Source organism: Sphaerisporangium krabiense (assembly GCF_014200435.1).
Classification (GTDB): domain Bacteria; phylum Actinomycetota; class Actinomycetes; order Streptosporangiales; family Streptosporangiaceae; genus Sphaerisporangium; species Sphaerisporangium krabiense.
On sequence record NZ_JACHBR010000004.1, the window covers coordinates 1 to 57671 of the forward strand.

Sequence of the window (57671 nt, forward strand, 5' to 3'; positions counted from 1 at the left end):
CGCGGGCGCCGCGCCGGTCCGTCCCCGACGGCAAGGGCGGCCACCTGGTGGACGGCCTGCTGATCCCGCCGTCGTACTCGTTCGCCACGCTGGCCCGGCTGCCCCGGTTCCGGCTGTACGCCTCGCTGCTGCAACAGCCGGGCGCCGAGACGCCGGACTTCGCGGCGCAGGTCGACGAGATCCTCGCCCTGCTGGACGGCACCTACGTGTCGGCCGACGGCATCGACGCGCACGCCGTCCCCGGCGAGGGCGCCGAGCTGGCGGTGTGGGTGCTCGGCAGCAGCGGCGGCCAGAGCGCGCGGGTCGCGGGCGAGCGCGGGCTGCCGTTCGCGGCGAACTACCACGTCAGCCCATCCAGCGTGCTGGAGGCGGTGGACGCCTACCGCGCGGCGTTCAAGCCCTCGGCGACGCTCGCCGCCCCGTACGTGCTGGTGTCGGCGGACGTGCTGGTGACCCCGGACGACGAGACGGCCCGCGCGGTGGGCGCGCCGTTCGGCCACTGGGTGCGGTCGATCCGCACCGGCCGGGGCGCGATGCCGTACCCCTCGCCGGAGGAGGCCGCGGCCGACCCGCTGAGCGAGGAGGACCGCCTGCTGGTGGCCGACCGGCTGGACACGCGGTTCGCCGGGCCGCCGGAGACCGTGGTGGAGCGGCTACGGGTGCTCAGGGACGTCACCGGGGCCGACGAACTGCTCGTCACGACCATCGCCCACGACCACGCCGACCGGGTGCGCTCCTTCCGGCTGCTCGCCGAGGCCTGGGGCCTGGACTAGCGCGGCCGGGAACCGCGCCGGGGGGCTCGTTCGTCCCACGGGAGAGCAGGTGCGCGGCCTGGGGCGGCGATGGCAGGATGATTCCCCAGTCACCCCGCGGAAGCGGAGGAAGGGGGAGGATGTCCGCCGATCCCGGTGCGGCGCGCGGCGGCGCGCGCGAGCTCGCGGCGCGCTACCAGGAACGCGGCGACCCGCTCGGCTGGTTCGAGCCGCTGTACTCGGCGGCCGAGCGCGGCGAGGGCGTGGTCCCCTGGGCGCACCGCGTGCCGAACTCCCTGGTCGTGGGCTGGGCCGAGGCCACGGCGGCGAACGGCGCCGGACGCACCGCGCTGGTCCCCGGCTGCGGGCTCGGCGACGACGCCGAGTACCTGGCGGGGCTCGGCTTCGCGGTGACCGCCTTCGACATCGCCCCGACGGCCGTCGCGGCCGCCCGCCGCCGCTTCCCCGGCACCTCCGTGCGCTACGTCACCGCCGACCTGCTGGACCCGCCCGCCGCGTGGCGGGGCGCCTTCGACCTGGTGGCCGAGGCGTACACGCTGCAGGTCCTGCGCGGGCCGCTGCGCGAGCGCGCCATGGCGTCCCTGGCGGGCCTGCTCGCGCCCGGGGGCACGCTGCTGGTCGTGGCCCGCGCCCGCGAGGAGTCCGACCCGCCCGGCCACATGCCCTGGCCGCTCACCCGCGCCGAGGTCGAGTCCTTCGGGGCACGCGCGCTGACCGCGGCGCGCGTGGACCTGGTGCCGGGGCCGCCCGGCGGCGACCCTCCGGTGCGGTACTGGCGCGCGGAGTTCCGCGCGGCGTGACCGGCACGCCCGCGAGGGGGACCCGCGCACGACGTCCCGTCCCCCAGCACCGACGACCGAGGAGCGGCACGTGACGAAGCGTCCCCTGATACTTCTGGACGTGGACGGGGTGCTGAACCCGGCCAGGCGCCACTCCCTGCGGCAGCGCCGCCACGAGTGCGTGCTGGACGGCCGCTCCTACCGGATCCTGCTCGACGCCCGGCACGGCGCCAAGCTGGCGGCGCTGGCCCGCGACACCGGCGCCGAGCTGGCCTGGGCCACCACCTGGGAGGATCACGCCAACGCCGAGATCGCCCCGCGCCTCGGCCTGCCCGCGCTGCCCGTCATCGCGGTGAACGGCGACCCGGGCTCGCGCGCGGGCGAGCACTTCAAGACCCGGCACGTCGCCGAGTACGTCGCCGGGCGGCCGTTCGTCTGGTTCGACGACGGCCTCGGCGTCCCCGACTGGCAGTACCTCAAGGACCATCCCGGCGTGGGCGAGTTCCTGCTGGTCGACGTGGAGCCCCGCACCGGGCTCACCGACGCGCACCTGGAGCGCGCCCGCGCCTGGCTGTCGGGCCGAGACGCCGAGGCCGTTGATCGTTAACCGCCCCGCCATCCCGGGGACAGGTGCGGCCGTTAGCGTGCCCCGCGGATCACGAGAGTGGGGTGTGCCCGGACATGAAGAAGTCAACGCTGGCGGTGCTCGCGGCCGGAGCGATGGTGGCCATCGCGTTTCCGCAGACCGCTACCGCCGGAGACCGCGACCACCACGGCGGCGAGCCCATCGTCATCGGCCACCGCGGTGCCAGCGCCATCCGGCCTGAGCACACGCTGTTGTCCTACGAGGCGGCGATCAAGCTGGGGGCCGACTACATCGAGCCGGACCTGGTGTCCACCAAGGACCACGTGCTGGTCGCCCGGCACGAGAACGAGATCGGCGGCACCACCGACGTCGAGAACCACCCCGAGTTCACGGCGCGCAGGACCACCAAGACCATCGACGGCGTGGCGGTGACCGGCTGGTTCACCGAGGACTTCACGCTGGCCGAGCTGCGCACGCTGCGCGCCGAGGAGCGCATCCCCGACCTGCGCCCGGACAACACCGCGTTCAACGGGCTGGCGCAGGTCCCGACCCTCGACGAGGTGCTCGACCTCGCCCGCCGCAACGGCGTGGGCGTCTACCCCGAGACCAAGCACCCGAGCTACTTCGACTCGATCGGGCTGTCGCTGGAGGAGCCGCTGCTGCAGACGCTGAAGCGCCACGGCCTCGACGGCCCGCGCGCGCCGGTGTTCATCCAGTCGTTCGAGACCGGGAACCTCAAGGAGCTGCGCCGGCTGACCCGCCTGCCGCTGATCCAGCTCGTCAACGGCAGCGGCGCCCCCTACGACTGGGTGGCGGCCGGCGACAAGCGCACCTACGCCGACATGGTGACCCCGGAGGGGCTGCGGGAGGTGGCCGGGTACGCCGACGGCGTGGGCGTGGCGACCACGCGGATCGTCCCGGCGGGCCCGGACGGCAGGCTGCTGCAGCCGACCACGCTGATCAAGGACGCGCACCGCCGCGGCCTGAAGGTGCACACCTGGACGATCCGCCCGGAGAACTCGCAGCTCCCGGTGGACTACCGGCTCGGCGATCCCGCGAGCCCGGCCTTCCCCCGCGCCACCGGCGACGTCACCGGCTGGCTGGAGCGGTTGTACGGCCTGGGCGTGGACGGGGTGTTCTCCGACGACCCGGGCATCGCGGTCGCCACGCGGGCCCGCCTGTTCTAGCGGGCTCGGCTCTGGCGGGCCTGGCCTGGCGGGCCTGGTCTGGCGGCTCGGCCGAGAGGGCGGCCGCCGGCGGGCCCGGTCCGCCGGCGGCCGCGGGGGCGTCCCCGCGCGGGGACCGAAGGGAGGGTCCTCGCGCGAGGGCGCGGGAGGGGACGTCTCAGCTCGCGGCGGCGCAGATGGCGTAGACGCTGATGCCCACGTCGGCGTAGCGGTTCTGGCGGCCGAGGCCGATCCAGCCCTTGCCGTCCTCGGTGGGGAAGCTGCCGACGAGGACGGCGTCGTTGCCCTGGGCCTCGGCGCCCCCGCCGACCGCCCGCTTGCCGTTGGGGCAGTACACGGTGCGGCGCTGGAAGTTGGGCACGTTGGCGTTGGGCAGCTTGACGATCTGGTAGCCGGTGAAGTCGGCGGCCGGGCGCACGGCGGCGGGGGCGGGGGCCGGGACGGTGGCCGCGCCGGAGGCGGGGGCGGCGGCGATCGTGGCCAGCCCCGCGCAGCAGGCGGCGGCGACCGCCCCGAGCGTCCAGAGCTTCTTGGCGTGCATGGCGTCTCTCCTTCGAATGGTTCCCCGCCCCGTCTCGCGCGGCCGGCGACGGGACGCACCGTCGCGTTCCCCGTGGCGTCGGGGGCTGGGGATCTTCGGTTCGTCACCGGAAGTATCCAGATAGCCACTCAGCGTGTCCATGCCGTCGCCGGGGCCGCCGGGGCCCGTGGAGCGGCGCCCACTTTTGCCGCCGTAATCGCTTGACGCGGCCACCGGCCGGGCGACCTGCGCGTTCCGCGCGCCGTCCCGGCCCGCGCGCCGCCCGGGGCGCGGGCGTGTCGCGGCACCCTACGGCCACAAGAGGACAGCCCGGAGGACGGCCTGGCGCCCCTTACATCCCCTTTATCAGACAAGATCCCCATATTGGGGAGATCATATGTTTTGCGGCACTAATCCTATTTAGTGCTTCAAATGGTGGAATGCCGGGTACGTGATGCTTAGCCGCCCGCCGGCGCCGCCAACGACCGGACGGACGCCTGATTCTCGCCTGGTTCTGCACCTTTGCCCGCCTCCGGCCGCCTTTTCCGACTTTCTCCGCGCAGCTTCGGGACCCCTTCGCGACCTGTTCACCTTTCGCACCGGTCCGGCGCATTCCGGCCCGCACGCTTCGGTCCGCGCCGTCCCGCCCGCCGCCCGCTCCCGCCGCACACGCCGCACACGCCGCACACGAAGTGGAGGTCTCCACGGCTCTGCCGACCGTCCACGCCTCGCCCTAGGAGGTCCCATGATCGGTACGGAGAACAGCGACGCGCGGGTCCGCGACCTGGCGGACGTGGAGGAGTTCGCCCGGCGGTGCTTCCAAGGCTCCCCCGGCGACCAGGTCGGGGTCGAGCTGGAGTTCCTGGTCTTCGACCGCGCCGACCCTGCGCGCCAGGTCGGCGTGTCCCGGATCATCGACGCCCTTCCCCCGCTGACGCGCGGCAGCGCCCTCACCTTCGAGCCCGGCGGCCAGCTCGAACTGTCCGGTTCCCCGGCCCCGCTGGCCCGGGCGGTGCGCCAGGTGGCCGCCGACCTGGACACCGCGCGCCGCGCCCTCGGCGACGACGGGCTGCTGCTCGCCGGGATCGGCCTGGACCCGATCCGGCCGCCCGAGCGCCAGCTCCGCGCGCCCCGCTACGAGGCGATGGCCGAGCTGCTCGGCGTCCCCTACGGCCCGCTGATGATGTGCCTGTCGGCGTCCATCCAGGTCAACGTGGACCTTGGCCCGAAGCCCGCGGTCCGCTGGGAGCGCGCCTGCGCCCTCGGCCCCGTCCTGAACGCCGCCTTCGCCAACTCGCCGCTGACCGGTTCGCGGCCGTGCGGGTGGATGTCGGGACGCCAGGCCGTCTGGCTGCACCTGGACCCCACGCGCACCCGCCCCGTGGTCTGGGAGGACGACCCGGCCGCCGCGTGGGCGCGCTACCTCATGGACGCCCGCCTCATGCTGCTGCGTGAGAAAGGGACCCGCCGCCCGCCCTCCCCCAGCCGGGCCACCTTCGCCGACTGGACGCGCTCGCCGCACCTCGGCGGGCACCCGCCCACGGTCCGCGACCTGGCCTACCACGCCACCACCGTTTTCCCGCCGGTACGGCCGCGCGGGTGGCTGGAGGTCCGCTACCTCGACGCGCTGCCCCCGCGCTGGTGGCCCGCCTGCGTGGCCGTCACCGGCGCCCTGCTGCTGGACGACCGGGCCGCCGACGCCGCCCTGGCCGCCGCCGCGCCGCTGGCCGACCGCTGGTGGCACGCCGCGCGGGTGGGCCTCGGCGACCCGCGCGTGCGCCGCGCCGCCGAGGAGTGCTTCCGCGCCGCCGCGCCGGCCCTCCCCCGGCTCGGCGCCGAGCCGTGGCTGGTCGCCGACGTGGAGTCCTACGCCGAGCGGCACGTCGTGCCGGGGCGGTCGCCCGCCGCCGAGGCGCTGCGCCGCGCCCGCGAGCCCGGCGCCGGCCCGCTGGCCTGGCTGAGCGAGGAGGTCGTGGCATGACCGCGGCGACGCGGCTGAAGGACCGCATCGCCGCCGAGCTGGAGGAGGGCCGCGGCCGCTCGCTGACCTACACCGACATCGACGACGACCTGCTGGTGCGCCAGCACTCCCCGCTGATGTCCCCGCTGGTGTGGGATCTCGCGCACGTCGGCAACTACGAGGAGCTGTGGGTTCTGCGCGCGCTGGCCGGCGCGGAGCCGACCCGGCCGGAGATCGACACGCTGTACGACGCCTTCGCCCACCCGCGCAAGGAGCGCCCCCTCCTGCCCCTGCTCGGCCCCGCCGAGGCCCGCACCTACATCGCCGGGGTGCGCGGCCGGGTGCTGGACGTGCTGGACCTGATGGAGGACGGGGACCTGTACGGCCACGATCCGCTGCGCGCGGGCGGCTTCGCCTTCGGGCTGGCGCTCCAGCACGAGCACCAGCACGGCGAGACGATGCTGGCCACGCTGCAGCTGTCGGGCCGTCCCGGGCTCGTGCGCGACGGCGCGCTGCCCGCGGGACGGCCCGGCGGCCCGGCGGAGGTGCTCGTCCCCGCCGGCCCGTTCCGCATGGGCGCGGGAAGCGACCCCTGGGCCTACGACAACGAGCGGCCCGCCCACGAGGTGGACCTGCCCGCGTACTGGATCGACCGCCTGCCGGTGACCTGCGGCGCCTTCGCGGCGTTCGCCGAGGACGGCGGCTACGACGACCCCCGCTGGTGGGTTCCGCGCGGGTGGCGCTGGCGCGTGCGGCAGGGCGTGACGGCCCCGCTGTACTGGACGCGCGAGCCGGGCGGCGGGTGGTGGCGCTCCCGGTTCGGCCGGATGGAGCCGGTGCCGCCGGAGGAGCCCGTGCAGCACGTGAGCTGGTACGAGGCCGACGCCTACGCCCGCTGGGCGGGCAGGAGGCTGCCCACCGAGGCCGAGTGGGAGAAGGCCTGCGGCTGGGATCCCCGCGCCGGTCGCGCCCGCGCCTACCCGTGGGGCGACGCCGTGCCCGGGCCCGGGCACGCCAACCTGGGGCACCGCGCGTCGCGGCCGGCCCCGGCGGGCGCGTTCCCCGCGGGCGCGAGCCGCTACGGGGCCGAGCAGATGATCGGGGACGTCTGGGAGTGGACCGGGTCGTGGTTCGTGCCCTATCCCGGGTTCCGCGCGTTCCCCTACCGGGAGTACAGCGAGGTGTTCTTCGGCCGTGACCACCGGGTGCTGCGCGGCGGCTCGTGGGCCACCCACGCCCTGGCCGTGCGCGCCTGCTTCCGCAACTGGGACCTGCCGATCCGGCGGCAGATCTTCGCGGGGTTCCGCTGCGCGCGCCCGGCCTCGCCCGAGGAGGCGTAGATGTGCCGGCACGCGGCGTGGCTCGGCGCGCCCCGCGCGCTCGCCTCGCTGCTCCAGGAGCCCGCCCACGGGCTGTGCCGGCAGGCGTACGCGCCGCGCATGCAGCGGTGCGGCACGGTGAACGCCGACGGCTTCGGGATGGGCTGGTACGACCCCGATTCGGGGCCCGAGCCGGTGCGCTACCGCCGTGGCGTCCCCATCTGGGCCGACGCCAACCTGCCCGGCCTGGCCCGGGCCGCGCGCTCGGGCTGCCTGATGGCCGCGGTGCGCTCGGCCAGCCCCGGCATGCCGGTCGAGGAGTCGGCCACCGCGCCGTTCGCCGAGGGGCGCTGGCTGCTCAGCCACAACGGGCGGGTGGACCGCGCGGCGGTGCGCCCGCTGGCCGGGGACCGCTTCCCCGAGAGCCCGTGCGACTCGGCGTGGCTGGCCGCGGCGGTGTTCGCGCGGCTCGCCGCGGGCGCGCGGCTCGGCGCCGCGACGGCGGACGTGGTCGCGCTCGCGGGGCGGTGCGACCCCGCCGCGCGGCTGAACCTGCTGGTCGGCGACGGCGCCACGCTCGTGGCCACGGCCTGGAACGAGACCCTGTTCCTGCACCTGGGCGAGGGGGTGCTGCTCGCCAGCGAGCCTTTGGACGACCGGCCGGGCTGGGAGCCCGTGCCCGACCGGCATATCGTCCTCGCCACGCCCGACGGCGTGCGCGTCCAGCCGCTGTGACGCGCCCCGGGCCAGGGGCGTTCCGCGGTTCACCGGCCCGTCGCCACCTGTTCACCGGTCACCTCAGGAGGTTCGCGTGTCCGTCACCCAGATCCCGCTGCCGTTCCTGTACACCGTCGACCACATCGGGCCGGGGCACGCCCGCGAGGCCCTCGCGCGGGACGTCCTGGCCGGCCTGACCTCCTCCCCCAAGTGGCTGCCGCCCAAGTGGTTCTACGACGCCACGGGCAGCGCGCTGTTCGAGCGGATCACCCGGCTGCCGGAGTACTACCCCTTCCGCCGGGAGCTCGGCCTGCTGCGCGAGCACGCGCCCGAGATCGCCCGGCTGACCGGGGCCGAGAACCTGGTCGAGCTGGGCTCGGGCACCAGCGAGAAGACCGCGCTGCTGCTGGAGGCGCTCGGCGGGGCGGGCACGCTCAGGACGTACACGCCGGTGGACGTGGACGGCGAGACGCTGGAGGCGGCGGCGCGCCGGGTGTCGGCCGGGCACCCGGGCCTGGCGGTGTGGGCGGTGCGCGCCGACTTCGAACGGCACCTGGCGCTGCTGCCCCGGATCGGCAGGCGCCTGGTGGCCTTCCTCGGCGGGACGCTCGGCAACCTGGACGAGGAGGCGCGGGCGTCGTTCCTGGCCGCGCTGCGCGAGACCCTCTCCCCCGGCGACGGCCTGCTGCTCGGCGCCGACCTGGTCAAGGACACCGGGCGGCTCGTCGCCGCCTACGACGACGCCGCCGGGGTGACCGCGGCGTTCAACCGCAACGTGCTCGCGGTGCTGAACCGCGAGCTCGGCGCCGACTTCGCGCCCGAGGCGTTCGCGCACGTCGCGCTGTACGACGCGCGGCGGCGCCGGATCGAGATGCGCCTGCGCGCGACGCGGCAGACGCGGGTGCGCTTCCGCGTGCCGTCCCTGGAGGTGGTGTTCCGGGCGGGCGAGGAGATGCGCACGGAGATCAGCACCAAGTTCCACCGCTACCTGCTGGAGCGCGAGCTGGTGCGGACCGGCTACGTGCCGGTGCGCTGGTACACCGACCCCGGGCAGGACTACGCGCTGGCGCTGGCCGAGGTCCCCGGCGCGCCCGCCGCCCGCCCGGACCGCGACGAGGCCCGGCCGCGCCGGGGCAGGCGCCAGGGCGGCGCCTGACACGCCCCGGGCCGGGCGGACCCGGCCCCGTCCGGGGACGGCGTCAGGCGTCCTCCCAGAGGATCTGGCGCGGGGCGCGGGGCAGGCGCACGGCGCCGCTGCGGTCGGCCAGCGCCACCGCCTTGAGAAGCAGCGGATGGCCGTCCCCGAGGGCGGGACGGCCGTGGGCGAGCGGCTCGCGGTCCAGCAGCGGCGCCAGAAGCTCGTCCAGGCCGTCGAACCGGCCCGTCTCGAAGCGGCGCGCCGCCTCGTCGTAGCGGCCTTCGAGCAGCAGGGGGTGGCGGGGGTCGAGCCCGGCCGAGGCCAGGTTCGCGAGGGTCGCGCGGTGCCGGGAGGCGGCCTTGTCGTCGCCGCGCGCGTCCTCGCAGCGCGCCGTGAGCAGCAGCGTCCTGGCCCGCCCCGGCGGGTCCGCCGCGCCGGACTCCACCGCCTGGACGGTCCGCAGCACGCCGAGCGCCTCCTCGGGCTCGCCGCCGCCCAGCAGGGTCTCGGCGAGCGCCCGGCGCACCGACAGCAGCAGGGCGTCGGAGCCGGCGGGGGCGAGCAGGGCGGCCAGCTCGCCGAGCGCGGTCACCGCGGCGCCGGCCTCCTCGCCGAGCGCCCGCGCCCGCGCGTGCAGGACGCGGGCCTGCGCCCACAGCCGGAAGGAGACCTGCGCGGCGAACCAGTCGTCCAGGACGGGCGCGCGCTCCAGCAGCCGCACGACGGTGCCGGGGTCGCGCAGCACCAGCTCGGCCTGCGCGACGCGCACGATGTCGTGGTTGGGCCAGTACGCGGTCGGCTGGAGCAGGTCGGCGCGCTGCCGCCCGGCCTCCTGCAGCACGTGGCGCGCCTCGATGGGCTGGCCGGCCTCCAGCAGCGCCTCTCCCAGCGAGACGCGGGCGGCGACCACGTTGATGTCGCCGGGGTCGCCCAGGCGGGCCTGCCGGTCGGTGACCACGGCCTCGGCCTCGCGCAGGCCCTCCACGACCCGTCCCGCGCGCACGGCGGCGAGCGCGGCGGCCTGGGCGGTCAGCGTGAGCCGCCGCCAGGCCTGCGAGGCGGCGCCCGGCTCCTCGCCTCCGCCGGTCCCGTCGTCCTCGCCGGCCGCGCGGGCCTGCTCGACGCTGGCGACGCGGGCCTGCTCGATCAGCCGGCGTCCCTCCACCGGGCGCCCGGCCTCCACCAGCGTCTCGCCGAGGTGGTGGCGGGCGCGGGCGGCGTAGGCGGCGGTCTCCTCCGGGGCCAGGCCCTTCTCCTCCTCGGAGATCTCCAGCGAGTACTCGAAGCTCGCCTGGGCGGCCTCCAGGTCGCCGTACCGCAGCAGCGCGAGGCCGCGCCGGTTCTGCACGTCGCACCGGCTGCGCAGGCCCGCGCCGCCCGCCGGCGACGGGGCCGCGCCGGGGGCGGGCAGCAGCCCGGACAGCTCCCCGGCCTCGCGGGCCGCGCGCCTGAGCAGGATGCCGGTGTCCAGCAGCGAGCGCAGCACCCCGGCCTGGGCGTCGGCCTCGGCCGGGGTGCCGGGCGCGGACCTGCGCGCCACGTCCCTGGCGCGCTCGGCGACGTCCAGGTCGTTGATCCACGTGCCGGCCAGCGGCACCAGGTGCCGTTCGTACCAGTGCGCGCCGAGCGCCGCCGCCTGCCGGTCGACCGGGCCGTCGGGGTCGTCGGTGAGCGCGTCGAACGCCAGGTCCGACAGCTTCTCCGCGCACGCGCGCGCCCAGCCGGGCGGCGGCAGGCAGACGGCGCGGGCCGAGGCGGCGATCACGGGGGCCAGGTGGTCGGCGTAGGCGACGATCCGGCCGGACCAGCCGGCCGAGGCGGCGCGGCCGAGCGCGCCGTCGGGCCAGCCCGGGGGCTCCTGGGGCGCGGACTGGCGTTTCTCGGAGGTGGCGATGTCGCCGATGCCGAGCTGGACCTGCTGGGTGAGGAACGCCTCGGCCCGGTGGAAGCGGGCCACCAGCAGCAGCGCCTGGGTGAGCAGGTCGCGCGCCTCGACGAGCGCGACGGGCGTGTCGAGCCGCTCGCGGGGGCCCGCGCGCTCGGCGAACTCCACGAAGGCGTGCCGCAGGGCGAGCGCCACCAGGACCCGCCTGCTCTTGACCTCGTTGTAGAGCCAGACGGCGCTGCGCCGCCCGCTGTGCCCCTCCCGCGAGAGCCGCACGGCCGCCGCGACGTCCTCGGCCCTGACCAGGTGGTAATCGGTGTGGCGGAGGACCTCTGCCGCGGCCTCCCCGATCGCCGAGAGCCGTCTTTCCTGCGCCGACACCCTTGGAGCCCTCCTTGGTCGGTGGTGCGGTTGGCGTGTGGCAGTGGATATCAACGGCCAAAAGCCATATTGATCTCCAAAGCATATACTTCGGGCAAGTCCTGGGCTCCATGGGTTCGCCAGAGAGGTCCGCCTTCTGACGCGGGGGAATCGGTTCTCATCTTTCCAACGTTGCCTGGAAAGTGTCGATCGCGCGACCGGCAAACGCCTGGAAGAATAGCCTTGAACGGTAATAACCGGATATATCTCTCCGATAACTGGGCCCCCGCGGCCACGCCGGGGGTCACTCGTGGCCGGACAGGGTCTCCCGCAGGCCGCACACGGCCCGGTTCACCCGTTCCAGCGGCCCCTCGGTGACCGGGCCGGGACCGCGCACCGGCCTGCCCTCCCGCACCGCCCCGGCGATCCCGTCCAGGGACCGCGCCGCCTCCCGCACCGACTCCGGCGACGGCGTCGGCGCGCCGTGCTCGGTGCGCGCGACCGTGGCGGCGGTGGCGTCGGCGACCTGCTCCAGCGCGGTCATCGGGGCCATCCACGTGGTCACGCGCCGGCTCACCACGGCCGGCTCCGTCACCGCCCGCTGGAAGACCGTGCGCAGGTCGGCCAGCGCGTCGAACGCCTCGCGCCGCAGCGCGGTCCGGCCCGGGTGCGCCGGGTCGAAGGCGTGGCGCACGTAGCGGGCGATCGCCGAGACCGCGTCGGCGAACCGGGGCCGCACGGGCGCGTGCCAGCTCGCCGGCCAGGGCAGGTAGCCGAGCAGCAGCACGATGCCGCACCCGGCCAGCGTGTCCACCAGCCGCACCTCCGCCAGCCGCGGCCCCCCTCCGGTCAGCAGGTCCACCAGCAGCACCACCAGCGGGACCTGGAACGTCGACATCAGCCCCCAGTTGCGCTGCCGTCCGTACGGCAGCAGCGCGGCGAAGACGGCGATGGGGGCCAGGATGGCCGGGCCGTAGGGGACGACGGAGAGGATCACGGTGCCGATGACGGCCCCGGCGACCGTGCCGAGCCCCCGCTGCACCGCGCGCGCGAACACCGAGCCGAAGTCGGGCTTGAGCACCAGCGCGACGGTCAGCGTGGTCCAGTACGACCGCTCCAGCCAGTGCAGCTCGTTGAGCGCCGCCGCCGCGCCCATGCACAGCGTGAGGCGTGCGGTGTAGACCCGGGTGAGCGGCCCGGACCACACGCGCCGCCAGACCGCCGCCAGCCGCGCCGCGCGGCCCATGGGCTCGTAGGGCGGCTCCCCCGCCTCCAGGTCGCCGCGCGCCTCGGCGCCCACCAGCTCGGCGGCCCCGTTCACCGCCGAGCACAGCGCGGCCAGCGCGGGCGAGGACGGCTCCAGGCGCAGGCCGGGAGGGCGGCGCTCTCGACCCACGGCCGCGGCGAGCGCCCGCGCCGCGTCCACGACCTCGGGAGGAGGGTCACGGCCCTCCTGGGCGAGCGAGACCAGCGCGTGGCGGATCTGGGCGGCCTGGTTGAGCAGGGCCACCAGGTGGGTGCGCTCGGCGTCGGGCCCCGAGGCCGCCGACCGCGCGCCGAACACCACCTCGTAGGCCCGCTTGATCGCGTCGTCGAACGCGGCCGGCCCCCCGGGCGCGCCCGGATCCTCGGCGAGCTCGGCCAGCGCGCGGTAGACCCCCGTCACCGCGGCCGCCTCCGGCGCGCGCGGCCGGAAGGGCCAGCCCGCCAGGGCCAGCGCCAGCGCCCACAGCGCCCCGGCGAGATAGGCCAGGGCCCCGTACGCCCCGGACTCGGGGAACGGCACCCCTTGGGCGATCACCGTCATCACCAGGAGCTGCAGCGTGCCGATCGACCCCGCGTCCCCGGCCGTGCTGACCAGCGCCGCGACCACCGAGACCAGGGCCACGCCCGCGACCGCCCACCAGCCCGCCTCCCGCAGGGCGTGCCCGACCACGTAGCCGGTCGCGCCGCCCGCCCCCGCCGAGGACACCCGGATCAGCCGGGCCCGGTAGGACCCGCCCCGGTCGGCGAGCCCCGCCGCCATGCCGCCCATCGCGGGCAGCAGCCCCCGCATGAGCTGCCCGGCGAACAGGGCCACCACCAGCGGGACGGCGACGGAGGCCGCCATCCGCAGCATGGGCCCCCAGTCGGGGCGGGCCGACGCCGGGCGCACCGCCTCCACCAGCCAGCCGGGCGCGACGTCGGCGAGCCGGTCGGGGCGCGACAGCCAGGGCACCGCTCCCGGCCTCAGCGCACCAGGCGGTCCAGGCGGATGGGAAGGTCGCGGACCCGCACGCCGGTCGCGTGGTGGACGGCGTTGGCGATCGCGGCCGCAGTGCCGACGATGCCGATCTCGCCGATGCCCTTCGACCCCATCGGGTTGAGGTGCGGGTCGTCCTCCTCCACCCAGTACGCCCGCACGTCCGGCACGTCGGCGTGCGCGGCGATGTGGTACTGGGCCAGGTCGTGGTTCAGGTAGTCGCCGAACCGGGCGTCCATGACGCTCTCCTCCATCAGCGCCATCGACAGGCCCATCGTCATGCCCCCGACGAACTGCGAGCGCGCGGTCTTGGGATTGAGGATCCGCCCGGCGGCGAACACCCCGAGCAGGCGGGTCACCCGCGTCTCGCCGGTGGCGGCGTCCACGGCGACCTCGGCGAACTGGGCGCCGAAGGCGTGCCGCGCGTACTTCTCCTGCTCCTTGACCTCCTGGGCGGTGGCGGCCGACGCCTCCGCGCCGCCCGGCGGCACCCGGCCGCCCGACTCCTCCAGCTCGCGCGTCAGCGCCTCGCAGGCCCGCACGACCGCGGTGCCCCACGAGGCGGTGCCCATCGACCCGCCCGCCACCGGGGCCTGCGGCAGCGCGCTGTCGCCGATCTCCACCCGCACCAGGGCGACCGGGGCGCGCAGGGCGTCGGCGGCGATCTGGGTGAGGACCGTCTTGGCCCCGGTGCCGATGTCGGCGGCGGCGATCCGCACGGTGTAGGAGCCGTCCGGCTCGGCGCGCGCGGTGGCCTGGGCGGGCGCGCGGTAGGCCGGGTAGGTCGAGGAGGCCACGCCGGTGCCGTACAGCAGCCCGCCGCGCCGCCGCACCCCCGGGCGCGGGTCCCGGTCCGCCCAGCCGAACCGCCTGGCCCCCTCGCGCAGGCAGGCGAGCAGGTTGCGTGAGCTGAACGGCAGCCCGGCGTCGGGGTCCGTGGCGGGCTCGTTGCGCGCCCGCAGCTCGATCGGGTCCAGGCCGCAGGCCACGGCCAGCTCGTCCATCGCCGACTCCAGCGCGAACATGCCCGGGGTCTCCCCCGGCGCGCGCATCCACGACGGGGTGGGGACGTCCAGCCTGACCAGCCGGTGGGTGGTGCGCCGGTGCGGCGCGGCGTACATCATGCGGGTGGCGACGGCGGTCTGCTCGGCGAACTCCGCGAGCGTCGAGCTCTGCTCCCACACGTCGTGGACGATCGCGCTCAGCCTGCCGTCGGCCTCGGCGCCGAGCCGCACCCGCTGGATCGTCGGGGTGCGGTAGCCGGTGACCGCGAACATCTCGCGCCGCGTCACCGCCAGCTTGACCGGACGGCCGACCTGCTTGGCCGCCAGCGCCGCGAGCACCACGTACGGGTGGGCGCGCCCCTTGGCCCCGAAGCCGCCGCCGACGTACGGCGCGATGACCCGCACCTGCTCGGGCGGCATGCCGAACAGCGGCGCGAGCTGGCCGCGCAGCCCCGACGGCTGCTGGGTGGAGTCGTACACCGTCAGCCCGCCCGCGTCCCACTCGGCGACCGCGGCGTGCGGCTCCATCGGGTTGTTGTGCTCGGCGGGCGTGGTGTAGGCGGCGTCCACCACGACCGGGGAGGAGGCCAGCGCGGCGTCGGGGTCGCCGCGCTCGTCGTCGGCGGGGAAGCGCGGGTTGACGTGCTCGGGCCGGTACAGGCGCGGGTGGTCGGCGCGCAGCTCGACGTCGTGCCCCTCCTCGGCGTACTCCGGGCGCAGCAGCGCGGCGGCCTCCTGGGCGGCCTCCAGCGTCTCGGCGACGACGACCGCGACGTACTGGCCCCGGTAGGCGACGCGCGGCGACTGCAGCACCGACAGCTCGGCCGCGTCGCTCGGCGCGAGGCGCGGCGCGTTGCCGTGCCAGATCACCGCGATCACGCCGGGGACCTTGAGCGCGGCGCCGGCGTCCATGCCCTTGATCTCGCCTCGGGCGATCGTGGCCTGCACGGGCGCGGCGTAGGTCAGGTCGCGGGGCCGGTACTCGAAGGCGAAGCGGGCGGCGCCGGTGACCTTCTCCACACCGTCCACCCGGTCCAGGGCCGATCCGACGTATTTGACGTCCGTGGTGGTCATGGCATCTCCGCGAGGTCGGCGAGCACGCGCAGGAGCAGGTTGCGGGCGAGCGGCACCTTGAAGCCGTTGCGGGGCAGCGGCCGCGCGGCGGCGAGCTCGGCGTCGGCGGCCCGGGCGAACGCCGCCTCGGTGGCCGGGGCCCCGCGCAGGGCGGCCTCGGCCGCCTCGGCCCGCCAGGGCACGTGCGCGACGGCGCCGAGCGCGATGCGGCAGTCGCGCACCACGCCGCCGTCCACCTCCAGCGCCGCGGCGACCGACAGGACCGCGAAGGAGAACGAGGCGCGGTCGCGGGCCTTGCGGTAGCGGGAGCGCGCGGCGAGCGGCAGCGCGGGCAGCTCGACCGCCGTGATCAGGTCGCCCGGTTCCAGCACGGTGTCGCGGCTCGGGTCGTCGCCGGGCAGGCGGTGCAGGCCCGGCATGGGGACGGCACGCGCGCCGCCGGGGCCCTCCACGCGCACCTGGGCGCCGAGCGCGACCAGCGCGACCGCCATGTCGGAGGGGTGGGTGGCCACGCAGCTCTCGGAGTGGCCGAGGATGGCCAGGTTGCGATGGTCGCCGGTGCGCGCCGGGCAGCCCGAGCCCGGCTCGCGCTTGTTGCACGGCTTGGTGACGTCCTGGAAGTAGGAGCACCGGGTCCGCTGGAGCAGGTTGCCGCCCACGGTGGCCATGTTGCGGAGCTGGCCGGAGGCGCCCGACAGCAGCGCCTCGGCGAGCACCGGGTAGCGGCGCCGCACCAGCGGGTGGGCGGCCAGGTCGCCGTTGCGCACGCCCGCGCCGACCAGCAGGCCCCCGCCGGGGGTCTCCTCGATCACGTCGTCGGCGAGGCGGCTGACGTCGACCAGCGCGCCGGGCTCGACCACCCCGAGCCGCATCAGGTCGACGAGGTTGGTGCCGCCGCCCAGGTACACCGCGCCGTCGCCGAGCATCGCCACGGCCGAGCGCGCGTCGGCGGGCCGCGCGTAGGAGAAGGGCCTCATCGCGACACCTCCGCGATCGCCGCGACGATGCCGGGATAGGCGCCGCAGCGGCACAGGTTGCCGCTCATGCGCTCGCGGATCTCCGCCTCGTCCAGGTCCGGCCGGTCGGCGGCGACGTCGGGGGTGACCGCGCTCGGCCAGCCCCGGCCCGCCTCGTCCAGCATCCCGGCCGCCGAGCAGAGCTGCCCGGGGGTGCAGTAGCCGCACTGGAAGGCGTCGTGCTCGATGAACGCCTTCTGCAGCGGGTGGAGACCTTCGGGGCCCTCCAGGCCCTCGACGGTCGTGATCGGACGGTCGTCGACGGTCACCGTGAGCGTGAGGCACGCGGTGACGCGCCTCCCGTCCACCAGCACCGTGCACGCCCCGCACTGGCCGTGGTCGCAGCCCTTCTTGGCGCCGGCGAGGCCGAGGCGTTCGCGGAGGGTGTCGAGCAGGGTCTCCCGCGTGTCAACGGAAAGGGGATATGGCCGCCCGTTGACGGAGAGTTCGAGGTCAACGGTCATCGGTACCGAGGCGGAGTCGCCCCGCGGTTCGTTCGCTCGGGCCTTCACCCGCGCTTCCCTACCCCCGAGGACGCCAGGGATACCCCATGCGTTCTCCATGGTGAGTGGCCGGAGGCGGACGGGGGGTCATCGCGGGGTCACCGGAAGGCCACCTCCTGCCCCCGCGCCGGGCGGGCGCGGGTTGGCACGCGCCAGGTGGTTGTTGTGGAATGTCGTGCGGCGAGGTATCCGACGCGGAGGGAGAGTTTCGGGTGGGCATGTCGGAGCACCGGGGCCGCGACGCCGGCGACGACCGCGCGGAGGCCGTGGGCGCCCGGATGCGCCGCTTCCGCAAGGAACGCGGCATGACGCTGCGCGGCCTGTCCTCGCGCTCCGGTCTGTCGATCGGCTTCCTGTCCCAGGTCGAGCGTGGCATCTCCTCCATCGGCCTGACCGCGCTGAACGGCGTCGCCGCGGCGCTGGACCGCAGCGTGGCCGACTTCTTCGACGGCGACCCGCCGTCCGGCGACGACGACAAGGTCACCCGGCTGCCGTTCCACTTCACGCTGACCCGCAGGGCGGAGGCGGCCACCGAGTACGTCTCCGGGCAGCAGACCTACCGCATGCTGTCCTCCCGGGGGCCGCACCTGGTGCTGGAGCCGCTGCTCGTGCGCATCGCCCCCGGCGGCCGGCGCGAGGACGCCTACGGGCACGCCGGGGAGGAGTTCGCGTTCGTCCTGGAGGGCGAGCTGCTGTACGAGGTCGAGGGCGTGGAGCACCGGCTGTTCGCCGGGGACAGCGTCCACCTGCGCTCGACGGTGCCGCACAGCATGTACAACGACACCGACCACGTCACCACGGTGGTGTCGGTGGTCACGCCTCGCCTGTACTGAACCCATACCCGGCCATGACCGGCCCGCCCGGCGCGTGTTCAGTGGGTGTGAACGCCGTGAACATCCGGCGCGTCACATGGCCGTGCGCGCCGACCACAGCTCGGGGAACACGTCCCGCCGCAGGCTGCGCTCCAGCCACGTCAGGCCGCTCGACCCGCCCGACCCGGGCTTGGCGCCCATCGAGCGGCGCACGGCCATCAGGTGGCGGTAGCGCCAGTCGGAGAACCGCTCCGACAGGTCGGTGAGCGTCTCGGCGAGGGTCCACAGTTCCTCGCCGGGGCCGCCCTCGGCGTAGACCCGCACCCAGGCGGCCTCGACGAGCGGGCTCGGGACGTACTCGGCGGCCGGGTCGCCGGCGGGCGGGACCTCGAACCCGCGCCGGGCGAGCAGGGCGAGCACGCTGTCGTACAGGCTCGGCGCGCGCAGCGCGGCCACCAGCTCCTGGTACACGCGGGGGTTGCGCCGGTGCGGCCGGGTGAGCGGCTCGGACTTGTTGCCGAGAAGGAACTCCAGGTGGCGGTACATGGCGGACTGGAATCCCGACGCCTCGCCGAGCGCGTCGCGGAAGGAGTTGAACTGCGCCGGGGTCAGCCACGACAGCGCCGCCCAGGAGGCGTTCAGCGCCTCGAAGTAGCGGACGCTCCTGGCCAGGACGGCGGTCGCCGCGACCACGTCGCCGGCGTCCAGCAGCCGCTGCGCCAGCCGCCACTCGGCGCGGATGAGCCCGAAGTAGAGCTCCATCACCTGGGTGGTGACGAGGAACGCGCGCTCCTCGGGCAGGTCGGTGACGGGCCTTTGCAGCCCGTGCAGCGCCTCGGCCGCCACGTAGTCGTCGTAGGGCGTGCCGGAGGTGAACTCCAGTTTGGGCGCGCCGTGATCGGCCACCGCGCGGGAGGGCCGCCGCCGCGCGCCCGCCAGGCCGATCCGCCTTCTCGTCGTCATGTCCGCCTCCCCGTTTCACCTCCATGTTCACTTAGGCAGAATTTTAGTGAAATACTGGGTCGGCAGCGATTCTGCCGTCCGGCTTTCTGGATGAAAGGCGTAAATCCACTTTCGATTTGCGGATGACGGAGTGTGACCGTGGACGCGATGGACTGGGCCCTGCTCGCCGAACTGCAGGCCGACGCGCGACTGTCCTACAGTGAGCTCTCCCGCCGGGTGCACCTCTCGGCGCCGGCCGTGGCCGAGCGGGTGCGGCGGCTGGAGGAGTCCGGCGTGATCGCCGGCTATCACGCCCGCGTCGACCTGGCCCGCGCGGGCCGCAAGGTCGGCGCGCTGATCCGCATGTCCTGCTACGGCGTGCGGTGCGTGCTGCGCGATCCCCAGGCGCTGGCCTGGCCCGAGATCGTGGAGGTCCACCGGGTCACCGGCGACACCTGCTGCCTGCTGCGCGTCGCCACCGCCTCGATGCCCGCCTTCGAGGAGCTCATCGACCGCCTGGCCCCCTACGGCCAGCCGTCCAGCATGATGATGCTCTCCAGCCCCCTCCCCTGGCGAGCCCTCACCCCGATCGAGGACTGAGCCGGGCCGCCAGCTCGCGCGCCGTGAGCAGCCAGATCGGGGAATGCGGGTCGATGACCGCCCAGTGGTCGCCGGGGCGTTCCAGGTAGAACGCCTCCTCCCCCGCCTTCCGCGCGTACCTGCGGGAGATGTCCACGAGGTCGAGGTCGTCGGTGGCGCCCTGCACGACGATCTGCGGCACGCCGAGCGGGAGCCGTTCCATCGGGCTCGCCGCCGCGTAGACCTCCGGGATCCGCTCGGGGGTCCCTCCGAGCGCGTCGGAGACGCCGCCGGAGCTCAGGCGGCGCCGCTCCCCCTCCACCAGGTCCAGGATCCCGGCCAGCGAGACCGCGACCGCCACCCGCGTGTCGGCCGCCGCGCGCAGCGCGAGCTGGCCGCCCGCCGAGTGCCCGATGAGGGCGATCCGGTCCAGGTCCAGCGGGGCGTCCACGGACGCGAGGGCCGCGACGCCGGCCGCCACGTCGGCGGTGGTCGCCTCCCAGCCGTGCAGGTCGGGGCGGCGGTACTCGAGGTTCCAGGACGCGAACCCGCGCCGGGCGAGGTCGACGGCCAGCGCGTCCATCAGGTCCGCGCCCCAGATCGTCCGCCAGAACCCGCCGTGGACCAGCACCGCGACCGGCACCCGCTCTTCGGAGGCGTCCCGCTCGCCGGCGCCGGCCTCCCCGTCCTCGTGCGAGGGCTTGTGCGGAGAGGCCGCCTTTACAAAGTACGGTTCCGGGGTGTCGCCCGGGAGGCGCAGCTCGGCCCACTGGTCGGCGTGCGGCCCGTACGGGATCCGGTGCGGCGGCCACCTCAGGCGGTGGACGGCGTGCCGGATCGCCCAGGTCAGCCCGCCGACGCCGCGCCCCTGGTGGTGGGCGGCGCCCCCGGCCGCCGCGATCGGCCCGACCCGGTCCAGGTCCAGCCACACCGTGCGCGGCGAGTGGTCCGCCGGCACGCCGATGAGCCGCCGCGCCTCCGGGAGCGGGCCGGGCATGACCACGAGCGCCTGCCCCTCCCCCGCCGCGCCGAGCGCCGCGCGCAGCTCCGCGACCCCGGGGACGGCCGTGAACCGCCCGGGCACCCCGAGCGCGGCCAGCTCGGCCCCGGCCACCTCCTCCAGCAACCGCGGGTCCGCGACCAGCCCGGGACCCGCCACGACGCCGACGTTCACTCCGTCACCTCCGTGCACGGTCCCTACCCCGCGGCCGTGCGGCGGAGCATGGGCAGGACGGTCCCGCCGAGCAACTCGACGCCGCGGTCGTCGGTGAGGCCGTGCGGCGTGCCGAACTCCACCCGGCTCACCCCCGCGTCGATGAGGGTCTGCGCCTGGGCGGCCACCTGCTCGGGGGTGCCCGAGAAGGCGAACAGGTCGAGCACGTCGCCGGGGATCAGCGCGCCCGCCTCGTCGTCCCGGCCCGCGGCGACCAGTTCCTTCACCCGGGCCACAAGGTCGGCGGGCACGCGGGCGACCGGGTCCAGGTCCGCCACGACGGCCAGGTACATGGCGACCTCAGCGCGGGCCCGGGCGCGCGCGGCGGCCCCGTCGGCGTCCACGACGGTCACCGCGCCGAACACCAGGCCCACCGCGTCCGGGTCGCGCCCGGCGGGGCCGGTCCCCGCGCGCACCCGGTCGCGCACCACCGGCACCATGGCCGGGTTGGCGCTGCCGCCCACCTTGATCTCGTCGGCGATCCGCCCGGCAAGCGCCGCGCCCCGCGGCCCCCAGGCGCCGATCAGCAGCGGCGGGCGCGGGCGGCGCACGGCGTAGCGCAGGCGCGTCCCCGGCGCCAGGCGGAACACCTCTCCCTCGAAGCCGGCGTCGTCGCCCGCGAGCAGCCGGCGGACGACCTCGGCGGCCTCGGCGAGCGCGGTCAGCGGGCGGGGCTGGGCGACGCCGACCTCGCCGAGCCAGGTGCCGCGGGCAAGGCCCAGGTAGGCACGGCCGCCGGAGGCGAGGTCCAGGGCCGCGAGCTGGCCCGCGATCTCGTACGGGGCCATCGAGTAGGGGTTGAGGCAGGCGGGGCCGAGCCGGACGCGTTCGGTGGCCGCGGCCATCTCCAGCAGCGGGAAGATCGGCGGCTGGTACATCAGGTCGCCGAACACGCTGATCACGTCGAACCCGTGGTCCTCCGCCCGGCGCGCCAGCCGGGCGTAGTCCCCGGGCCGCTTGTCGCTCTGCAACCCGAGCCCGATCTCGACCGCCCTCATCCCGGACTCCTTCGGCATGGCTCCCTTTCCCGGCCGGGTGTCGGCTCGTGTCGGCTACGTGAGGTCGGAGGAGTTCATCCGGCGGCGGCGGGTGCGCTCCACACGCATGATGAGCCGTTCCTCCGGGTCGGGGCAGGCGAACAGGGCGTCCCGCGCGAGCCAGTCGCCCGAGGCCAGGTCCCGCTGCTTGGCCGCGAGGAACGGCAGCACGGCGGCCAGCGCGTACACGCAGAAGTGCCCGCCGTCCGGGAGCCGCAGGTGGGCGCTGCGCTCCAGGTCGAAGTGGTCGCCGACCGCCATCCCGCACACCGACCTGCCCTCGATGCGGTCCACGACCACCCGCAGGTCGTACAGCTCCATGTCCCCCTGCTCGTCCGGCTCCTGCCCGCCGGAGTGGGGGCCGGGGGCGGTCACGGGCGGGACGCCGTGTCGTCGCGGACGATCTCTCCGCCCTTCATCACCCAGCGGACGCCGCGAAAGGCCGAGGCGGAGGCGAGAGGGTCGTCGTCCATGGCGATGAGGTCGGCGTACCTGCCGGGTTCGACGGCGCCGACGTCGGCCTCGGCGCCGAGCCAGCGGGCGGGGCCGAGCGTCGCGGCGCGCAGCGCGCCGGCCGGGCCGAGTCCGTTCTCTGCCATGTGCTCAAGCTCCCGCACCGTGGCGTTGGTGCCCTCGAAGGACCAGAACGGCGGCATGTCGCTGCCGAGCAGCACCGTGACGCCCTCGGCCAGCGCCATGGCGTAGCTCTCCAGGTGCCGCGGCCCCGCGCCGAGCGAGCGCTCCTGCATCCACGCGGGCACGCCGAGCTCGTCGAAGAACGCCTTGCAGCGGGTGACGACGAGCGTCGGGACGAGCGCGGTGCCCTGCTGCGCCATCGCGGCGGCGACGTCGGGGGTGAGCTGGTAGCCGTGCTCGACGCAGTCCAGGCCGAGCTTGACGGCCTCGGCGATGACGGGCGCGGGCCCGGCGTGCGCGGTGACCTTGCGTCCCCAGGCGTGCGCCGTCTCGATGACGGCGGCCATCTCGTCGGCGAAGAGCTGCGGGGTGTCGATGCGCTCGTGCTCGCCCGCGATGCCGCCGGAGATCATGACCTTGACGAGGTCGGCGCCCGCCTTGATCTGGGCGCGGACGCCCCGCCGGAACTCCTCGGGGCCGTCGCACTCCAGGGTGTCGGCGCCTTCGTGGCCGTGCCCGCCGGTGCAGACGAGCGCGCGCCCGGCGGTGTGGATGCGCGGCCCGGGGACGCGGCCGGCCTCGATCGCGCGGCGCAGCGCGAAGTCGGCGTGGTCCTTCTCGGCCACGCACCGCACGGTGGTCACCCCGCAGTGCAGCGTGCGCCGGGCGCCGTCGGCCATGTAGAGGGCCAGGTCGTGCGGGCCGAGCGCCTTGACGCCCTCCCCGCCGGGTCCTGGCAGCGACAGCGACAGGTGGGTGTGCATGTTGACCAGACCGGGCGTGAGGTACGCCCCGCCGAGGTCGACGCGCGCGGCCCCGGGCGCGCGGGCCAGGACCTCGGCGCGGGGCCCGGCGGCGGCGATCCGCTCGCCGCGCACCAGGACGGCCGCGTCCCGGATCGGCTCGGCGCCCTCGGCCGTCCTGCCGTCGGTCACCGTGCAGTTGAGGATGACCCTCTCGGCGGCCCGCCCGCCCTCGTCGCCCATCCCCGCTCCCTGTGACACCGGATGTTCATGAACAACGCGCGGGGTCGTCCGCGCGCGATATAGCCGTTCAGCGACTATATCCGGAGGAATGTCCGGCGGGTCAGGCCGGGATGTTCATGAAATTTCACGGCGATGCCCGCCGCGGCGGCGAGGACGCCGGGCGCGGCGTCCTCGCGGAACGGACCGGCGTCAGCCGCAGCCCTCGAACTGGGGCACGGTGAAGGTCAGCGCCAGCCCCGACCGGGCGAACCAGCGCTCCAGCAGACGCTTGGCGGTGCCGTCCTGGTACATCTCGGTGATGGCCTTGTTGACCGCCTCGCAGCCGTCGACGTCCCCGCTGCGGATGCCCACGCCGTAGCGCTCGTCGCTGAACGGGGCGTTGACGATCGTGGTGCCCGGCGTGGCGAACCCGGCCAGGATCAGGTCGTCGGTCGAGATGGCGTCCACCTTGCCCGTGCGCAGGTCCGACACGCAGGCGCTGTAGGAGACCGACGGCACGAGCACGACCGGGATCTTGCGCTCCTCCTTCACCCGCTTCCAGGAGTTGGACCCGGTGACCTGGCACAGCTTGCGGTTCCGCAGGTCCCGGACGTTGTCGATCCCGGCCTGGCCCGTGCGCACCAGCGTGTCCTGGTGGGCGACGTAGTACGGGCCGCCGAACGCCACCTTGGTCTTGCGCTCGGGCGTGATCGAGTAGGAGGCGAAGATCAGGTCCACCGCGCCGTCCATCAGCAGCCTCTCGCGCTGGGACGAGAGGGCGTCGACGAACCGGACCGGCTTGCCGAGCTTGCGGGCGACGTAGGTGGCGACGTCGATGTCGAAGCCCCGGTACTTGCCGGGCGAGACCTTCACGCCGAGGCCGGGCTGGTCGGGCTTGACGCCGATGACCAGCGTGTCCTTGTCCAGGACCGAGGTGCCGGCGGCGCAGGACGCGGCCAGGGGCAGGACCGCCGCGACCGCGAGCGCTACGGCCGCGGCGCGGCGCGCCCGCCCGGCCGGTGAGCCGCGCCGCGCGCCGCGGGTGGGCGTGGGGCGCGTGAACAGCGTGATCAACGTGACGTTCCCTTCAGCGGTACTCGGCGAGCCGGGGCCTGACACCGATGAGGACCAGCAGGATCGCGGCCAGCGCCGCCGCGGGCGGCAGCCAGTTCCACCCGCCGAGCGCCCGGTCGCCGCCGGCCACGGCGTCGTCGAACGCGGTGCGGTGCAGCGTGGTCAGGCGCACCAGCGCGTCGTCGTAGGCGCCGAAGGAGGGGCCCATGACCCTGCCGACGGCCTCGCGCCGCGACCCGCCCGTGGCCAGCCGGCGGATCTGCTGGTCGTTGCGCTGGAACGCCTGGTACAGGCGCAGCACCCGCGACACCGCCGCCTGCTGGCCGGACACCCCGCCCGCCGACGCCTCGGTGCCGTAGAACCCGAGGAAGGTCACCTTGCCGGGGTAGCCCGACACGGCCTCGTCCAGCGCGGTGTAGTACTTGTCGAGGTTGCCGCCGGGCACGTAGAGGACGCTCTGCGACTTGTCCAGGTAGACCTGCTCGTAGGTGTCGGCCCGCTGCGGGTCGAGCAGGTACCTGATCTCGTCGCCGCGCAGCGTGTTGCCGATGGCGCGGGCGCGCGACAGCGCGAGCACCGAGTTGAAGCCGTCCTCCTTGGCGGAGGTGAGGGCGTTGCCCTCGTGCTGCAGCACGAGGACGCCGGCGAGGGTGAGCGCGCCGACGACGACCGAGGCCAGCAGCAGCGGCAGGTTGAGCGTCCTGCGGAAGCCGCGGCTGAGGTAGACCTGGAGCCCGATCAGCGCCAGCAGCGCGAGCAGGCCGGTGAGCCCCACCCACAGCCGCCCGGTCTGCACGGCCGACAGCTCGGCCAGGTAGGCGTGGCGGACGATGGTGCCGCTGTCGAGGGTGAGGTTGTAGGCCTTCGGCAGCAGGTCCAGCCGCATCAGGTCGGTGGCCTGGCGGTACACGTCCAGGACGGCCTGCGGGGGCGGCCCGGCCGCGTGGCCGGACTGCTCGTCGAGCAGCAGGGCGCGCGCGGCGAGCCGCTCGTAGCGGCCGAGCCCGTCGAGCAGGGCGCGCACGGTGTTCTGCTCGGTGGCGTCCTCGCTGGCCAGGTCCGCGGCCTGCAGGACGGCGCGGTCGGCCTGCGAGCGGCGCTCGTCGTAGCGGTCGAGCATGGCCTGGCGGCCGGCCTGCAGGCCGGTCTCCTTGCCCATGAGCAGGACGGCGGCGACCTGGGCGTCCATGTCGCTGAGCGCGAAGTACAGGTCGGCGGTGGCGACGACCTGCGGGCCCGCGGTGTGGCCGATGACGCGCAGGCCGTCCCTGGCGTGCCCGACGGCGAGGGTGACCGCGCCGAAGGCCAGCAGGACGGTGGCCACCGACAGGCCCGACAGCAGGCGGATCCACCCCGGGACGGTGCGCACGCGGGTGACGCGGCGCAGCGCCGGGGTGCCCGCGACCGCGCCGGGCGGCGGCGGCACGGCGAGGGGGCCGCCGGGCGGCGCGGTGTCGGGGTGCGCGGCGGGCGCGGGGGCGGGAGCCGCGGGGGGACCGGCGATCGTCATGTCAGGCCTTCCGGACGGTGATCAGGGTCCAGGCGCCGACGTGCACACGGTCGCCGTCCTCCAGCGGGACCGGCACGTTGACCTCGATGAGCTTGCCGTTCACCAGGGTGCCGTTGGCCGAGCCCGGATCGACGACGTGCCAGCCGCCGTCGGGCTGGGCGAGCAGCACGGCGTGCAGGTGGGAGACGCCGGGGTCCTCGGGGGGCTCGGACAGGTCGATCTCGGGGATCATGGGCCGGGAGTGGCGGCGCCTGCCGATCCGCGTCTCAGGACCGCGCAGGGGGACGCGCCGCTCGGGGCAGTACGGCGGGAACGCCACCCGGGCGGCGTCGGGGCCGCCCTGCGCGATCATGGCGTCGTAGTGCGCGCGGTCGGCGGTGATCACGGCGACCCAGCCGCCCTGCGGGGGCGGCGCGGTGGCGTAGGAGGGCGTGGGGGGCTGCCAGGGCCGCGAGGGCTGGGCGGGCTGCCAGGGCGGGGCGCCCCCGCCGACCGGCTGCGCGGGCTGCCACGACCCGGTCGCCCCCGCCGGCGGCGGTCCCGCGGGCGGCGCCGCGGGGCGCACCGCGGAGGACGGCCCGCCCCCGGACCCGCCGAGGACGAAGTCGTACCCGCAGTTCTCGCAGAACCGCCCGCCGCGCGGCGCCCCGCAGTCGGGGCAGGCGTCGCCGGGGTCGCCCGCCGCGGGGGCGGGCGTCGCCTGGGGCGCGCCGCCGGCGCCGGGGCCGGTCATGCGGGCGCCGCAGGTGTCGCAGTACTCCTCGTCGGAGCTTTCGTGCCCTTGTGGGCAGATCGCCATCGCTCAGCTCTCCGGGTCCTTGCGCATGCGGACGGTGCGGACGGAGCGGGTGTCGAGCGCGATCTCGTCCGCCTTGTCGACGACGCGCTTGAGGCGTGCGGTGCCCGTCGCGGGGTCGACGTCGATGACCTTGTCGAGCAGCTTGGCGGTCTCGTCGTTGCCGGCGCGCTCGGCCAGGCCGCGCGCCTTGCCGAGCCGGGCCGTCGCGGTCTCCACGTCGCCGTCGTTGCGGGCCTGCAGGCCCTCCTGGATGAGGGAGGCGAGCTCCTGCTGGCCGGTGTAGTGGGCGACCCGGGGGTTGATCCGCGTGGACTGCACCGGGTCGTCGCTCCACTGGGCGAGGATGTTGCCGCCGGCCAGGACCTCGCCGGTGGCGGGCTGGACCAGCTTGACCAGCGCCGCGCGCATCTCCTGGCCGACGTTGCCGGACGGCACGCTGACGCTGATGTGGTACTCGCGGGTCTCGCCGCCCCACGCGCCGGTGGGGTAGTCGCCGGTGAGCGCGTCCACGTCGGTGCGGCGGCCGGTCAGGTCCTCCAGGGCCGGCGAGACCTGCTTGACGAAGTTGAGCGTGGCCGCGCGGGGCACCCACACGCGCAGGGCGATGTCGGCGACGGTCTTGCCCATGGCGGCCTCGGTCATGGCCCGGAAGTCCGCCTCGAGCTCCTCGGGCCTGCGGACGTCCATGACGCTGCCGAGCAGGGTGGAGGCGATCCTGCGGACCTCGGCGACGACCCAGTCGGTGCCGACGCCGCGGCAGTCGCAGACGAACTTGCCCGCGGCGTAGGCGAGGTTGGCGTCGAACTCGGGCGCGGGCTCGTGCTCGTTCTTGCCGTCGGTGAGCAGGATGGCGTGCCGGATGGCATTGGGCTGGATGGCCTGGTGCGCGCTGAACAGGTCGGCGGCGCGGCGCAGCCAGCGGCCCATGGCGGTGCCGCCCTCGGCGCGCAGGCGGGCGATGGCGTCCTTGGCGGCGCGCCTGCTGCCGGCGTCGGCGGGGACGAGCCGCCCGTCGCCGGGGAAGATCACCTCGGCCTGGTGGTCGCCCGAGATGACCGCGAAGTGGACGCCGTCGCGCAGGGTGTCGACGGCGGCCTGCGCGGCCTTGCGGGCGTCGGCGATCTTGCCGTAGGACATGGAGCCCGACGTGTCGATGATGATGACCTCGGCCGCCTCGGCGGCGGGGCCGGTCTGCACCGGACCGCTCGCCTCGACCGTGACGATGCCGTGGACCTCCTGGCTCCCCGCGGGCAGGTACTTGTTCTGGTCCACGCGGATGGTGAAGTCAGTCACTTCTCTCCTTCGGGAATGCCACCGTGGTCTGCGTCCGGTCCCCCTGGCCGAACGGGATGACGGCCACGGTGATGTTGTCGTGTCCCCCCGCCTCGATGGCCATGCGGACGAGCCGCCGGGCCGCCGTGAGGGGGGTCTCGGCGAGGGCCGTGGCGGCGAGCGCCTCCGGCTCGGGGTAGTAGTTCCACAGCCCGTCGCTGCACAGCAGCACCGCGCCGGGGCCGTCGGTGGTGAAGGTGCGCACGCGGGGCACGACCTCGCCGGCGTCGGCGCCGAGCCACGCGGTGAGCATGTGCGTGCCGGGGGTCGCGTCGTCCTCGGTGAGCAGGGCGGACTGCGCGCCGAGCCAGTAGGCGCGGCTGTCGCCGACCCAGCCCACCGTGACGTGCCGCCCGGCGACGACGGCGGAGACGTAGGTGCAGGCCGGGGAGTCCTCGCCGGGGCGCGCGGCGGAGGCGACGGCGTCGGCGGCCAGCCGCACGCCCTCGCGGGTGGCGGCCTCGGGGTCGTCGCCGTCGGCGAGCCGCTTGACGATGGCCGCCGCGGCGACGTCGGCCGCCGCCTGGGACGCCTCCTCGGGGCGGGGCGAGCTGGACACGCCGTCGCACACGACCGCGACGACCGCACCCTGCCCCGCCGGCGACCCCGCCCACGACTCCGTGGGCGATCCCACCGACAGCAGGGCCATGGCGTCCTCGTTGCGGCTGTGGCGCAGGCCGCGGTCGCTGACGGCGGCCGCGCCCGCGGCCTCGGTCTCGACGTGGTCGCGGCCGGAGGGCTGGAGCATGCCGCAGTTCTCGCAGTAGCCGTCGGCGCCCACGGCCGCGGCGCCGCAGGCCGTGCAGGGGGCCGGAGGCACGCTGTGCAGGTCGTGGCCGCAGTTCTCGCAGAACGCCTCGCCCGCCAGGACTCCGGTGCCGCACACCGGGCAGGCGCCGCTCACCACAGCGTCCTCGGCCGCACGGCGTTGGCCCGCCCGATGAGGGCGTGGCGGTCCTCGGTGGTGCCGGCCGCCCTGGCCAGCGCGCGGTACACGCGTTCCAGCTCGCCGCGCAGGCCGCGCTCGTTCAGCGGCGTGCCGAGCACGCTGCCCCCGCTCGCGGCGGACTGGCCGGTGACCAGGCGGGCCAGCGCGCTCTCCAGCACCTCGGAGGCGAGGCCGTCGCGGTCGCGCGAGTCGAGCTTGAGCACCCGCAGCCGCTCCCCCGCCGCCACCAGCTCGGCCTCGGCGGGCGCCTGGCCGCGCACGGTGACGGCCACGGCGGCGACCTGGGCGGCGGTGCGGTGGATGGAGGTGGGCGGCACCTCGTCGAGCGCGCGGGTGGCCCCGGCGCGGTCGTCGTGGGCCAGGGCGATGCGCGCCAGGCCGAAGCAGGCGCTGACAAAGGAGCGGTCGGTGCGCCAGATGGCGGCGTGGTGCCGGGCGGCGTCGCCGCCCGCGCCGGCGGCCTCCAGCGCGAAGGCCAGGGCCAGCCGGGGCGCCGCCTCGCCGGGGAACCAGGAGTAGAGGCCGTCGAAGAACCGGGCGGCCATGCCGGCGTCCCCGGCGGCGAGCTCGGCGACGCCCCGGTACCACCACAGGCGCCAGTCGCCGGGCAGGTCCTTGGCCGCGCTCTCGTACAGGCTGTCGGGGACCTCGCGGCCGAGCTCGCTCATGACGCGGATCCGCGCGAGCTTGGTCTCGGGGGTGGGGGGCGCGGACTCCAGGACGGCGATGAGCTCGTCAGGGCTGCCGGAGGTGAGGCCGGCGAGGAACCCGGCGGCGGGGTCGGCCGGGTCCACCAGGGGGACGGGCAGGGAGGAGGCGGCGTCCAGCCGGTCGAGCGGGCCGAAGACGCGGCCGGTGGTGGCGGCGGCCAGTTCGGTGCCGACGGCGCCGCGCTCGGGGCCGAAGACGCCGGACTGCGCGGGGTGCGGCCTGCCCTCCTCCTCGGCCCTGGTCTCGCGGAGCACGCCGACGAGCTGCTCGCTCATCTCGGCGGCGCTCTCGAACCTGCGGGCGGGGTCGGGGTCGGTGGCGCGGCGCAGCAGGCGCATGAACGACTCGCGGCCGGGCCCCATGTCGGGCAGGGGGGTGGCCGCGCCGCCGCTGGCCGGGCTGAACGGGTGGCTCAGCACGGCGAGGGTGCGGCCGACGGTGTAGATGTCGGAGGCGATCGAGGGGCCGGTGGAGGCGATCTCGGGGGCCTGGTAGCCGATGGTGCCGTAGATGGCGCTGTCGGCGTCGTCAAGGCGGCGGACGGCGCCGAGGTCGATGAGCTTGAGCTGCTCCTCGACCTGGATGACGTTGGCGGGCTTGAGGTCGCAGTAGAGCATGCCCCGGTCGTGCAGGTAGCCGAACGCGCGCAGGATCTCCAGGCCGTAGGCGATGACCTGCGACAGCGGCAGGGCCGCGGCGTTGCCGCTGTCCCTGAGCCGCTTGCGCAGCAGGTCCTGCAAAGACTCGCCGCCGACGTACTCCATGACGATGTAGCCGACCAGCGTGCCGGTGCCGGGGTCGGGGTGGCTCACGAAGTTGAAGATCTTGACGATGTTCGGGTGGTCCATCGCGGTCAGGTAGCGCCGCTCGGCCTCGGCGGCGGCCAGGGCCTCCAGGTCGCCGGTGTCGAGCAGGCCCTTCATGACCACCCAGCGGCCGTCGAGGTTGCGGTCGGCTGCCAGGTAGATCCAGCCGAGGCCGCCGTGGGCCAGGCAGCCCTTCACCTCGTACTGCCCGGCCACCAGGTCGCCGTCGCGCAGCTTGGGGGTGAAGGAGAAGCGCTGGCCGCAGTGCGGGCAGTACCCCTCGGGGCGGCCCGGGCGGCCGTCGCGCCGGCGGCCTACGGGCTTGCCGCAGTCGGGGTTGCCGCAGAAGCGGCGGTCCTCGGGCACCACCGGGTCGGCGAGGACGACGGCGGAGGGGTCGCGGTAGGGGACGGGGGGCACCTCGACCAGGCCCATGCCGAGCATGCCGCGGCGGGACCTGGTGCTGCCGCGCCGGGAGCCGCGCGTGCTCGGGGCGGTGCCGGCCGCGCCGGTGGCGAGGGACCCGCCGATGGAGGGCATGGTCAGCGGGGCGGACGGCGGCGCCGCGCCGGAGGGGGCGGCGGACGCGGACGGCCAGGCGACCCCCGGGGCGCCGGGCGCGGGCGCCGAGGGCCAGGCGACGCCCGGCGAGGGCGCCGCGGGATAGGCCGCGCCGGGCGCGGGCGGGAAGCCGGTGCCGGGCACAGGGCCGGGCGTGGGGCCGGGCGGCCAGACGCCCGCGGACGGCGGCCCGCCGGAGGACCCGGGCGGGGCGCCCGATCGGGACGCGGGCGCCGGTTCGGGGGCGGGGGCCATGCCACAGGTGTCGCAGTAGCCGTCCACCACCGTCCCGGCGCACCCGGGCTGCGTGCATTTCGTCATCCGGCCGCTCCGATCCGCGTGATGGCCCGCTGGTATTCGGCGACCGCGACGGTGGCCCGCCGCAGGTCGCACGGCGCGCTCCAGAGCACGTCGCGCGCCGCGCCGTAAAGTTCGGTGAGGGTGACGTCCTCGGCGTGCCCGAGGCGCACGGCCTTGGCCTGGTAGGCCGACAGCCGCCCGCGCAGCTCGTCGCGGCGGCCGATGAGCCCGGCGATGGACTCGGTGACGCTCTCGGTCCGGGCGAGGGCCTCGTCGGTGGCGCGCTCCATGGCGGTGAGGCGCTCGGCCAGCTCCAGCCAGCGTCCGGTGAGCGTGCGCAGGGCGCCGAGGCGGTCGCGCAGGGCGGGGGCCTGGTCGGGCATCGCGGGCAGCGCCGGGGCGGCGATCTTGACGAGCACCAGGTCGCGGACGCGCAGCGCCTCGCGCTCGGCCTCGGCGACGCGGGCGATGCGCTCCTCCAGGCGGCGGGCGCGCTCGGCGAACTCCTCGCGCGCGAGGACGGCGCGTTCGAGGGCGGCCTTGCGCGCGGCGCAGGCGGAGGCCAGGGCGTCCAGCTCGTCGCCGCGGCCCGCGCACCCCAGGGGGTCGGTGGTGACCGAGGCCCGCAGGGCGGCGGCCCGGTCGTCGAGCTCGTCCAGGTCGGGGTCCTGGACGCCGAGGTCGCGCGCGAGCCCGCGTGCGGCGGCGCGCGCGGCGTCGGCCTCGTCCAGCCGGGGCAGCAGCGCGGCCCAGGCGGCGTCCACGTCGGCGACGGTCCCGGCGACCTCGCGGTAGGCGGCGTCCATGCGGGCCAGCAGGACGTCCAGCGTGACGCGCTCGCCGGCGGCCTGGAGCAGGGAGCGCTTCTCGACGGGGACGTCGCCGGGCTCCAGCGCGACGGACGGGCCGGTGAGCAGGGCGGTGAGCGCGGCGAGGTCGGGCCGTGCGGCGGACCTGAGCTCCTGGGCCCGGTCGAGGGCGCGGCGGTAGGCGTCGAACAGCCACCACAGCGTGACGTAGCGGGCCTGGGCGGCCTGCCAGCGGCGGCCGGTCTCGCCGGTGGGGGTCATGCCGGTGAGCAGGCGGTGGCCGGGGTGGTCGTCCAGGTCGAGCAGGTCGCCCGCGACGCGGTCGCGCTCTTCGGCACGGCGGCGCAGGACGTCGTCGACCTCGGCGAGGCCCATCGCTGGGCCGGGCATGACCAACTCTCCCTGCCTCCCCCCGGTGCGGGACGACCACCGACTACATACACATTCTTTACCTAAACCCGGGGAACGCGTGCCGCGCTCCCCCGCCGGCGAGCCAGGATTCGATCACATACCGGTTACGCGCCCATCACGGGAGGGACGACGGCGGGCGTCCGTCAGGGGAGGCGGGCGCGGGGCGTCAGTGGCCGACCAGCCAGTTCCAGACGTGCCTGACCACGTCGAACCCGGCCTCGGCCGCCCGGCCGAGCACGCGGGTCACGGCCCGGCCCGCCAGGTGCTCGATGGCCGTCTCGTCGCGGTTCTGCACCGCGTCGTCCAGCCGCGCGACGTACTCGGCGTCCCGCCTGCGCCCGGCCTCCACGGCGCGGGATATGTCGTCGTCCTCGATCATGTCGCTTTCCTCGTGTCCTGCGGTGGCGCGGGCCGTGGCGGCGTCCGGGGCGGCGGTCAGATCGGGAGCCGGCCGAGGTCGAAGGCGCGCGCGCCGCGGATGCCGTCCCAGACCAGGAAGTTGCCGTACTCGCGCATCGCGGCGACGGGCACCCCGGCCAGCTCGGCCGCGTCGTCCAGGACCCGCTGGAAGCGGAAGATCGCGGTGGGGCCCAGCTTGCCGACCACGTTGACCATGAGCGCGGCCAGGTTGAAGCGGAACAGCGCCGAGCAGGGCAGGACCCGGTGGTTGTCGCGCAGCCGCGAGAAGACCTCGGCGTGCTCGGGGTGGGCGGCGGTGTAGCGCTCGCAGACCTCGCGCGAGAAGTGGCCCCGGTAGGTGACGGTCTGCCGGTCGAAGTCGAGCCGCCGGTCGCGGAGCGCGAAGTCGCCGGTGTTGTAGGTGGCGGCGCCGAGCAGGTCGCCCCACGGCTCGACGACCATCTGCTCGACGTGGGCGGCCTTGAGCTCCATGCGGCCGGCGAGGGCCAGGCTCGGCACGAAGGTGCCGCGGTCGCCGTGCATGTCGAAGATCCACGGCGGCGGGGTGAGCAGGTCGGCCTTGGTGAGGACGTAGGTCAGCTTGCCGACGATGCGCCGTCCCTCCTCGGGGGGCGCGTCGTCCAGGAGCCGGTTGAGGCAGCGTGCCTCGTGGTCGGTGCAACGGCTGTCAGCGTGCATGGCCCAGATGACGACGTCGCACTCGGCGAGTTTCTCCAGATACATGGCCCGATATCCGGCGTCCGCCTCCGCCGAATCCCCTAATCCCGGCATATCCCAGAAAGTCAATGTATGACCTGAATTACTGGGCACGGAGATGGCCTGGGGACGGCGGGTGGCGGGCTTGACGTCCCCAACTGGGAACCGCGTGCCGAAAAGGACGTTGAGCAACGAGGATTTTCCGACACCGGTATGGCCCATGATTGCTACACTCAGGGCTTTATTGGCCTCGATGTCGCGTTCGCGTCGTACGCTCTGTCTGACTTCTTCGAGTTGATGCTCCTCCAGGGCGTCAACCGAGATCCGGTCGATCCTTGCCACGGGCTCACCTCGGGTCATAGCGTTGACAGCGTCCACGGCGTTCATGGCGTCCTTGGCGTCCATGGATCCACGATTCCCTTTGCCACCGGCCCCATCGTGGCCAATGATCCTTGCGATGACCTTGCGGGGAAGGCCGTCGATTGAGAATCGCAAACCGATCCCGGCGGTGAACGTGGCGGAATTCGACATCAGAGTGCTCGGCGAGGTCGCGATCCTGGTGGACGGAGCGCCGAGAAAGCTGCTCCCCCAGACGGCCAAGGCCCTGGCCATGCTGCTGGCCTCCAGGAATCCCATCCCGCAGGACACTCTGGCCGCCGCGCTCGGCCAGAGCCCCGGCGTCCCGGTGCCCGACGTCGCGCCCCCGCTGTCGCGGCTGCGCCAGGCGCTGTCGGGCGCCGGCCTGGACATCCCGCCCGCCAAGTGGTCCCACGCCTACGCGCTGGTGGAGAAGCGGCCCGGCGTGCTGGCCGCCGCGCTGGACTCCTCCCGGTTCGAGGCGCGGCTGCGCGAGGGCCGCGCGCGGTACGAGACCGGCGACCTGGACGGCGCGCTGGAGAGCCTGCGCGCCGCGGCCGGCGAGTGGCGGGGCGCGCCGTTCGCCTCGCTGGCGGCCGGGTGGGCGCTGCCGTGGGTCTGCGAGACCCACCGCGCCCGGCTGGAGGAGCAGCGCAAGGAGCTGGTGCGCCTGGTCGCCAGGATCGCCCTGCGGCTCGGCCGCCACGAGGACGCCCGTTTCCTCACCGAAGGGCCGGTGGGCGAGGGGCACGAGGACACCACGGCCATGTGGCTGCTGCGCTTCCTGACCACCCTCCGCGAGGACGGCGGGGCCGCCGCCCGCCGCCTGGTCCGTTCGCGTCTCGCCCACTCCCCCGGCGACGACGCGGGCCGCCGCGCCGAGGACCTCCTCGCCCTGCACGAGCACGGCGTCGACGTCGGCGCGCCGCTCGGCGCGGCGGGCCCGCCGGGCCCGGACGGCGCGCGTGCCCCGGTGGGCCGCGAGCGTGAGCTGCGCGAGCTGGCGCGCCTGGTGGGACGGCTGGGCGACGGGGACGCCGCCCTCGCCCTGTGCGGCCCCGGCGGCATCGGCAAGAGCCGCCTGCTGGCCGAGGCGGCGGGCCTGGCGGCACGCGCGGGCACGCGGGCGGTCACCGTGATGTGCCGGGAGGGCGACGGCCTGCAGCCCTGGCGCGAGCTGGCGGGCACGTTATGGGGACACCTGCGCCGGGACCTGACCGCCCCCGCCGACCCGATCGGCCTCCAGGAGCGCGGCACGCTCGCCAAGCTCATGTCGGCCGCCGAGCTGGACTCCCCCGCGCGGCCCGGCCACGAGCGCGACCCGCGCGAGCTGACCTTCCTGCTGACCGGCCTGCTGCGCCGCGCCGCCGGCGCCGGGCTGCTGGTGGCCTTCGACAACGCCCACCTGCTCGCCGGCTACGCCGTCGACCTGCTCCACCACGTGCGCAGGAGCCTCGGCGCCGCGCCCGTGGGCTTCCTGCTGGCGACCCGCGACCCCGCCCCGCGCTGGCAGGACGTCATGGGCGCCCTCACCCTGTGCCCCCTCACCGTGGAGGAGGTCGCCGAGTGGCTCGGCAGGGCGTGGGGCCGCGAGCCCACCGAGCAGGAGGTCAAGGAGGCCGCCCGCGTCACCCACGGCGTGCCGCTGGAGCTGCACGACCTCACCGAGTACGGCGAGCCGCGCCCGGCCCCCACCGGCCCCGCCCCCGCTCCGGCCTTCCGCTGGCTGGCCGCGGCCGCGATCACCGCCAGGGGGCTGGACATCGACGCCGCGCTGGTCGGGCGCATGCTGGGCCTGCGCCCCGAGCAGGCCGACCGTGACCAGGCGCTGGCCGCGGCGGGCAACGCCATCCTCGGGCACGACCAGGTGTGCTTTCCCCACGACCGTTCGCGCGAGACCGTGCTCGAAGGGCTCGAACGCGACCCCGCCCTGGCCAGGGACCTGCACCGCCGGGCGTTCGAGGCGCTGAGCGAGCGCATGGAGGCCGGAGGCGGGGTGGACCCGGCGCTGCCGGTGCGCGTCGCCCGGCACGCCCGCGCCGCGGGGGCCGACCTGCCGCAGGAACGCGTCGCCGCCGCCTGCCTGGACGCCGCGCGCGCCGAGCAGCGCGGCTTCGGCGGGGGCGGCGCCGTGGAGTGGGCGCAGGCCGGGCTGCGGCTGCGGTCCGCCCCCGCCACCCGCGTCGGGCTGCTCATCACCCTGGGGGACGCGCTCGGCGACGCCGGCGACATGGACGAGGCCGGGCACCGCTACCTGGCCGCGCACGAGGCCGCGGAGGGACTGCCCGAGCTGGCCGCCGCCGCGGCGATCCGCCTGGCCCGGCGCTGGTCGGCCCCGGGCCAGGCCGACCGGCAGGTCATCCACCTGCTGCGCCGGGCGCTCACCGCCCTCGGCGAGGCCGAGGGCCCGCAGGCCGCCGAGCTGCGGCTCCAGCTTCGCGCCCACCTGTGCAAGAAGCAGACGATGGCCGTGAGCCCGAGCGCCGGCGCCGCGCCGTCCGAGACCCGCGAGGCGGTGGAGCTCGCCCGCGCCACCCTGCGCGAGCTGCCCGAGGACGGCGACCCGCTGGTGCGCTGCGACGTGCTCACCGAGGTCCGCTGGGCCCTGTTCGACCACACCTACCCGGCCGAGCTGGTCGGCATCTCCGCGCGGCTGCGCGAGGCGGGCATCGGCGCGGGCTCGGCCTACTTCGAGGGCGAGGGCCTGGTGGCGCTGGCCGTCGACCAGCTCAGGCTCGGCCTGCTGCCCGACGCCCTCGGCACCGTCAACGACCACCGCAGGCACGTCGCCCGCAACCCCCGCGCGCTCGGCCCCTGGGTGCAGGGGGCGTTCGACACCGTGATGGACCTGTGGGGCGGCGACTTCCGGCGCGCCCACGACCGCCTCATGGGCGAGTCGCTGGCCATCGTCCAGGAGGCCGCCAAGGGCCAGGCCGTCCCCGCCGAGACGCTCCAGCAGACCTGGATGGGCCAGTACCTGTGGCTGCTGCGCGAGCAGGGGCGCATGGCCGAGCTGTTCGACTCGGGCCTCGCGTCCCAGATCGAGCAGCACGGCTACTTCCCGATCTGGCGGGCCGCGCACGTGCTGGCGCTGTGCGAGACCGAGCGGCACGACGAGGCCGCCGACCACCTGGCCGCCGTGGTGCGCGACACCGCGGGCCTCGCCGCGCTGCCCGCGCACGGCTGGGCGGTGCCGACGCTGGCGGTGCTGGGCGAGGCGTGCGCGCTCATCTCCGAGGCGGGCGCGGACGGCCCCGAGACCGAGGAGCACGTCCGCCTGCTGCGCGAGCGCCTGGCCGCCTACCCCGGCGAGATCGGGCTGGCCGGGTGGCCGACCGTGCTGATCGGCCCGGTGGCCCGCTTCCGCGGCCTGCTGGCCACCACGGCCGGGGACGCCGAGGAGGCGCTGCGCTGCTTCGACGAGGCCAAGCGCCTGGTGTCCGGCGCGCCGCCGCACATGGCGAGGATCCAGCTCGACCGGGCCAAGGCGCTGCGGCTGCTGGACCCCTCCGACGCCTCCGGCGAGGCCACCCGCCTGCTGCACCGTTCACTGCGCCTGGCCGCCCGCCTCGGCATGGACCGCCTCGCCGCGGAGGCACGCCGCCTGCTCGCCGGCTGACACGCGCACCCGGGGATGGACCATAATCGACACATGGCCACGCCGCCGCCGAGCCGCCACGCCGACATCGCCGACCGCGTCCCCGGCGCGCTGTCGGACCTGCGCGGCCCGGCCACGGGCGAGGTCGCGCCGCCCCTGCACCTGTGCTGGTCGGGGCTCCGGGTGTTCGACGTCGCCGATCCGGCCGTCCGCCTGGCCCTGTACCAGATCGTGATCACCGAGGGGCTGCGCGCCGACGCCGAGGCGTATCTGGAGGCGCGCCTGCTGGAGGAGAGCTGGCCCCGCCTGCGGCGGCTGCTCAACGGCGCCGCGCGCGCCGCGTGGGAGTCGCGCTTCCCCCGCCTGGCCGAGGCGGCGCGCCTGCGCGAGGACGAGGTGCGGGCCGAGCTGCTGCGGGCCCGTGCGGCCGTGCGCGCCCGGGTGGCGCCGTGATGGACATGCCGCCCTTCCACCGCCGCATCCTGGAGGCGGCGGTGCTGGTGTGCGACGTGCACGGCGTGGTCCTGGCGGGCGGGCACGCCATGCGGGCGCACGGCCTGGTGGACCGGCCGAGCCAGGACCTGGACCTGGCGACGGTCGCGTGCACCCCGCTGGAGGAGATCACCGGCGACCTGACGCGGGCCCTGGAGCGCCAGGGGCTGACGGTCGAGCACCGGCGCGGCGGCCCGCGCCTGGCCCGGCTGACGGTCAGCGATCCGGTGACCGCGCAGGCGGTGGCCGTCGACCTGATGAAGGAGCCTCTGCAGCGTCCCGCGGTCGACATGGAGATCGGCCCGGTCGCCGGCATCGACGACGTCGTGGGCATGAAGGTCGGCGCGCTGTGCGGCCGGGCGCTGCCCCGCGACTTCATCGACGTGGTGTCGGCCGGAGACCGCTACGGCTTCCCCGACCTGGAGCGCCTCGGCGCCCTGTTCGAGGACGGCTTCACGCCCGAGGAACTGGCCTTCAAGCTGGAGGCGGGCCTGGCCTTCGACGACGCCCTGTTCGCCGGGCACGGCCTGGACGAGGCGGAGATCGCCCGGGTGCGGGCGTTCGTCCTGGCCTGGTACGAGGACCTGTCGCTGCGCCTGGCCGAGGAACGCGACATCGACCCCGACCTGTGATCCCCGGCCCGTCGTCACCGCCCCCCCGGTGATCGCCGCCCGGCCCGCGATCTGACGGCGTAGACGACCGCGATCAGCACGACGCCCCCCGCGACGCAGGCCAGCGTGCGCGGCGCTCCGAGGAACCGGAGCAGCAGCGCGCCCGCCACGGCGCCGGACATCAGCGACAGCACCGAGGCGGCCCTGCGCAGGACGCGGTCTCCCGCGGTCCAGGCGTCGGCGGCCAGGCCGGTGAGGTTGCGGGTCTGGATGGTGGTGGTCAGGTCGGGGATCGCCAGCGTGCGCACGGTCGCGAACTGCGCCCCCATGGCCACGGCGGTCAGGGCCACCACGGGGTGGTAGCCGCCGCCGGTGACGGCGGGCCACCGGGCCGAGACCCCCGCCGCCAGGGCGACCAGCACGGTCTCCGCGGCCAGGCTGAGCAGGATCCGCGCCCGGCGCGACCCCACGCGCGCGCCGGCCCGCCCGGCGGCCAGCGCTCCGGCCATGTAGGCGACCAGCGAGGTCAGGGAGGCGGCCACCGAGAACCCGGGCGCGCCCGCCGTGGCCAGGCCGAGGATGACCACGTTTCCCGTCATGTTGGCCGTGAAGACGTGCCCCAGGGCGAGGAGGCTGACCGCGTCGACGCAGCCGCTGACGACGGTGAGCGCGACGAGCGCGGGAGGCAGCGGGTCACGGTCCTGCCGCCTGGCCTGCGCGGTCATGGTCCCCTCCCCGTCCGCCGTGGCCGATCGGCGCGACCGGCGCGGTCACTGTTCGTGACGGTAGTGCAACGGCGAGGGACGGGTGCGGCGGCACGCCCGGCCTGCGCGCCCCGGCCGGTGGGCCGGAGCGTCCCCGCGGGACCGCCTCGTGGGCGGGTCCCCGGGAGGTCGGGTCCTGAGTTCCCGGTGGGCCGGAACGGGGCCGGATGGGGTCCGGGCTCAGGCGGGCATGGAGGTGCCGAGCTGGAGGGTGGAGGGGAGCTCCGCCCGGCTGGTGATGTCGAGTTTGCGGTAGGTCCTGGTCAGGTGCTGTTCGACCGTGCTCACGGTGACGTACAGCTTGTCGGCGATCTCCCGGTTGGTGTACCCGGCCGCGGCCAGCACCGCGACGCGCCGCTCGGCGTCGCTGAGGATCGCCGTCACGTCCGGGGCCTCGGTGGCGGCGCCCGTGGCGGTGGTGGCGGCCCCCGCCTCGCCCTCCCTGGCCAGGGAGCGGTGCAGCGGCTCGGCGTGGCACTCCTGGGCGACCGCGCGGGCCCGCCCGCCGATCATCCCGGCCCTGCGGTACTCGCCGAGCGCGTGGAACGCCTCGGTGAGGTCGGCGAGGACGCGGGCCAGCTCGTACCGGTCCCCGCCGGACTGCAGCAGGTCGCCGGCCTGCCGGAGCAGCATGGGACGGTGACGCGGCTCGCTGGTGGCGGCGAGCAGCCGCATGGCGATGCCGTGCACGCGGGGCGCGCCGGAGCCGCACCGCCTGATCTGCTCCTCGGCGAGCCGCCTGGCCTGGTCGGGACGCCCGAGGCGCAGGCACGCCTCGGCGACCTCGGCCCGCCAGGGGATCAGCCACGGCACGTCCAGGTCCCACTTGCCCATCAGCTCGCCGCACCGCTGGAAGTCGCGCAGCGCGAGCTGGGGGTGGTCGGTGGCGAGGCTGTAGCGCCCGCGGGCGTGCAGGTAGTGCAGGCCCCAGCGGGTCTGGAACATCGCCTCGGGCACCGGCTGGTCGAGCAGCTCGTTGACGGCCTCGTACTTGCCCATCGCCGTGGAGGCGATGACGAGGCTGGACAGCGGCCCGCCGAGCGCGACGCCCCAGCCGCTGGCCGGGATGGTGTCCAGGGCGAGGCGGCCGTGGAACTCCGCGCCGAGCATGTCGCCCTGGCGCAGCGCGATCTCGGCGCGGATGGCCGAGAGCCGGGCCTGCCTGCTCGGGGCGCGCCGCGAGGACGCCTCGTCGATGAACAGGTCGCACCAGGGCGCCGCCTTGTCGGGCCGGCCGCCGTAGGTGAGCGCGAGCAGGGCGCTCTCCACGGTGTCCATGGACATCTCGTCCAGGCGCGTGCTGCGCAGGATGCGCTCGACGCCCGAGACGATCTCCTCGCGCGGCCCGCGGGTGAGCACGGCGGCGAGGGTGACCGAGGACTCCAGGCGGCGGTAGGCGGCGACCGTGAGGATCGCGGCGCGGGACTGCTCGCTGGTCACTTGGGGCAGGTGGGCCAGGAACGGGGCGTAGGAGCAGCGCAGCCAGGGACGGGCGACCACCAGCTCGGTGATGGCGTCGGCGTCGAGCTTCTCCCCCGACTCCCCGAGGTGTTTCAGCACGTCCTCGGCGTCCTGGAGCCTGCCGTGCCACAGCAGGGCCTTGGCGAGGACGACGGCGTCGCCGCCGCGCAGCCGGCCGCGGCGCAGCGCGTCGGTCAGCTCGGGGAAGTGCCCGGTGGGCGTGCTGGGGTTGATGCGCCACTCCGCGCGCATGAGCGCGGTGGTGATCCGGTACCGGCGCCGGTCGTCGGCGCAGCTGCGGGAGGCCAGGCGCAGGTACTCGACGGCGGCCTCCACGCGGCCGTCGCGCAGGGCGTGGCGGGCGGCGTCCTCCAGGACTTCGACGGCCCAGGGGTCGTCCGCGCCTCCCGCGCTGATCAGGTGGTCGGCGACCGTGGTGGTGGAGCCGCCGCCGTCGTAGTCCAGGCGGGCGGCGCGGCGGTGCAGGTCGGCGCGCTCGCCGGCGTCGAGCTCGGCCAGCACGGCGGCGCGGGCGGCCTCGTGGCGGAACGTGCCACCGGTCAGCAGGCCGGCGGCCTCCAGGGTGTTCAGCTCGCGGGTGACGTACTCCTGGCTCGCGCCGAGCAGCCGGGCCAGGGAGTCGGGTTTGCCGAGCACGCCGAGCCCCCAGGCCACCGGGAGCATCTTGGCGTCGGCCCGGTGCAGGCAGGCCAGGACGGCCTGGCCGTACGCCTCGCCGGGCACGAGCTCGGCGGGCGGCTCGCCGGCGCGCGCCGCGGCCTGGTAGTCGTCCATGAGCCCTGCCGCCAGCAAGGGGTTGCCGCCGGTGAGGGCGTGCCACCGGCCGCCGAACCGCTCGGCCGCGCCGGGGCCGAGCCGCTCGGCGACCATGCCGAGCACGCCCGCCTGGGTGAGGGGGGCGAGCTGGACGCGGTGGGAGTGCGGCTGGCGCATCAGCTCGGTGGGGAAGGACGTCTCGGCGTAGCGTCCGTGGGTGGAGTGGCTGAACACCACGATGATCGAGGCGAACCGCACCCGGCGGCACAGGTACGCCAGGCACAGCAGCGAGGCCCGGTCGGCGTGGTGGACGTCGTCCACCACGATCATGAGCGGGCAGCGCTCGGAGAGTTCGAGCAGGACGGTGCACAGGGCGTGCACGATCTGGGCGTCGACCTGCTTGAGCGGGTCGGCGTCCGGGTCGGAGGAGGCGAAGGCCCGCGCCCCTTCCTGCAGCAGCGCCATGGCGCGCTCGCGTTCGGCGAGCACCAGTGGCGCGTCGTGGACGAGTTGGCCGAGCACGCCGAACGGCATGTCCCGCTCGGCGAGCGATCCGGTGGCGGTGACGGGCAGGGCCCCGAGCTCGGCGGCGTGCTCGGCGAACGCGTGCAGCAGTTCGCTCTTGCCGGTCGCCACGGTGCCGCTTACCAGGGCCACCCGGCCCTTTCCTTTGATAGCGCTGGCGAGTGATCCCTCCAAGGAGGCCAACGCCTCCTGTCGTTCGATCAGGCTCATGACGAGCCTCCCTTTGTCCCGACGAAAGTCACGTCCCCGCCGTCCATCGGAGGCCGGGTGCGCGGCCTCCCCCCATATGCGGGTTCAGTGCGTCGCATCCCCGTCCGCCCTTTCCGTGCGATGCCATGGCACGAATTGGCTGTCCGATTGTCCGTTCATGTCCGATTTCGGCGTCTATGGCCACGTTAAGTGGCCGCACCTTTCAGGCCTTATCGCGCGGCTATCCCCCGACGGCCGCCGCCACGGCGTGCGAGGAACGCGGCGCGGGTATCCCGAGCGGCATCCCGTTCACCGCCTGGTCCTGCGCCCGCTCCGGCGGCGGCCCGGCCGGCGGCGGCGCGGCGGCCCGCAGCCGCGCCCGGGTGGCCGCCGCCCGCACCGCGGACAGCGCCGCCCGCACCACGTCCGCGTCCACCCCGGCGCCCCACAGCGTGCCGCCGGGCAGCGCGCACTCCGCGTACACGGCCGCCTCCCCGCCGGCGTGCACCGCCCCCACGGTGCGGTGCACGGCCCGGACCTCCACGCCCCACCCCGCGAGCGCGGCCAGCATCCGCGGGACCGTGTCCGCCCACGCGCCGGGCGTCTCGCCGTCCACGTGCAACTCGGCGGTGACGGTCTCGCCGGTGAAGACCAGCGGCAGCGGCAGCGCCGCGTACTCCAGGTACTCCCGGTCGAACAGGCCGAGCATCTCCTCGGGCATGACCTCCCCGCCCCGCGCGTCCGCGGTGGCCTGGACGACGCGGGCGAAGTCCGCCTGCAACGCCCGCGGCAGGTTCAGCCCGTGGCGGGAGCTCATCACGTACGCCACGCCGCCCTTGCCCGACTGGCTGGTGATCCGCACCACGGTCTCGTGGGCGCGGCCGACGTCGCGCGGGTCCAGCGGCAGGTAGGGCACCTCCCACGGCGGGTCGGCGTCCGCCGCGGCGGCGCGGTCCCGGGCGTCCAGGCCCTTCTTGATGGCGTCCTGGTGCGATCCGGAGAACGCCGTGTAGACCAGGTCGCCGCCGTAGGGGTGGCGCGCGTGCACCGGGATGCCGGTGCACGCCTCCACGACGCGCCGGGCCTCGGGCAGGTCGGAGAAGTCGATGCCCGGGTCCACGCCCTGGGTGAGCAGGTTGAGCCCCAGCGTGACCAGGCAGACGTTGCCGGCGCGCTCCCCGTTGCCGAACAGGCAGCCCTCGATCCGCTGCGCCCCCGCCAGCAGGGCCATCTCCGCCGCGGCGACCCCCGTGCCACGGTCGTTGTGGGGGTGGACCGACAGGCAGACGTGCTCGCGCCGGGACAGGTTGCGGTCCAGCCACTCGACCTGGTCGGCGAACCGGTTGGGCAGCGCGCGCTCGACGGTGGCGGGGAGGTTGAGGATGATCTCACGTCCCGGCCCGGGCCGCCAGACGTCCATCACCGCCTCGCAGACCTCCAGCGCGAACTCCGGCTCGGTGTCGCTGAAGAGCTCGGGCGAGTACTCGAACCCGAGGTCGCAGTCGCCGAGCAGCTTGTCGGCGTACTTCATGACCAGCCGGGCGCCCTGGACGGCCAGGTCCTTGCACTCGTCCCTGGTCATGCCGAACACCACGCGCCGGAACTGCGGGGACGTCGCGTTGTAGAGGTGGATCGTGGCGCACCGGACGCCCTCCAGGCTCTCGACGGTGCGCCTGATCATCTCGTCGCGGGCCGGGACGAGCACCGAGACGCGCACGCCGTCGGGGATCAGGTCCCGCTCGATCAGCGTGCGCAGGAAGGCGTGGTCGTCCTGGCCGGCGACGGGGAAGCCCGCCTCGATCTCGGTGTAGCCCATGCGCGTGAGCAGGCCGAACATGGCCAGCTTGCGCTCGGGGGACATGGGCACGGCCAGGGCCTGGTTGCCGTCGCGCAGGTCGGTGGACAGCCAGCGCGGCGCCGAGGTGATCGTGTTGTCCGGCCAGGAGCGGCCGTCCAGCGCGACGGGCGTGAACGGGCGGTAGCGTGCCGCGGGCGGCCGGGCCGGCCCCCCGCCGCCGGCCGCCACCTTGATGATCTTCTCTGTGCTCACCGTGGGGGTTCCCTTCTCCGCCTGGGCCCGGTCCCCCCGAGCGGTCGGAGGGAACCGGCCGCAGCGCGACCCGCGCGCATCACGTGATCCGGAAATGCGTCGAATACGAGTACGGCGACAACATCACCTGGATCAGATAGGCATCGGTCTCGTCCTGCAATCGGAAGGTGACGATTATCTCGGGATAGGCGGCGGTCAGACCCAGCCCGACGAAGTAGTAGTCACTGTCGAAGACAATGCGATAAAGCCCGCGTTCCAGTTTCTTGTCGCGCCACTCGCTTATACGGCCGTCGCCGTCGGTCTCGGCGTCCGCCACGTCCTCCCAGCACCCGAGACGGTCTTGTTCAAGCCGCGCCCGCACGCCGGCCGCCGACCGGCCATAAACGCCGTCCAACGCCTGCGCCGTAATGCTCATCCCGAGAGCTCCATCTGCCGGGTCCGCCATGACGGACAGCTCGACCACCACTGCGATCGCGCGCCGGTCGCCATGGCGCCCCGGGGCGCCGCACGCACGTGAGCTGCCGGACGACGTGCCGCAATCCGGTTTCGCCGTCCCCGACCCGACGCGCATGGATCCGGAGGAGAAGATGCTGATGGCACCCAGTCAGTTCCGGCCTGCGGCTAGCGTGCCGAATCTCGCTATCGATTCACTTTCGTCTCGCTATTTTGCGCGTCGTCCGCCGCGCCCGGCCGGACCGCCGCCCCTGCGTGCGCCGCTTTCGATCGCGGCAAGTCGCGGCAAACGCCACGGATCTCCCCGATGCCCGCAAAAGGGTCTTCAAGGCCCGAAATAGCATGAATAACGCGCTGATCAGGGCAAATGGCAGGCGAGAAGAGAACCGATAATGACCGAATGGCGGTGGTTTCTACGTTGACGGTGTTCCCAAGGCTCGACCGCGCCCCCGCGGACCGCGACACGAGAAGAGGTCAGCACGATGAGCGCACACACCCGCCCCGCCCTCCGCGTCGCCCGGGTCGCCGGGACCGCCGCACGCGCCGGAGCCGCCGGCGGCAACACGCCCTGGGGCTGACCTCCCGGGCGACGGGGGCCGCATTCGCGCCCGGCCCGCGCCGGGGCGCCACCGGCCGTGCGCCTTCATCCACACCCAGGAATTAAAGTACTCAGAAGCGGACATTTCACCGTAGCGGCGCCACCTGACGGTAGCCGTTCGGTTGCATGCGCAAACAAGTATACGAGGCCAGAAAGTACACGTAGACTCTCTATAGATCTGAACCTCGTATAGGAGTACGATCCAGACATAAGTGACATCGCTATACGTGACCACCTCGCGCCTGGCAGTATCAATGCGCAAGAGTGGTACGAACCGGCCACAGGTCGATGTTTACTACGGGGCGGATCTCCTGGAATCAGGCACCTGTTACCTCTCGCATCGGAGGGTGAGCAAAGTTCCGGATGGGCCGCGGGCTTTCTTGCGAGGAGATGCTGGTGGAATTCGGGATTCTAGGGGCTCTCGAAGCTTCCGTCGCGGGCCGTCGGCTTGATCTCGGGGGGATCAGGCAGCAGATCGTGCTGAGCGTCCTCCTGCTCGACGCCAACCGGGTCGTCACGATCGGGCGCCTCATGGAGGCCATCTACGGCGACGAGCCCCCGACCACCGCCCGCGCCCAGGTCCAGATCTGCATCTCCTCGCTGCGGCGCCTGTTCGCCGCCAACGGCAGCCCGGACATCATCGCCACGCAGTCGCTCGGCTACGCCATCCGCGCCGCCGCCGACGAGATCGACGCCCAGCGCTTCGAGAGCCTCGTCCAGCGGGCCCGGCGCGCCCGCGAGAGCCGCAACCTCAACGAGGCCATCCGCCACTTCCGCGACGCGCTGTCGCTGTGGCGGGGACCCGCGCTCGACGGCATCGACAGCAGGCTCGTGCAGTCGGCGGCCAGCAGGCTCGCCGAGGACCGCATCACCGCCAACGAGGACTGCATCCAGCTCGAACTCGACCTCGGCCGCCACCACGAGCTGGTCGGCGAGCTCACCGAGCTGACCGAGGAGCACCCGCTGCGCGAGCGCCTGCGCGGCCAGCTCATGACCGCGCTGTACCGCTCGGGCCGCCAGGCCGAGGCCCTCCAGGTGTACCGCAACGCCAGGCGCACCATGATCGAGGAGCTGGGCATCGAGCCCAACGAGCGCCTCCAGCAGCTCGAACACGCGATCCTCACCTCCGACGAGAGCCTGGACCCGCCGTCACCGCAGGACAGGGTGGAGGTCCAGCCCGCGCCGGCCGTCCCGAACGTCCCGGGCATGCTGCCGACCGACATCGCCGACTTCACCGGGCGCACCAAGCAGATCGAGGACATCCGCCAGCGCCTGATGCTCGCCTCCGAGGACCGCTCCCGGTTCGCCGTCCCGATCATCGTCATCGTCGGCAAGCCCGGGGTGGGCAAGACCACGGTCGCCGTGCACGCCTCCCACAGCGTGGGCGACCGCTTCCCCCACGGCCAGCTCTTCGCCGACCTGCACGGCGCGGCCCCGAGACCCGCCAGCCCCATGCAGGTGCTGGAGCGCTTCCTGCGCGTGCTCGGCGTGTCCGGCACCGCGATCCCCGACGGCCTGGAGGAGCGCGCCGAGATGTACCGCGCGCTGCTGGCCGACCGCCGCATGCTCATCGTCCTCGACGACGCCGGCAGCGAGAGCCAGGTGTTACCCCTGCTGCCCGGCAACCCCGCCTCCGCCGTCATCATCACCAGCCGCAGCCGCCTGGCGGGGCTGGCGGGCGCCGTCCACGTCGACGTGGACATCTTCGAGTCCGACCAGTCGGTGAACCTGCTGTCGCGCATCGCGGGCATCGAACGCGTGCAGTCGGAGATCGAGGCGGCCGAGGCGCTGGCCGAGTTGTGCGGGCACCTGCCGCTGGCGCTGCGCATCGCCGGCGCCCGCCTGTCGGCGCGCCCGCACTGGAGCATCGAGCAGCTCGTGAGCCGCCTGGAGGACGAGACCCGCAGGCTCGACGAGCTCAAGCACGGCGAGATGGGCATCCGGGCGAGCATCTCGCTCACCTACGACAGCATCAGCGAGGACGCCCGCCGCCTGTTCCGCCGCCTGACCATCCTGGACGCGCAGATCTTCTCGGCCTGGGTCAGCGCCGCCCTGCTCGACCAGCCCCTCCACGACGCCCAGGACCTGCTGGACGACCTGGCCGACGCCCAGCTCATCGAGACCACCGGCGTCGGGTACGGCGTGCACAGCCAGTACCGCTTCCACGACCTGCTGCGCGTGTTCGCCCGCGAGCGCCTGGCCGCCGAGGAGACCCCGGCCGAGCGCGGCGCCGCGCTGGCGCGCGTCCTCGGCGGGCTGCTGTTCCTGGCCGAGGCCGCGCACCGCCGCGAGTACGGCGGGGACTACGTGCAGATCCACAGCGGCGCCGTGCGCTGGCCGCTGCCCGCCAAGCTGGTCGACCAGCTCGTCGCCGCTCCCCTGCAGTGGTACGAGCGCGAGCGCAGCATGCTGGTGTCCGGCATCCGCCAGGCCGCGCAGGCGGGGCTCGTGGAGCTGTGCTGGGACCTCGCGATCAGCTCGGTGACGCTGTTCGAGTCGCGGGTCTACCTCGACGACTGGCGCGAGACCCACCAGATCGCGCTGGCCGCCGCCCGGCAGGCCCAGGACAAGCGCGGCCAGGCCGCCATGCACTACTCGCGGGGTTCCCTCTACATCACCGAGCAGCGGTTCGGCGACGCCCGCTGCGACTTCGAGGCGGCCGTCCAGCTCTTCGAGGAGGTCGGCGACCGGCAGGGCACGGCCCTGGTCATCAGGAACATCGGGTTCCTCGACCGGCTGAGCGGGCGGTTCTCCGACGCCGAGGCCCATTACAAACGGGCCCTGGACATCTTCCGCGGCACCGGGGACCAGGTCGCGTCGGCGTACGTGCTGCACAACCTGGCGCAGCTGCGGCTGGAGTTCGACGACCTGCCCGGGGCGCAGCGCCTGCTGGCCGAGGCGCTGGAGCTGAGCCGCACCAGCGGCAGCAGGCGGGTGGAGGCCCAGGTGCTCCACCGCATCGGCCATACCTACCTCCAGTCCGACCAGCCCGCGCTGGCGGCGGAGGTCTTCAACGAGGCGCTGGCCGTGGTGCGCAACATCGGTGACCCGACCGGCGAGGCGTACGCGCTGCACGGTCTCGGCATCGCCCGGCTCCGGCGAGGGGAGCTGGCCGAGGCCGCGAGCGCGCTGCACCGGTCGCTGATGCTGGCGAGCACGTCCAGCGAGCAGCTCGTGGAGGCGCGGGTGCAGCTCGGCCTCGGCGAGCTGTCCATGGCCCAGGACGACGCCACGCAGGCGGTGCTGCACCTGGAGCAGGCGCTGTCGCTGTTCCGCTCGATGCACATGCCGCTGCTGGAGGCCCGCACGCTGGTATCGCTCAGCGAGGCGCAGCGGCAGGCGGGCGACGACGAGGCGGCGCGGGACTCGCTGAGCCGGGCGCTGGCGCTGACCGACAAGATGGACGCCCCGGTGGCCCAGCAGATGCGCGCCCAGCTCGACCAGATCATCGGCGCGCAGGCCCCGCGCGACTGAGCCCGGCACCCGGCGTACCGGGGGCCGCGGACGGCGGGAGTCCCTGTTCGCCGTCCGCGGCCCGCGGAGCCTTCCCGGAGGACGCGTTCCTAGGGGACGTCGTAGCCGAGCGTGTAGGACCCCGACCCCGACGTGGCCACGACGCGGTAGCGGTAGTAGCCCGCCGTGCCGTTGTACGTCAGGGTCTCGTCGCCGCCGCTCGTGGCGGCGGTGGCCACGGTGCCCCAGGCCGAGCCGCTCCACTTCTCCAGGTACAGGTCGAAGTTGGCGGCGTTCGGCCCGTCCAGGCATCCCCGGTGCGTCCCGGAGGCGCCGGTGTAGTACCAGTTGCCGTCGGGCTGGTAGGCGGTGGCGCCGGAGGCGAGCGTGCCGGTGCGGCGCTGTCCGAGGCCGTCGCACGCGCCCGGCGGAGTGCCGCCCGCCTTCGCGGCGATCGCCCGGTCCATCACGTCCAGGCCGACCAGGTTGAAGGGACGGCCGAGCGACCGCATCAGCGAGTTGTCCGACGGCCGGTAGATGCCGTACTCGTACTGGCTGCCGCCCTGGAAGGCGCCGATCACTCCCCCGTCCGGCGTGGCCCGCCCGATGTAGGACGCCCACTTCGCGCCGGACGCCGAGGTGGTGACGTTGGGCTCGCCCGGCTCGCCGCCCGAGTAGGTGGTGCCCGCGGTGTAGTACTCGTCGGCGAGCCCGCCGATCGAGTGCCCGAACTCGTGGATGGCGATCTGGCCCGACTGCGCGTTGCCGCCGGAGGCGGTGGAGATGCCGCTGTAGCCCGCGCCGCCGTAGGTCGTGCTGTTGCCCAGCGCCAGGATCACGTCCACCTGGGGCGCCGCCGCGGCGTACGCCTGGGCCTTGGCCGTGTCCAGGCACAGCAGCCGGGCCGTGCCGGCGCAGTAGAAGGTCATGTCCAGCGCCGTGTCACGGGTCGTGCCATAGGGATCGTTGTCCACGCCGGACTGGTTGGACACCACGTTGACCAGCCACACGTTGAAGGAGTTCTTGTACTTCTTGAACGGCTCGACCGCCGCCACCTCGGCCCACTTGGACTCGGCGTGCTGGCGCAGCAGCCCCATCTCCGCGGCGGTGTAGCCGTCACCGAGGATGACCAGGTCGAAGCGCTGCGAGGACGGCCCCGTCTCCTGCAAGGGGATCACCTCGGCCGCGGCGGCCGCCCGGATCTGCTCGCCGGAGAGGGCGGCGGGCCTGCGCACGGGGACAAGGACGCGGCTTATCGTGCCGTCGGGCGAGAACACCTCTCGCCACTCCTTCTCGGCGACCGGCCCGGCGTGGGCGGGGGCCGCCGCGAGGGTCTGGGATAAAAGGGCCGCGGCGGTCAACGCCACCGTGGCCACACGCATGAATCGTCCGCGCATGTCAGCGCCTCCTCGGGAGAGAAAGGGGGACGGCGCCGCCCCTGGAACCGGAGCGGGCGGGATGCCTTCCAACCTCTCCCGCTCCCGCGCGCCTGGGAAATCCCGAACGGTCATAGCTTCGGAGTGATGACCGGCCCGTGTGACTCCCTCGTCACCCGCCGCACCGGGTCCGGGCGGAACTGTCGGTGGGCGCCGCTAGGGTCGCTGACGATCGATGGCCCGAGGTCCTGGATGGAGTACACCCATGCGCAAGATCATCGTTTCGACGTTCGCCACGCTCGACGGGTTCATCGACGACCCGCACCTGTGGTCGCTGCGGTACGCCGACGAAGAGAGCGGCAAGTACGGCCTCGACCTCGCCCTGAGCGCGGACGCGCTGCTGCTCGGCCGCGTCACCTGGGAGGGCATGGCGCAGGCGTGGCCCGGCATGGGCGGCAACCCGTACGGCGACCATGTGAACGCGGTGACCAAGTACGTCGTCGCCTCCCGGCCCGTGGACACCTCGGCCTGGAACCCCACGGTCGTCATCCCCGGCGGCGACCTGATCCCCGAGGTCACCAAGCTCAAGCAGCAGGACGGCGGCAACATCCTCATCTGGGGCAACGGCCGCCTGACCGACGCCCTCGCCGCCGCCGGCCTGCTCGACGAGTACCACGTGTGGGTGTATCCGGTCATCAAGGGCGAGGGCGAGCCCCTGTTCCGCAAAGAGAGCGCCGGCACCCTCGAACTCCTCGGCGCCACCACCTTCCCCTCTGGCGCCCTCGTCCTCACCTACCGGCCGCTCACCTCGCCGCCGGCCTAAGGCCTGTTTCGAAGTCCGCCGTGTGATGGCGTGTCGTGTCCGGACAGGCAGTGAGGTCTCCGGTAGCGGGTTGATCGTCGTGCGGGACCGGCGCGCGCCTTGTCGCGTGCATGATGGGGATGTGAACGCCGATCTCCTGGTACGTGGTCGGGAAATGCTGCGCCGGGGACGGTGGCGGCAGGCACGCGTGGAGTTCGCCGCCGCGCTCGCGGCGGCCGAGGGCCCGCTCGCCCGGGCGAACGCCGCCGAGGGGCTCGCCGGGGCCGCCTGGTGGATGGACGACGGCGGCGAGACGGTCGCCCGCTACGAGGAGGCCTACCTCGGCTACCGCACCGCCGGGGACGCGGCGGGGGCGGCCAGGGCCGCCGCCTGGCTGGGAGCCGCGGCCGTACAGCTCAGGGGTGAGGACGCGGTGGGCCGAGGCTGGCTGACCAGGGCGGGAAGGCTGCTGGAAGGCGAGGACGAGCGCGCCGAACACGGGATGCTGGAGCTGTTCGCCGGGATGGCCGCCGCGCGGCGCGGCGCGCTGCGCGAGGCGGCCGACCGGGCGCGGCGGGCGGTCGCCGTCGCCCGGCGGGTCGGATCGCCCGACCTGGAGGTCCAGGGCATGGCGGTGGCCGGGATGGCGCTGGTGGGCCAGGGGCTGGTCGAGGACGGCATGCGGCTGCTCGACGAGGCGGCCACCGCCGCGCTGGCCGGCGAGCTGGACGACGTGGGGGCCGTCTGGGTGCCGAGCTGCCACCTCGTGCAGGGCTGCGAGCAGGTCAGGGACTGGGAGCGTGCCAGGCAGTGGTGCACGAGGACGATGGAGTTCTGCCGCAGGCTCGACCTCGGCTCGCCGTACCAGCGCTGCCGTACCCATTACGGGACCGTGCTGCTGTGGCAGGGCGAGTGGGCCGCGGCGGAAGGGGAGCTGACGGCGGCGGCGACGGCGCTGGAGGGGCGGGACGTCTTCGCGGCGCAGGCGTGGGCGCGCCTCGGGGAGCTGCGCCGCAGGCAGGGACGGCCCGTGGAGGCGGCCGAACTCTTCAGAAGGGCGCGGCCGGCACGCGCCGCCCGGGTCGGCCTGGCCGAGCTGCGATTCGACGAGGGGGACAGGGACGGCGCGTACGAGCTGGCCCGGCGGCTGCTGGCCGAGATCGGCGCGGACGAGTGCTTGGAGCGGGCGCCGGTGCTCGAACTGATGGCCCGTGCCGGGCGAGACGTCCGGGCGGCCGGGGAGCTCGGCGCGCTGGCGGAGCGCATCGGCACCGACGCGCTCCGCGCGTCCGCGAGCTGGGCGGGCGGGACGGCCCGGGAGAGCTGCACGGAACTGCAGAGGGCCGCGGGGCTGTTCGAGCAGGCGGGGGATCGTTACGGCGCGGCGCGGGTGCGGCTCGACCTCGCCGAGGCGTTACACGCCGCGGGCGAGCGCGTGGCCGCCGCGGAGGAGGCCGACACCGCCCGTGCCGTCCTCGGCGACCTCGGCGCGCGCGACGGCCGCCCGCGGACGGCCGTCGCCCACCCTGCCGGACCGGCGGCGGCCGAGGGGCTGACCGGGCGGCAACTGGAGGTCATTCGGTTGGTCGCCCTCGGGTTGACCACGCGGGAGACGGCCGAGCGGCTGCGCGTGAGCGAGCACACCGTCAAACGCCACATCGCCAACATCCTGGCCCGCCTCGGCCAGCCGTCCCGGGCGGCGGCCGTCGCCTGGGCGTCCCGCGCGGGCCTGCTCTGACTCCGCCCGAACCTGCTCATGACCGGCTCGGCCCGCGCGCCACGCGGTGAACCCTGGCCGTACCGCACCTCCGCACACCGCGTGGCAACCGGGCCGGAAGCGGCCGTACCCCTCCATGGCCCGGATGGGCCATCTCCGGCGGATGGCGCCGATGGGCGAAGCGGCCCGCGAGGGTGGTTCCCTAGCGTCGCCCCATGAGCGAATCCGAAACGAATCCCCAGCAGCGCGCATGGTCCCGCGGCGACCTCGCCAAGCTCGCCGCCCACCTGCCGCCCATCTACGCCGAACTGCTCTGCGAGGAGGCCGACCTGCGGGCCGGCGAACGCGTCCTGGACGCCGCCGCCGGCACCGGGACGGTCGCGCTCGCCGCCGCCCGCAGGTTCTGTGACGTCGTCGCCGTGGACTTCGTCCCCAGCCCCCTGGAACAGGCCGCCCGCCTCGCCGCGTGCGAGGACCTGCCGCTGGTCACCCACCTGGCCGACGTGCAGGACCTGCCCTACGAGGACGACGCGTTCGATGCGGTCCTGTCCGCGTTCGGCGCGATGTTCGCCCCCGACCAGGGGCGTACGGCGGGCGAGCTGGCCCGGGTCACGCGCCGTGGCGGGCGCGTCGGCGTGACCGGATGGTGCATGGCCGGCCTGATCGGCGACTACGCCCGCACGATCGGCAAGTACCTCGGGTCGGGCACGGGCCACTCCCCGTTCGCCTGGGGCACCGAGGACCGGGTGCGCGAGCTGTTCCCGGACGCACAGATCCGCACCGCCTGGCGTGGTCAGCCGTTCCGCTACCCCTCGGTCGAGTTCGCGGTCGACTACTTCGCCGAGTGGTACGGCCCCGCGAGCGCCGCGTTCGCCGCCCTGGACGACGCCGGTCGGCGCGACCTGCGCGCGGACATGATCGATGTCTGGCACGCCCACAACCGGGCCACCGACGGCACCCTGGTCGCCATCGCCGACTATCTGGAGACCATCGTCCTGATCGGCTGACCCGCCGCGTGCGGCTCCGCTTCGTCCGCCCTGTCGCGGACGCCCTCGCCGCCGCCGGCCTGCTCGACGAGTACCACGTGTGGGTGTATCCGGTCATCAAGGGCGAGGGCGAGCCCCTGTTCCGCAGAGAGAGCGCCGGCACCCTCGAACTCCTCGGCGCCACCACCTTCTCCACCGGCGCCCTCGCCCTCACCTACCGGCCCCTCACCTCGCCGTCCGCCTAGGCCGCGACGTCAGCGGAAGGCGGCGAGGTGGCGGTGCAGCCAGTCGGAGAACGGGCGGGCGGGGCGGCCGAGGATGTCCGGGCTGACGCTCCGTTCGGCGTCGGTCGGCTCCCCGATGATGGCGAGCGTGCCGTCGGCGACGGGCTCGGGCATGAACGTCAGCATCTGCGCGCGGGCCTCCTCCCGGGTCTGCTCGGCGAACCGGACCGGCTCGCCGAGCGCCCGCCCGATCTCCGCGGCGCGCTCCCGGGGCGTGCTGAGCCCGGGTCCGGTCAGCACGTGCACGCGCCCCGCGTGGCCGTCCTCGCGCAGCGCCGCGGCGGCCACCTCGGCGATGTCGGCGGGATCGACCAGCGGCAGCCCCACGTCCCCGAACGGCGCCGCCACCGTCCGCCGGGTGCGCACCATCTCCGCCCACGCGTAGGCGTTCGAGTGGAACCCTCCGGGGCGCAGGATCACCCACTCCAGGCCCGAGTCCCGGACGACCTCCTCCAGCACGCGCAACGGCGCGTGCGAAGGAGACCCCGGCCGCGTCCCCGCGGCCTGCGACGACAACAACACGACCCGCCGCACACCCCCCGCCTTGGCCACGTCGAGCACCGCCCGCCCGTCCACGTGCGCACCGGCCCCACTGACGAGCAGGAACAACGCGTCCGCCCCATCGACCACGGGCCGCAGGCTCTCAGCGTCCGCCACATCCGCCCGCCGATACCGCACCCCGTCCGGAACACCTCCCCCGGTGATGCCCGCCCCAGGGACACCCCCGCCGGGCGCACCCCCACCAGGGGCACCGATCCCGGGAACGCCCGGCCCACCGGCGCCCGACACACCGCGCGAGACCGCCGTCACCTCCTCCCCCGCTTGCGCGAGCGCCCGCACCAGCGGCCGCCCCACATTGCCCGTCGCCCCCGTCACCACGATCATCGATCTCTCCCGTCTCGACATGGTTCACCCGCATCCGAAAGAAGGCGGGACGGTCGCGGGAACGGCGTCTCACCGCGACCGGCCCGACGCTAACACCGCCCTCCCAGTACTCACCTAGAGGAAAGCGCCCCGCCAACGGGGAACCACGAGCAACACGCGCCGCCGCGCCGGAGGTGATCACGCCGACCTTCGTGAGAAGCAACTGCGGAGTGCGCCGGGGAATGGGCCTCGCCTGCGGCTCGGACTGTGTTTTCCAGGCGCTGACGCGCCTTCCTCTCGCACCGCATACCCCACAAGGCCGGCCGGTTGGACGCCGTTGCAGGCGCCGGACTCCGCCGTCCTGCGTCCCGCCGACGCGGCGCCAAGAAGGGGGCGCCAGGAGCGAGGGGAAAGCCCGCCAGAGCGGAGTGAACGCTGGGTTCGGGACATGAAGCGGTAGTGGCCACGGGGCTCAAGCACAAACGTGCCCGGGCTGCGCCGGGGATGAGAACACCGACCATCGGGAAGAACAATCGCGGGGCTGCGAGGCTGCGCCGGGATGAGAGCGCCGACCTTCGCGAGAAACAAATGCGGGCTGCGCCGGGGAATGGGCCTCGCCTGCGGCTCGGACTGTGTTTTCCAGGCGCTGACGCGCATTTTTCTCGCAGCGCGTGCCGCAGAAGGGCGGCCGGTTGGGCGCCGTTGCAGGCGCCGGGATTCGCCGACCTGCGTCCCGCCGATGCGGCGCCGGAGGGAAGAACACGCGGGAGGAGACGGGTGGAGGCGGGAACCACTCGCGATGGTCGGGGTGTGCGCCTGGGCGGCTTTGTGACGGAGAAGGAGTGGGCGGAGGCGTCTTTCTTTCCGTTCGAGCGCTGGTGCGCGATCGGCGCCGCGTTCTCATGGCCCGGTGGAGGCGGTGCCGCGCTCTTACGAGTTGGTCGAGGCGGTGCCGCGTTCTCATGAGCCGGTCCAGGCGGTGCCGCGTCTTTACGGGTTGGTCGAGGGGGTGCGGGGGGTGGGTGCCGTGGAGGGTTGGCGCAGGGTGGGGGTGGTGGCTGTGAGCAGGGTGACGGTGACCAGGCAGAGCAGGCCGCCGCTGATCAGGGCCGTCGTTCCGGAGGTGGCGTCCGCGAGTAGGCCGCCGCGCATGTTGCCGAGGTCGGGGCCGGCCGTTCCGACGATCTGTTCGGCGGCGCTGACGCGGCCGAGCAGTGCGTCCGGGGTGTGCGTCTGGACGATGGTGCTCCGGGACACCACGGACACGGTGTCGGCGGCGCCGGCCAGGGCGAGGAAGGTCAGCCCGGCGGCGGGATGGGGCGACATGCCGAACAGGGTGAGCGCCGCACCCCACGTGGCCGATCCGGCGAGCATGACCAGGCCGGGCCGGGGAAGCCGGGTGAACGTCCGCGAGAAAAGGGAGGCCGCGACGCCACCGAGGGCCATGGCCGTGAGGAACAGTCCGAGGGTGCGCGGGTCGCCGCCGAACCGTTCCGCGTTGATCAACGGGAAGAGGCTGACCGGCATCGACAGCACGGTGGCGGCCAGGTCCGTGAGCAGTGCCCCACGGATGACGGGATCGCGGGCCAGGAAGGCCAAGCCGTCCAGCACGCCGCGCAGGCCGGGACGGGCGGGCTCACCTCGGGGGCTCATCGGTGGCAGGCCGAACACACCGGCGAGCGCGACGACGAAGGTGAGGGCGTCGATCAGGTAGCAGCCGCCGACGCCCGACTCCCCCACCACCAGGCCGCCCAGCATGGGGCCCGCGAGCATGGCGCCCTGGGAGGCGATGCGGTTCAGCGCCAGTCCGGCGGCCAGTTGATGCCTGGGCAGCAGGTGCGGAATGAAGGTGCGCGCCGCCGGGCCACCGGCGGCGGCCAGACAGGAATGCACGGCGACGAGCCCCAGAACCCCGGCGGCCGGGAGATATCCGGCGAAGCCCTGCAGCGCGAGGAGGAGCGAACACGCGGCATGTCCGCCGGTCGTGATCAGGCAGAGCTTTCTGCGGTCCACCCGGTCGACGAGCGACCCGGCGAAGGGCCCGAGCGCCACGAGCGGAATCGCCTGTGCCAGGCCGACGGCGCCGGTCCAGGCCGCGCTGTTGGTCGTCTGCCAGATCTGGAACATCACGGCGACGAGCGTCATATGGGTGCCCAGCCCGGAGAGTGCCTGGCTGACCCATAATCGCCGGAACGACCGTGAGGACCGTAACGGGGTCACGTCGAGCAGCGCCTGCCTCAGTCCCACGCGGGGTCCTCCGCCAGCTTCTCCTTCAGCCGCTCGTGGAAGCTCTTGTGGGCGAGCGCCTGCCCGATGTCTTCGACGACCCTGGAGAGTGGATAGGGAATCTCCGCCTCCAGGTCGGCGATGACGGCCTCGGTGGCCCGCCACTCCGCCGCCAGGCGCCCGACGACCTCGCGGGCCTTGTCGGTGAGCGTCACCTTCTTACTGCGCGCGTCGTCCCCCGCGACCGTCTCGACCCAGCCGGCCGTGCGCATCGCGGCGACCTTCTGGCTGAGCGCCGAATGCGTCCGGCCCGCCGCCTCCGCCAGTTCGGTGATGGTCATCGGCCCGCGAGCGTGCAGTCGGAGCAGCTCCCCCACGAAGCTCGGCTTGAGACCTTTGACGCGTTTCTCGGCGTAGAGGCGGGCGATGTCCGCGTCCATCGACGCCTGGAGAGATTGCAGAG

At 74.7% G+C, this 57671-nt stretch carries 47 protein-coding genes (1 of these 47 running past the window's edge); 19 read left to right on the forward strand and 28 right to left on the reverse strand.

Features of this window, described 5'->3' with window-relative positions:
* The 4 genes from BJ981_RS36875 to BJ981_RS36890 all read left to right on the forward strand — a co-directional run.
* Window positions 1-773, forward strand: a 773-nt coding sequence (locus BJ981_RS36875; RefSeq protein WP_184618172.1) for an LLM class flavin-dependent oxidoreductase, incomplete at its 5' end; no start/stop codon positions are given.
* A gap of 119 nt (window positions 774-892) precedes the next feature.
* A complete protein-coding gene (locus BJ981_RS36880; RefSeq protein ID WP_184618173.1) occupies window positions 893-1573 on the forward strand; it encodes a class I SAM-dependent methyltransferase in 681 nt (226 codons plus the stop codon).
* Window positions 1574-1643: 70 nt separating this feature from the next.
* The gene (locus BJ981_RS36885; RefSeq protein WP_239139046.1) at window positions 1644-2159 is read left to right on the forward strand and encodes an HAD domain-containing protein; all 516 of its coding nucleotides are present in this window, start codon (window positions 1644-1646) and stop codon (window positions 2157-2159) included.
* 74 nt (window positions 2160-2233) lie between these two features.
* Window positions 2234-3325, forward strand: coding sequence for a glycerophosphodiester phosphodiesterase (locus BJ981_RS36890; protein WP_184618174.1), 1092 nt, complete (start codon window positions 2234-2236; stop codon window positions 3323-3325).
* A gap of 157 nt (window positions 3326-3482) precedes the next feature.
* Here the strand turns inward: BJ981_RS36890 and BJ981_RS36895 are convergent, their stop codons facing one another.
* A complete protein-coding gene (locus BJ981_RS36895) occupies window positions 3483-3866 on the reverse strand; it encodes a hypothetical protein (RefSeq protein WP_184618175.1) in 384 nt (127 codons plus the stop codon).
* 724 nt (window positions 3867-4590) lie between these two features.
* Here BJ981_RS36895 and egtA point away from each other — a divergent pair.
* The 4 genes from egtA to egtD all read left to right on the forward strand — a co-directional run bounded on the left by egtA (window position 4591) and on the right by egtD (window position 8997).
* On the forward strand, window positions 4591-5826 hold the full coding sequence (egtA, locus tag BJ981_RS36900; RefSeq protein WP_184618176.1) for an ergothioneine biosynthesis glutamate--cysteine ligase EgtA: 1236 nt from the start codon (window positions 4591-4593) through the stop codon (window positions 5824-5826).
* Window positions 5823-7145: an ergothioneine biosynthesis protein EgtB gene (gene egtB / locus BJ981_RS36905; RefSeq protein WP_184618177.1), complete on the forward strand. Its 1323-nt coding sequence runs from the start codon at window positions 5823-5825 to the stop codon at window positions 7143-7145. Before egtA ends, egtB begins: the two co-directional genes overlap by 4 nt.
* On the forward strand, window positions 7146-7859 hold the full coding sequence (gene egtC / locus BJ981_RS36910) for an ergothioneine biosynthesis protein EgtC (RefSeq protein ID WP_184618178.1): 714 nt from the start codon (window positions 7146-7148) through the stop codon (window positions 7857-7859).
* A gap of 106 nt (window positions 7860-7965) precedes the next feature.
* The gene (gene egtD / locus BJ981_RS36915) at window positions 7966-8997 is read left to right on the forward strand and encodes an L-histidine N(alpha)-methyltransferase (protein WP_221315657.1); all 1032 of its coding nucleotides are present in this window, start codon (window positions 7966-7968) and stop codon (window positions 8995-8997) included.
* A 43-nt stretch (window positions 8998-9040) separates the two neighbouring features.
* Here the strand turns inward: egtD and BJ981_RS36920 are convergent, their stop codons facing one another.
* The 5 genes from BJ981_RS36920 to BJ981_RS36940 form a co-directional block, all read right to left on the reverse strand.
* Window positions 9041-11245, reverse strand: a complete 2205-nt coding sequence (locus BJ981_RS36920) for a hypothetical protein (protein ID WP_184618180.1) — start codon at window positions 11243-11245, stop codon at window positions 9041-9043.
* 283 nt (window positions 11246-11528) lie between these two features.
* Window positions 11529-13442, reverse strand: coding sequence for an FUSC family protein (locus BJ981_RS36925; protein ID WP_184618181.1), 1914 nt, complete (start codon window positions 13440-13442; stop codon window positions 11529-11531).
* An 11-nt stretch (window positions 13443-13453) separates the two neighbouring features.
* A complete protein-coding gene (locus tag BJ981_RS36930) occupies window positions 13454-15544 on the reverse strand; it encodes a xanthine dehydrogenase family protein molybdopterin-binding subunit (protein ID WP_184618182.1) in 2091 nt (696 codons plus the stop codon).
* On the reverse strand, window positions 15541-16521 hold the full coding sequence (locus BJ981_RS36935; protein ID WP_184618183.1) for an FAD binding domain-containing protein: 981 nt from the start codon (window positions 16519-16521) through the stop codon (window positions 15541-15543). Before BJ981_RS36935 ends, BJ981_RS36930 begins: the two co-directional genes overlap by 4 nt.
* Complete coding sequence (locus BJ981_RS36940; protein ID WP_184618184.1) at window positions 16518-17024, reverse strand: (2Fe-2S)-binding protein; 507 nt, start codon at window positions 17022-17024, stop codon at window positions 16518-16520. Before BJ981_RS36940 ends, BJ981_RS36935 begins: the two co-directional genes overlap by 4 nt.
* Window positions 17025-17281: 257 nt before the next feature.
* Between BJ981_RS36940 and BJ981_RS36945 the strand changes: the two genes are divergently transcribed.
* A complete protein-coding gene (locus BJ981_RS36945; protein ID WP_184618185.1) occupies window positions 17282-17896 on the forward strand; it encodes a helix-turn-helix domain-containing protein in 615 nt (204 codons plus the stop codon).
* A 72-nt stretch (window positions 17897-17968) separates the two neighbouring features.
* On the opposite strand, the gene BJ981_RS36950 is transcribed toward BJ981_RS36945, so the two are convergent.
* Window positions 17969-18838 (reverse strand): tryptophan 2,3-dioxygenase, encoded by an 870-nt coding sequence (locus BJ981_RS36950; protein WP_184618186.1) that lies wholly within the window; start codon window positions 18836-18838, stop codon window positions 17969-17971.
* Window positions 18839-18985: 147 nt separating this feature from the next.
* Between BJ981_RS36950 and BJ981_RS36955 the strand changes: the two genes are divergently transcribed.
* Window positions 18986-19417, forward strand: coding sequence for an Lrp/AsnC family transcriptional regulator (locus BJ981_RS36955; RefSeq protein WP_204070049.1), 432 nt, complete (start codon window positions 18986-18988; stop codon window positions 19415-19417).
* On the opposite strand, the gene BJ981_RS36960 is transcribed toward BJ981_RS36955, so the two are convergent.
* From BJ981_RS36960 to BJ981_RS37020, 13 genes are all read right to left on the reverse strand, one after another.
* A complete protein-coding gene (locus BJ981_RS36960) occupies window positions 19398-20570 on the reverse strand; it encodes an alpha/beta hydrolase family protein (RefSeq protein ID WP_184618188.1) in 1173 nt (390 codons plus the stop codon). The genes BJ981_RS36955 and BJ981_RS36960 overlap by 20 nt on opposite strands.
* Before the next feature lie 23 nt (window positions 20571-20593).
* A complete protein-coding gene (locus BJ981_RS36965) occupies window positions 20594-21607 on the reverse strand; it encodes an LLM class flavin-dependent oxidoreductase (protein WP_184618189.1) in 1014 nt (337 codons plus the stop codon).
* 54 nt (window positions 21608-21661) lie between these two features.
* Window positions 21662-22021 carry a TIGR04076 family protein gene (locus BJ981_RS36970; protein ID WP_204070046.1) on the reverse strand — a complete coding sequence of 120 codons (360 nt, stop codon included), beginning with the start codon at window positions 22019-22021 and terminating at the stop codon, window positions 21662-21664.
* Window positions 22018-23268, reverse strand: coding sequence for an amidohydrolase family protein (locus tag BJ981_RS36975; protein WP_184618190.1), 1251 nt, complete (start codon window positions 23266-23268; stop codon window positions 22018-22020). The genes BJ981_RS36970 and BJ981_RS36975 overlap by 4 nt, the downstream gene beginning before the upstream one ends.
* Before the next feature lie 189 nt (window positions 23269-23457).
* Window positions 23458-24312, reverse strand: a complete 855-nt coding sequence (locus tag BJ981_RS36980; protein WP_184618261.1) for a glutamate ABC transporter substrate-binding protein — start codon at window positions 24310-24312, stop codon at window positions 23458-23460.
* A gap of 22 nt (window positions 24313-24334) precedes the next feature.
* Window positions 24335-25831, reverse strand: coding sequence for a GlnX family signal transduction membrane protein (locus BJ981_RS36985; protein ID WP_239139042.1), 1497 nt, complete (start codon window positions 25829-25831; stop codon window positions 24335-24337).
* Window position 25832: 1 nt separating this feature from the next.
* A complete protein-coding gene (locus BJ981_RS36990; protein WP_184618191.1) occupies window positions 25833-26630 on the reverse strand; it encodes an FHA domain-containing protein in 798 nt (265 codons plus the stop codon).
* A 3-nt stretch (window positions 26631-26633) separates the two neighbouring features.
* A complete protein-coding gene (locus BJ981_RS36995) occupies window positions 26634-27923 on the reverse strand; it encodes a vWA domain-containing protein (RefSeq protein WP_184618192.1) in 1290 nt (429 codons plus the stop codon).
* Window positions 27916-28866, reverse strand: a complete 951-nt coding sequence (locus tag BJ981_RS37000; protein WP_239139041.1) for a protein phosphatase 2C domain-containing protein — start codon at window positions 28864-28866, stop codon at window positions 27916-27918. Before BJ981_RS37000 ends, BJ981_RS36995 begins: the two co-directional genes overlap by 8 nt.
* Window positions 28863-31310 (reverse strand): serine/threonine-protein kinase, encoded by a 2448-nt coding sequence (locus tag BJ981_RS37005; protein WP_184618193.1) that lies wholly within the window; start codon window positions 31308-31310, stop codon window positions 28863-28865. The genes BJ981_RS37000 and BJ981_RS37005 overlap by 4 nt, the downstream gene beginning before the upstream one ends.
* A complete protein-coding gene (locus tag BJ981_RS37010; RefSeq protein WP_184618194.1) occupies window positions 31307-32488 on the reverse strand; it encodes a hypothetical protein in 1182 nt (393 codons plus the stop codon). The genes BJ981_RS37005 and BJ981_RS37010 overlap by 4 nt, the downstream gene beginning before the upstream one ends.
* 187 nt (window positions 32489-32675) lie before the next feature.
* Window positions 32676-32888, reverse strand: coding sequence for a hypothetical protein (locus BJ981_RS37015; protein WP_184618195.1), 213 nt, complete (start codon window positions 32886-32888; stop codon window positions 32676-32678).
* A gap of 56 nt (window positions 32889-32944) precedes the next feature.
* A complete protein-coding gene (locus BJ981_RS37020; protein ID WP_311745971.1) occupies window positions 32945-33958 on the reverse strand; it encodes a GTPase family protein in 1014 nt (337 codons plus the stop codon).
* Between BJ981_RS37020 and BJ981_RS38905 the strand changes: the two genes are divergently transcribed.
* Genes BJ981_RS38905 through BJ981_RS37035 form a run of 4 tightly spaced genes read left to right on the forward strand, consistent with a single transcriptional unit; the run spans window position 33839 to window position 38704 of the window.
* Complete coding sequence (locus BJ981_RS38905) at window positions 33839-34111, forward strand: hypothetical protein (RefSeq protein WP_239139045.1); 273 nt, start codon at window positions 33839-33841, stop codon at window positions 34109-34111. The genes BJ981_RS37020 and BJ981_RS38905 overlap by 120 nt on opposite strands.
* Window positions 34112-34133: 22 nt before the next feature.
* Window positions 34134-37601, forward strand: coding sequence for an ATP-binding protein (locus BJ981_RS37025; protein ID WP_184618197.1), 3468 nt, complete (start codon window positions 34134-34136; stop codon window positions 37599-37601).
* Between the two features lie 33 nt (window positions 37602-37634).
* On the forward strand, window positions 37635-38033 hold the full coding sequence (locus BJ981_RS37030) for a hypothetical protein (protein ID WP_184618198.1): 399 nt from the start codon (window positions 37635-37637) through the stop codon (window positions 38031-38033).
* Complete coding sequence (locus BJ981_RS37035) at window positions 38033-38704, forward strand: nucleotidyl transferase AbiEii/AbiGii toxin family protein (RefSeq protein ID WP_184618199.1); 672 nt, start codon at window positions 38033-38035, stop codon at window positions 38702-38704. Before BJ981_RS37030 ends, BJ981_RS37035 begins: the two co-directional genes overlap by 1 nt.
* A 14-nt stretch (window positions 38705-38718) precedes the next feature.
* On the opposite strand, the gene BJ981_RS37040 is transcribed toward BJ981_RS37035, so the two are convergent.
* The 4 genes from BJ981_RS37040 to BJ981_RS37055 all read right to left on the reverse strand — a co-directional run bounded on the left by BJ981_RS37040 (window position 38719) and on the right by BJ981_RS37055 (window position 45020).
* Window positions 38719-39408 (reverse strand): YoaK family protein, encoded by a 690-nt coding sequence (locus BJ981_RS37040; RefSeq protein WP_184618200.1) that lies wholly within the window; start codon window positions 39406-39408, stop codon window positions 38719-38721.
* Between the two features lie 219 nt (window positions 39409-39627).
* On the reverse strand, window positions 39628-42420 hold the full coding sequence (locus tag BJ981_RS37045; RefSeq protein ID WP_184618201.1) for a helix-turn-helix transcriptional regulator: 2793 nt from the start codon (window positions 42418-42420) through the stop codon (window positions 39628-39630).
* Window positions 42421-42640: 220 nt separating this feature from the next.
* Window positions 42641-44449, reverse strand: a complete 1809-nt coding sequence (locus tag BJ981_RS37050; protein WP_372436888.1) for a 2-isopropylmalate synthase — start codon at window positions 44447-44449, stop codon at window positions 42641-42643.
* Window positions 44450-44528: 79 nt separating this feature from the next.
* A complete protein-coding gene (locus BJ981_RS37055) occupies window positions 44529-45020 on the reverse strand; it encodes a hydroxyisourate hydrolase (protein ID WP_184618202.1) in 492 nt (163 codons plus the stop codon).
* A gap of 957 nt (window positions 45021-45977) precedes the next feature.
* Between BJ981_RS37055 and BJ981_RS37060 the strand changes: the two genes are divergently transcribed.
* Window positions 45978-48974 (forward strand): AfsR/SARP family transcriptional regulator, encoded by a 2997-nt coding sequence (locus BJ981_RS37060; protein ID WP_239139040.1) that lies wholly within the window; start codon window positions 45978-45980, stop codon window positions 48972-48974.
* Window positions 48975-49063: 89 nt separating this feature from the next.
* On the opposite strand, the gene BJ981_RS37065 is transcribed toward BJ981_RS37060, so the two are convergent.
* Window positions 49064-50350, reverse strand: coding sequence for a M64 family metallopeptidase (locus BJ981_RS37065; protein WP_184618204.1), 1287 nt, complete (start codon window positions 50348-50350; stop codon window positions 49064-49066).
* Window positions 50351-50594: 244 nt separating this feature from the next.
* On the opposite strand from BJ981_RS37065, the gene BJ981_RS37070 reads away from it, so the two are divergent.
* The 4 genes from BJ981_RS37070 to BJ981_RS37085 all read left to right on the forward strand — a co-directional run bounded on the left by BJ981_RS37070 (window position 50595) and on the right by BJ981_RS37085 (window position 54079).
* Entirely contained in the window at window positions 50595-51152 is a 558-nt protein-coding gene (locus BJ981_RS37070) for a dihydrofolate reductase family protein (protein ID WP_184618205.1), read from the forward strand.
* Window positions 51153-51273: 121 nt separating this feature from the next.
* On the forward strand, window positions 51274-52869 hold the full coding sequence (locus BJ981_RS39570; RefSeq protein ID WP_184618206.1) for a LuxR C-terminal-related transcriptional regulator: 1596 nt from the start codon (window positions 51274-51276) through the stop codon (window positions 52867-52869).
* A gap of 194 nt (window positions 52870-53063) precedes the next feature.
* The gene (locus BJ981_RS37080; RefSeq protein ID WP_184618207.1) at window positions 53064-53855 is read left to right on the forward strand and encodes a class I SAM-dependent methyltransferase; all 792 of its coding nucleotides are present in this window, start codon (window positions 53064-53066) and stop codon (window positions 53853-53855) included.
* Window positions 53856-53863: 8 nt separating this feature from the next.
* Window positions 53864-54079: a dihydrofolate reductase family protein gene (locus BJ981_RS37085; RefSeq protein ID WP_184618208.1), complete on the forward strand. Its 216-nt coding sequence runs from the start codon at window positions 53864-53866 to the stop codon at window positions 54077-54079.
* Between the two features lie 9 nt (window positions 54080-54088).
* Here BJ981_RS37085 and BJ981_RS37090 read toward each other — a convergent pair whose 3' ends face one another.
* The 3 genes from BJ981_RS37090 to BJ981_RS37100 all read right to left on the reverse strand — a co-directional run.
* Window positions 54089-55024, reverse strand: coding sequence for an SDR family oxidoreductase (locus tag BJ981_RS37090; RefSeq protein WP_311745970.1), 936 nt, complete (start codon window positions 55022-55024; stop codon window positions 54089-54091).
* A gap of 948 nt (window positions 55025-55972) precedes the next feature.
* Window positions 55973-57229, reverse strand: a complete 1257-nt coding sequence (locus BJ981_RS37095) for an MFS transporter (protein WP_184618210.1) — start codon at window positions 57227-57229, stop codon at window positions 55973-55975.
* Window positions 57220-57671, reverse strand: partial view of a MarR family winged helix-turn-helix transcriptional regulator gene (locus BJ981_RS37100; protein ID WP_204070044.1) — the 3' portion only. It continues 49 nt past the right edge of the window; 452 of the gene's 501 nt are visible here — the last part of the coding sequence; its start codon lies beyond the right edge, outside the window; the stop codon is at window positions 57220-57222. The genes BJ981_RS37095 and BJ981_RS37100 overlap by 10 nt, the downstream gene beginning before the upstream one ends.

Bases quoted from the DNA above. Each gene is read 5' to 3' on its own strand.
- BJ981_RS37005 (WP_184618193.1), bottom strand. From the start codon at position 31,310: ATGACGAAATGCACGCAGCCCGGGTGCGCCGGGACGGTGGTGGACGGC.
- BJ981_RS36940 (WP_184618184.1), bottom strand. From the start codon at position 17,024: ATGACCGTTGACCTCGAACTCTCCGTCAACGGGCGGCCATATCCCCTT.
- BJ981_RS36890 (WP_184618174.1), top strand. From the start codon at position 2,234: ATGAAGAAGTCAACGCTGGCGGTGCTCGCGGCCGGAGCGATGGTGGCC.
- BJ981_RS37065 (WP_184618204.1), bottom strand. From the start codon at position 50,350: ATGCGCGGACGATTCATGCGTGTGGCCACGGTGGCGTTGACCGCCGCG.
- BJ981_RS37040 (WP_184618200.1), bottom strand. From the start codon at position 39,408: ATGACCGCGCAGGCCAGGCGGCAGGACCGTGACCCGCTGCCTCCCGCG.
- BJ981_RS37080 (WP_184618207.1), top strand. From the start codon at position 53,064: ATGAGCGAATCCGAAACGAATCCCCAGCAGCGCGCATGGTCCCGCGGC.
- egtC (WP_184618178.1), top strand. From the start codon at position 7,146: ATGTGCCGGCACGCGGCGTGGCTCGGCGCGCCCCGCGCGCTCGCCTCG.
- BJ981_RS37070 (WP_184618205.1), top strand. From the start codon at position 50,595: ATGCGCAAGATCATCGTTTCGACGTTCGCCACGCTCGACGGGTTCATC.
- BJ981_RS37045 (WP_184618201.1), bottom strand. From the start codon at position 42,420: ATGAGCCTGATCGAACGACAGGAGGCGTTGGCCTCCTTGGAGGGATCA.
- BJ981_RS38905 (WP_239139045.1), top strand. From the start codon at position 33,839: ATGGCCCATGATTGCTACACTCAGGGCTTTATTGGCCTCGATGTCGCG.
- BJ981_RS36945 (WP_184618185.1), top strand. From the start codon at position 17,282: ATGTCGGAGCACCGGGGCCGCGACGCCGGCGACGACCGCGCGGAGGCC.
- BJ981_RS36880 (WP_184618173.1), top strand. From the start codon at position 893: ATGTCCGCCGATCCCGGTGCGGCGCGCGGCGGCGCGCGCGAGCTCGCG.
- BJ981_RS37055 (WP_184618202.1), bottom strand. From the start codon at position 45,020: ATGCGCGTCGGGTCGGGGACGGCGAAACCGGATTGCGGCACGTCGTCC.
- BJ981_RS36955 (WP_204070049.1), top strand. From the start codon at position 18,986: ATGGACTGGGCCCTGCTCGCCGAACTGCAGGCCGACGCGCGACTGTCC.
- BJ981_RS36990 (WP_184618191.1), bottom strand. From the start codon at position 26,630: ATGGCGATCTGCCCACAAGGGCACGAAAGCTCCGACGAGGAGTACTGC.
- BJ981_RS37015 (WP_184618195.1), bottom strand. From the start codon at position 32,888: ATGATCGAGGACGACGACATATCCCGCGCCGTGGAGGCCGGGCGCAGG.
- BJ981_RS37010 (WP_184618194.1), bottom strand. From the start codon at position 32,488: ATGCCCGGCCCAGCGATGGGCCTCGCCGAGGTCGACGACGTCCTGCGC.
- BJ981_RS36935 (WP_184618183.1), bottom strand. From the start codon at position 16,521: ATGAGGCCCTTCTCCTACGCGCGGCCCGCCGACGCGCGCTCGGCCGTG.
- BJ981_RS36985 (WP_239139042.1), bottom strand. From the start codon at position 25,831: ATGACGATCGCCGGTCCCCCCGCGGCTCCCGCCCCCGCGCCCGCCGCG.
- BJ981_RS37030 (WP_184618198.1), top strand. From the start codon at position 37,635: ATGGCCACGCCGCCGCCGAGCCGCCACGCCGACATCGCCGACCGCGTC.
- BJ981_RS37090 (WP_311745970.1), bottom strand. From the start codon at position 55,024: ATGTCGAGACGGGAGAGATCGATGATCGTGGTGACGGGGGCGACGGGC.
- BJ981_RS36965 (WP_184618189.1), bottom strand. From the start codon at position 21,607: ATGAGGGCGGTCGAGATCGGGCTCGGGTTGCAGAGCGACAAGCGGCCC.
- BJ981_RS36930 (WP_184618182.1), bottom strand. From the start codon at position 15,544: ATGACCACCACGGACGTCAAATACGTCGGATCGGCCCTGGACCGGGTG.
- BJ981_RS36895 (WP_184618175.1), bottom strand. From the start codon at position 3,866: ATGCACGCCAAGAAGCTCTGGACGCTCGGGGCGGTCGCCGCCGCCTGC.
- BJ981_RS36975 (WP_184618190.1), bottom strand. From the start codon at position 23,268: ATGGGCGACGAGGGCGGGCGGGCCGCCGAGAGGGTCATCCTCAACTGC.
- BJ981_RS36950 (WP_184618186.1), bottom strand. From the start codon at position 18,838: ATGACGACGAGAAGGCGGATCGGCCTGGCGGGCGCGCGGCGGCGGCCC.
- BJ981_RS37035 (WP_184618199.1), top strand. From the start codon at position 38,033: ATGGACATGCCGCCCTTCCACCGCCGCATCCTGGAGGCGGCGGTGCTG.
- egtB (WP_184618177.1), top strand. From the start codon at position 5,823: ATGACCGCGGCGACGCGGCTGAAGGACCGCATCGCCGCCGAGCTGGAG.
- egtA (WP_184618176.1), top strand. From the start codon at position 4,591: ATGATCGGTACGGAGAACAGCGACGCGCGGGTCCGCGACCTGGCGGAC.